The following is a 55849-nucleotide window of genomic DNA, read 5'->3' as shown; positions in this document are numbered from 1 at the left end:
ATGGTCACGGCCTGCTCGACGTCGATGATGGCACCGGCCCGTTCGACGACCGTCGGGTCGAGCGCGGTGAGATCGCTGCCCCGCAGGTCGGCGCCGCCGAGCCGGACATTGGTCAGCTGGGCGCCGGAAAGATCGACGCCCGTGACGGAGGCACCGGTCAGATTGGCCCTGGTGAGGTCCACCTCGCGCATGCGCACCCCGGTCAGCCGAACGCCGCGCAGGTCGGCGCCCGGCAGCGCGGCGAAGGACCAGTCACCGCCGTCCACCGTCAACGGACGCAGATCACATTCGCTGAAGGTGCTGCCGACCAGCTTGCAGCCCGTGAACTCGGCCTCGAAGAAGTTGCACCGCCGAAAGACGCACCGGGTGAAGGCGGAGTCGACATGCCGGGAGGAGTTGAACGCCACGTTGCCGAACGTGCACCCGGTGAAGACGGCGCCTCTGCTCACCGCCTCGGTCAGGTCCACCCCGAAGAACTCGCAACCCACGAAGTGCCGGTCGGTCAGCTCCTCGCCGTACCAGTCGTCGTTGCGGAAGGTCACGTCCTCGGTCAACTCCGGCATCCGGCCAGGCTAGTGGGCACCGCCGACGGCCGACGGACGGCGGGCCGGCGCCGGCCCCCTTCCGACGCCGGTGTACCGGCGAGTAGGTTCGGCGGCGTGAGTGTGGCTCGGAGCATGGACCCGGATCAGATCGGTTTCGACCCGGCGCGGCTGGCGCGGATCGACGAGCACTTCGGCAGGTACGTCGACGACGGCCGGCTGTCCGGCTGGCAGGTGGTGGTCACCCGCCGCGGCGAGGTGGCGCACTCCTCGACGTACGGGCTGCGCGACCGGGAGTCGGGCGCGCCGGTCGAGGCCGACACCCTGTGGCGGATCTACTCGATGACCAAGCCGGTCACCTCGGTCGCGGCGATGATGCTGTGGGAGGAGGGCCGGTTCGAGCTGACCGACGAGATCAGCCGCTGGCTGCCCGAGTTCGCCGACCTGCGCGTCTACTCCAAGGGGTCGACGCTCAAGCCGTACACCGTGCCGGCGGTCGAGCCGATCCGGGTCTGGCACCTGCTCACCCACACGGCCGGCCTGACGTACGGCTTCCTGCAGACCTCGGTGGTCGACGGGCTCTACCGGGCCGCCGGCTACGACCTGTACCCGCCGGCGGACGTGGACCTGGCCACCGCCAGCGCGACCTTCGGCGAGCTGCCGCTGCTGTTCCAGCCCGGCACGGCGTGGGGCTACTCCGTCGCCACAGACGTGCTCGGCCGACTCGTCGAGGTGATCTCCGGGCAGAGCCTCGACGCGTTCTTCGCGGACCGGATCTTCAACCCGCTGGGCATGACCGACACCCGCTGGTGGGTGGAGGGCGACGAGACCGAGCGGCTGGCCGCGCTCTACGTACCGGATCCGCGCAGCGGCCGGGCTGTCCGCTACGACAGCCTCGGGTCGCTGGCGTTCCGCAAGCCGGCGTTGCTCTCCGGCGGCGGTGGTCTGATCTCCAGCGCGGCCGACTACCACCGCTTCACCTCGCTGCTGCTGCGCGGCGGGGAGCTGGACGGCGTCCGGCTGCTCGGACCGCGCACGGTGCGGCTCATGACCCGCAACCACCTGCCCGGCGGTCAGGACCTGGGCACCCTGTCCACCGGCGGCTTCGCCGAGACCACCCTGGACGGGATCGGGTTCGGCCTCGGCTTCGCGGTGGTCGACGACCCGATCCCCAGCCGGTTGCCGAGCAGCGTCGGCGAGTACTACTGGGGCGGAGTGGCCAGCACCGCGTTCTGGGTCGACCCGGCGGAGGAGATCACTGCCCTGCTGTTCACCCAGCTGATGCCGTCGAGCACCTACCCGTTGCGCTCCCAGCTGCGCCAGCTCGTCTACGCCGCCCTGGTCGACTGACGGTTCGCCGTTCCACCGACGCCGAGTCGGCCCACTGCCTAACCTGAGCCGGTGAGCACCATCGTCGTGTTTGGCGCGGGCGGCACCGCCGGTTCGCGGGTCGTCGCCGAGGCGGCCGACCGGGGGCATCGGGTGATCGCCGCCGTCCGCCGCCCGGAGGCCACCTCGTACCTGCCGGCCGGGGTGCGGACGGTCACCGGCGACGCGACCAGCCAGCGGAGTGTGCGGGAGCTGGCCCCGGACGCCGACGCGCTGGTCGTGGCGATCGGCGGCGGCGAACGCGAGCTGTGGCGCGACGCGGCGGAGAACCTGGTGACCGCACTGCGCGGGATGGCGGCCGCACCGCGGATCATCCACTTGGGCGGCGGGTCCACCCTGCTCACCCCGGGCGGCACCCGCATCCTCGACGAGCCGGACTTCCCGGCCGAGTACCGGGACGCGGCGCTGGGCCAGGCGGAGGCGCTGGACTACTACCGCACCGCCGCCGACGGGGTGACCTGGACGTACGTCTCGCCGCCCCCGCTGGAGTTCCACCCCGGCGCCCGCACCGGGCACTACCGCACCGGCACCGACCAGCCGGTCACCGACAGGCAGGGCCGTTCGGTGCTCACCTACGAGGACCTGGCGGTGGCGATCGTCGACGAGATCGAACAGCCACGACACCGGAACGCCCGCTTCACCGTCGCGTACTGACCGGGGTGCCGTCCGGCGGTGCTCAGTCGGCGAGGCGGGCCGGGAAGCCACCGGTGGCGATCGGACCCCAGGCGTCGATGGTGACCCGGATCAGCGACTTGCCCTGGCGCACCATCGCCGCCCGGTAGTCGTCCCAGTCCGGGTGTTCGCCGGAGATGCTGCGGAAGTACTCCACCAGCGGATCCAGCGCCTCGGGCAGGTCCAGCACCTCGGCGGTGCCGTCGATCTGCACCCACGGGCCGTTCCAGTCGTCGCTGAGCACGCAGGCCGAGACCCGGGGGTCGCGGCGGATGTTGGTCACCTTGGCCCGCTCGGGGTAGGTGGACACGACCAACCGCCCCTGCCCGTCGACCCCGGCGGAGACCGGGGAGGACTGCGGGCGCCCGTCGGCCCGGGTGGTCATCAGCAGGACGCGGTGCCGCGGCCGGAGGAAGTCGAGCAGGCCGTCCCGGTCGACCCGGGTGTTCGTTGCGATGCTGCGTGCCATTCCCCGTTCCTACCAGGGGCCGGGCGCGGCGACGGCGGCGGGTCAGCGGGGTCGGGCCGGGGAGCGGTGCACCGCCTGGGTGGGCACCCGGGGACGACCGGACGGACGCCAGGCCCGACCGTTGGCGTAGATCACCCGGAAACCGAGGTACGACGCGAGCGGCGCCCAGTGGGCGGAGCCCATTCGCAGCTCGGCGGCGTTGTGCCGCTGGCCGTTGGCGAGCACGTCGAGCAGAACCGTTTCGAAGGCCGCCGATTCGACCCAGTCGACTTCCCGGGTGAAACCGCAGATCAGCGCGGCTCCGGTGACCTCCAGGAACTCGCGCAGCACCGCGTCCGAGGCGCGCAGCACCGAGCAGCTGCCGAAATAGAGTCGCCGGCCCTCGGCGCGGCCGGCCATCAGCTCGGCCACCTCGTTCAACTCGACCGACTGCCAGTCGGTGAGGCAGAGCCGGCTCGGCTCGCCGTGCATGGCGAAGAAGCCGACCCGGTGGTCGGCGTACTGCTTGAGCAGCCAGCGGTCCAGGAAGTAGAACAGCTCGTCGCGGGTGGCCGCGTCCTTGTGGATGAAGCGGATCTTGCCCAGCCGCTCCAGCAGCTCCAGGGTGGGCAGCACCGAGCCCCGCTCGTTGAGGTCCCGGTGCCACTGACCCTCGACACAGAAGACGCCACCGCGTGCCACGCGCACCTCCGCCAGTCCGCCGCCCGGGCTGACGTTACCGGCCGCCGCCACCCTGGGAACATCACCCTCGGTGTGGCGGAACGCGACGTTCGGTGTGCTTGGCCGCAGAAAGGCCGATCGGTGGGAAATGGCTGTTTCGCAAATCAGCTGAATTCCCAGGCAATACCCAGGGACAGCGGATTGTGAGCACGATTCTCGTTAATCGCCGCCAACGGCACGGATCAGTGCGAGGGTGGAAATCACGGGACTTCTCGGTCGATGTCCCGGAGCCACCCCATTCGCTCTCCTATCGGGAGGACTTCTGTGCGCGTAAACACCTTGAAGCGTGCCGCCGTCGCATTCGCCCTGGCACTGCCCGGGGCCGCAATCGCCACGGTGGTCGCCGCACCGGCGGCGCACGCGGACGGCTGTTACACCTGGAACCGCACCCTGACCCAGGGCCGCTCCGGCAACGACGTCCGGCAGTTGCAGATCCGGGTCGCCGGGTGGGCCGGCTACCGGGACATCGTGGAGAACGACGGCCGCTACGGGCCCAAGACCGCCGCCGCGGTCAAGCGGTTCCAGCAGGCGTACGGGCTGCGCGCCGACGGCATCGCCGGCCCGCAGACCTTCGCCAAGCTGTACCAACTCCAGGACAACGACTGCACGCCCGCCCACTTCAGCTACAGCGAGCTGGACAACGGGTGCGGCGGGAGCGGGTGGAGCGGCGGCCCGCTGTCGGCGAGCCAGACCAAGCAGAACGCGCTGCGCACCATGTGGAAGCTGGAGGCGCTGCGCAAGGGCCTCGGCGACAAGCCGCTCTACGTGTCCAGCGGCTTCCGCAGTCGCGCCTGCAACAACCAGGTCGGTGGCGCGTCCGACAGTCAACACCTGTACGGCAACGCGGCCGACGTGACCTCACGGACGTCCTCGCTGTGCCAGATCGCCCGCAACGCCCGCAACAACGGATTCAGTGGGCTCTACGGACCGGGCTACCCCGACCACGACGACCACGTGCACGTCGACTCGCGTCGGGAGAACAACAGCGACCGCAGCTCGAACACCACGAGCTGGTCCGCCCCGGACTGCGGGGTCGGTAACTGAGTCGCCCGCCCAGAGCGGCGTCGGCCCGACGCGGAGGGGGAATCTCCGCGTCGGGCCGACGTCGTGTCGCCCCGGGTCGGGGTGGGCGGAGGGGGTAGCGCGCTCAGCTCGCCCGGGGCCAGCGCGGCGCGGTGACGGGGGGAGTCACCGGCCGGCCAGCAGCGGTGGGCCGTACGCCCTGGGGGACGACCCGCGCGGCCTGCTGCCGCGACGGCCCGGTCGCCGTGAACGGGAAGGGTACGTGCACGAACGGATTGCCATGCCGGATCAACGCCTCGATCTGCCGCTCGTTGAGCCCGTGTGTCTCCAACACCCGCCGCCCCCAGCGATGCAGGCGGCACGGATAGGAGGCACCGTCGTTGCGGCACAGCGGCCCGGTCGGCCACTCCTCGGCGGTGTGCACGACCACCGCCCGGACCGCGAGCCGGACATCCTCGGGGGTCAGCGGTGTCGGCATCGGCACCTCACCCAGCACCTGGTCGATGGGATCCGTCGACTGCTCACCAACTCGCACGGCAGGCCTCCCGCAGTTCGGCAGCGGTACGGCGGACCCACCGCACCGACATCCTCGGTCAGGAGTACGGCGGGCACTGGCCGAAAGTTCAATTCCGGTACCCGGTAAGCAGATTCGCCCGAGGAACGGACCGTCAGACCAGGCCGGCGTCGTGCACGAGCAGCGCCACCTGGACCCGGTTGTTCAGCTCCAGGCGGGTCAGCAGCCGGGAGACGTACGCCTTCACCGTCGCCACGCTCATGAACAACTCCCCCGCGATCTCCGCGTTGGTGTGACCCCGCCCCAGCGCTACCGCCACCTGCCGCTCCCGCTCGCTGAGCGCGTTGAGCAGCCGCAGCGCCCGTTCCCGGCGCGGGTCCGGGCCGACCGGGCCGGGAACGGCGGCGGTCACGTGGGCGATCAACGTGCGGGTCACCGTCGGGGACAGGGTCGCCTCGCCCGCCGCGACCCGGCGTACGGCGTGCACGATCTCCGCCGGTGGGGTGTCCTTCAGCAGGAAACCGGCAGCCCCGGCGCGGAGCGCCCGCAGCACCTGCTCGTCGGCGTCGAAGGTGGTCAGCACCAGCACCTCCGGCGGGTGCGGCTGGGCACGCAGCGCCTCGGTGGCGGTCAGCCCGTCGACCCGGGGCATCCGGATGTCCATCAGCACCACGTCCGGGGTGTACGCGGCGACGGCCGCCGGGACCTCGCCACCGTCGGTCGCCTCGCCGACCACTGTCAGGTCCGGCAGGCCGCCGAGGATCATCGAGAGCCCGGCCCGGACCAGCGCGTCGTCGTCCACGATCAACACGCGCACCGGCGGCGCGGCCGCGCCGGCCGGCCCGCTCGCGTCCGGCGGTCCGGCTGCGCCGGCAGGGCTGGTCACGCCGACCACGGCAGCCAGGCGGCCAGCCGGAAGTCGCCGCTGTCGTCCCGCCCGTAGGCGAGCCGGCCACCGGCGAGGGTGACTCGTTCGCTGACGCCGACCAGGCCGGTGCCCGCGCCCGGCAGGGTGCCGCCCTCCGGTGTGCCGACCGGCCACCTGTTGCTGATCGCCACGCTCAGCCCGGTGCCCGGCCCGCCGGACACGTCCACGGTCACCACCGCTCCGGCCGCGTGCTTGCGAGCGTTGGTCAGCCCCTCCTGCACGATTCGGTACGCGGCCCGGCCCAGCGCCGCCGGCACCTCCCCCGGGCTTGCCACGCTGTCACTGACGTTGACCCGCACCCCGGCCGAGCGCGACTCGGCGATCAGCGCCGGCAGGTCGGCGAGGGTCGGCTGCGGCGGCTCCGGGGCGTCGCCGGCCCCGTCGTCCTCGGCGCGGAGCACCCCGATCACCTCCCGCAGGTCCTGCAGGGCGGCGTGCGCGCTGCCCCGGATCACCCCGGCGGCCCGGGCCACCTCGTCGGCCGGCGCGTCCGGGCGAAACTCCAGCGCGCCCGCGTGCAGGCTGAGCAGCGAGATCCGGTGCGCCAGCACGTCGTGCATCTCCCGGGCGATCCGGGTGCGTTCGAGGTGGCGGGCCTGGGTGACCCGGAGCTGCTGCTCGGCTTCGGCCCGTTCGGCCCGCTCCCGCAGCGACACGATCAACTGCCGTCGGGCCCGGACGAACATCCCCCAGGCGAGCACCGCAAAAGTGATCACCACACCCCACGACACGGTGGCCCAGTACGGCATGACCGGATCCGGCCGCGTCCAGCTGAAGACGAGGTTGGTGACGAGGCCGGCACCGGTGACCGCCACCGCGAAGGCGGTCCGTCGGTGCACCACAACGGTGAAGTAGATGATCAGCAGCGGGATGGCGGCGGCCATCGAGAACAGGTTCAGCGGCAGTGTGGCAACCGCCAACCCGAGCGGCCACCGCCGCCGCACCCAGAGCAGCCCGCAGCAGACCAGCCCGATCAGCGCGTCCGCGCCGACCATCCAGTCGTACGGCAACGGAACCGCCGACTCCGGGCTGGGCGACAGCCCGTCCACCGTGGCGAACAGCACCCAGAGCAGGCCGAGCAGGAAGGCGAGGCTGTCCACGACCCAGTCGCGGGTGGTGCGGCGCGGACGCCGCCGCCCGCGCTCAGCCGGCACCACCAGCTCCCCCGGCAGCAGCCAGGGGTGCTCCGGGACGGCGAGGCTGGTCACGCACCCATGCTAGGGAGCCGTCGGGGGCACGACCAGCTACCAAAGTTGATCCCGGCCGCCGACCAAGGTCGACGCGGCACCGACCGGTGGCCGCAGCGGATGGCCGGGCGGCACGGGCACGCTCGACGACATGATCACCGTGGAGAACCTCACCAAGCGATACGGGCCACACCCGGCCGTTGACGACGTGTCGTTCCAGTGCGAGCCGGGCACCGTCACCGGCTTCCTCGGCCCCAACGGCGCCGGCAAGTCGACCACCATGCGCATGATCTGCGGGCTCACCACGCCGACCGCCGGCCGCGCCACCGTCGCCGGGCACCCGTACCAGGACCTGCCCAACCCGGGGCGGGAGGTGGGAGTGCTGCTGGACGCCTCCGCCCAGCACGCCGGACGCACCGGCCGCGAGGCGTTGACGCTGTCCGCGTACACCATGGGTCTGGACCGGCGCGAGGTCGCCGCGAAGCTCGACCTGGTCGGGTTGAACGCGGTGGCCGCGAAGCGTCGGGTCCGGGCGTACTCGTTGGGGATGCGCCAACGGCTCGGGCTGGCGCACGCGCTGCTCGGCGACCCCCGGGTGCTGATCCTCGACGAGCCGGCCAACGGGCTGGACCCGGAGGGGATCTTCTGGATGCGCGGCCTGCTGCGCGACTTCGCCGACCGGGGCGGCACGGTGCTGCTCTCCTCCCACCTGCTGCGCGAGGTGGAGGCGGTCGCGGACCGGCTGGTGGTGATCGGGGGTGGCCGGATCGTGGCCCAGGGCGACAAGAACGAGCTGCTGGCCGGCGGCGGCACGGTGGTCCGGGCCCGCGACGACGCGGCGCTGCGCCGGGCGCTGGAAACGGCGGGTCTGACCGCCGCCGACAGCACCGACGGCCTGCTGGTGCAGGCCGACGCCGAGGCGGTCGGCCAGGCGGCGGCCGATGCCGGCGTCGCGCTCGCCGAGCTGCGCCCCGCCAGCGGCGGCGGCCTCGAACAACTCTTCCTCACCCTGACCGCCGGCGAATCCACCAAGGAGGCCGTCCGATGACCACCACCACCGCGCCCGCCAGCGGCCTCGTCGCGCCCCGGCACCACACTCCGGTACGCCGGCCGTCACTGCTCCGCCTCACCGGTGTGGAGCTGCGCAAGCTCGCCGACACCCGGGCCGGACGCTGGCTGCTGATCACCATCGGCCTCGTCGTCGTCGCGATCGTCACCCTCCTGCTGATCTACGCCGAGGACTCCGAGCAGACCTTCTTCACCTTCTTCGTCACGTCGCTGTTGCCGGTCAACGTGCTCCTGCCGGTGCTGGGCATCCTGTCGATCACCAGCGAGTGGTCCCAGCGCACCGCCCTCACCACGTACGCGCTGGTGCCCCGGCGGGAGCGGGTGGTGGCCGCGAAGCTGATCGCGGTGGTGCTGGCCGCGCTCGCCTCCGTGCTGGTCACCCTGGCAATCGCAAGCGTCGGGACACTCGTGGCGTCCGCCACGGGCGGCGCGGGCACCTGGCGCGTCGACGCGGCGCTGATCGTGAACGCGGCGATCGTCCAGGTCGCCGGCGTGCTGATGGGTGCCGCCTTCGGCCTGCTGCTGCTCAACCCGCCGTTGGCCATCGTCGGTTACCTGCTGCTACCAACCCTCTGGTCGGTGCTGGGCGAACTGGTCCGACCGCTGCGCGGCGCTGCCGGTTGGCTGGACACCAGCCGGACCATGGAGCCGTTGTTCACCAGCCACGTCACCGGCGAGCAGTGGGGACGACTGGTGGTGTCCCTGCTGGTCTGGATGGTGCTGCCGCTGGCCGCCGGCCTGTTCCGGACGCTGCGCCGCGAGGTGTCCTGACCATGGACGCGGCCGACTACCGTCCGCGCACCGTGGTCAGCGGCGGCCCGTTGGAGCTGGCCGTCCTGTGGGGTGGCTTCCCGCTGCTCGGCGCGGGCGCCGGCTGGCTCCTGGCGGCGACGACGGGCTGGCTCGCCCGACTGCCGTGGGTGCCGTTCGGCGGCCTGGTCCGGTGGCTGGACCAGCTGCCCGAGCCGCAGGCCACCGCCGGCGCCATCGCGGTGGGCGTGCTGGCCGGCCTGGTCATCGCCGGGATCGGCACCGCCGAACGGCTGATCGTCACCGTCGACGCGGCGCAGGTCCGGCTGCGCCGCTCCGCCGAGAACCGGACCGTCGCGCGGGTCGACACCCGGGTGGCCTTCCTCGCCCACAAGCACCTGGTGCTGCTCGACGCCGACGGCGCGGAACTGGTTCGGGAGCCGACGGACCTGTCCGCCGCCGCACTCGCGGCGGCGTTCCGCGAGCACGGTTGGGGTTGGGCGGACGACGACCCGCACCGGTCGGCGTACCGGCTGTGGGTGCGCGACCTGCCCGGGTTGCCGACCGGTGCGGACGCGCTGCTACGGGCCCGGGAACGGGCGATCCAGCGGGACCGCCGCGACGACGCCCGGGAGTTGCGCCGCGAACTGGGTCTGATCGGGGTGGTGCTGCGCGACGACGACAAGCGCCAGTACTGGCGGTTGACCAACCGGGCCGTCGCCCCCGGGTCGGAGCAGCCGACTTCGGCCGAGCGGGACGCGGACGGGCGGTAGCGTCTGTCCCAGCAGACCCTGGGAGCCGCGCGATGACCGAACAGCAGCCGTACCGGGTGGTGTCCCGACACCCCGGGTTCGAGCTGCGTCGGTACCCGGCCCACCTGGTGGCCGAGATGCAGATCCAGGCGTCGTTCACCCGGGCGCCGATCGAGGCGTTCCGGCCGCTGGCCGCGTACATCGGCGGTGCCAATCGGGCCCGGGGTCCGCTCGGCACGGAGGCGGCCGGCGGCTCGGAGAAGATCGCCATGACCGTGCCGGTGATCCAGATCGAGGGCGAGTCGCCGGGGGCGTACCTGATCCAGTTCATCATGCCGGCCACCTTCACCACCGCCACCCTGCCCGAGCCGGTGGACGCCCGGGTGCGGATCCACCCGGTTGCGGCGCGGCTGGCGGCGGCGATGCGGTTCTCCGGGCGGTGGACGGAGCAGGCGTTCAGTCAGCGGGCGACAATGCTCGGCCGGTCGGTGACCGCGGCCGGGCTGCAACCCACCGGTGCCATCCGGTACGCGCGTTTCGACAGGCCGTGGAAGCCGTGGTTCCTGCGCCGCAACGAGGTCGTGCTGCCGGTCGTGGAGTGAGCTATCGGAGCTGCCGGCGGTCGTCGATGCTCGGTCGGGCCAGCAGCACCGCCATTCCCAGCCCGGCGAGCAGCCCGGCCAGTGAGACCAGCAGATCGGAGTCGGCGGCGTTGATCGGGCTGTTGCCGGCCAACGAGGTGAACGCCGCGCCGATCGGCAGCGCGATCATCATGGGGACGGCAGTGGCCACCAGAAACACGACCGGGCCCACCAACGCGAGGAGAGCCGCCACCCCGTGGTGCCACCAGACCGGCCGGCCGCCCGGCCAGTCCCAGGCCAGCAGGGTGACCCCGGTGAGCAGCACCGCACCGAGCGCGGCCTCCGGCAGCAGGCGGGTGCCGGGCGGGACGGCACGAACCAGCCCGGCCCCGAGCAGGGCGGCCACCGTGACGCCGGCCGCCAACACGACGCGGGCCCGGGTCCGGGCCGGAGCCGCCGCCAGCCCGGCGCCGACCGCCACGGCCACCAGCAGCGCCGCCGTGGCCAGCGCGCCCTGGTTCAGCTCCGGCTCCCGGTCGGTCGGTGACTCCATCGCGGCGGCCACCAGCGTCAGCACTCCGGCCACGCAGGCCGCGCCGGTCAGCACCCGCCGGTCGGTGGCCGCAGGCGCGCCGCGCTCCCGCTGTGGCCGGCCAGGCTCGCGCGCCGACGACGTGCGGCGCTCCCACCACAGCGGAATGGCCGCGACCACGCCGAGCACGGTGCAACCGCCGACGGCGAGCAGCACCGTCGCGTCGACGCCGATCGGGTCGGCCCTGTCGATCGCCACGTCGGCGGCGACCCAGCAGCCACCCAGCAGCACCGCCGGGCCGCCCCACCGCAGCTGACCGCGCCCGGCCAGCACCAACCCGAGCGACACCGCCATGATCGCCATGAACCGCAGGTCGCGCGCCCAGTAGGCGTTGTTGCCCGGCAGGCGCTCCGACCACGGGCCGAGCGGCTCGGTCAGCGGTTGCCACCTGGTCATGCCGTACGCCCAGAGCAGCACGGCGACGGCGGAGAGGAACAGCCCGACCGGGCGCGCGGATCGCATCCATGGACGGTAACGGCCGGCTGGGCTCCGCGGGGGGCGCGGTCATCCGCCGACCGGTGACCGGGCGGGACGGTGACGCAGCAACCGCCACGTCGGCAGCACACTCGACAGCACCGCGAGCAGCAGACACAACCCCACCACCCCGGCGACCACCGGCCACGGCACCATCAGGTCGACAGGGGCACCGACCTGCTCGGCGAGGCCGGCACGGACGCTGAGCAGGCCGACGAACGCGACAGCCCCACCCAGCAGGGCGCCGATCAGCACCACCAGTGCGGACTCGGCGGTGACCAGCCAGATGACCTGCCGTCGGGTCGCCCCGGCCATCCGGATCAGCCGCAGGTCGGCGGCGCGGCCGGCGGCGGCCAGCAACAGCGTGTTGGCCACCGCGATGGCACCGTAACCGGCCGACACCCCGATCAGCAGCAGTGTGAAGAGCCAGATGAGGCGGTCCTCGGCGGCGTCCGCCTCGGCCGCCCAAGCCGGGACGTCGAGGATCCGCGCGCCGACGGGCGGATCGATCCGGTCCCGCACGTACACGGTGGAGGTCAGCGCCGACGGGTCGTGCGCCCGCACCACGGCCCGGGGTACGAGCAGGTCGCCGGGGATCGAGGTGTCGGTGACCACGGCGACGACGCGCAACGACACCGACGTCCCGTCGGCGAAGACCACCGGGTACGGCTCGGACGGCAGCAGGTTCGCCGACGCGGTGACCACCACGGTGTCGGCGCCCGTCAGGTCGTCCAGCGAGCCGGCGACGACGGTGAGTACCCGGTTCGCGGCGGCGAAGCCCTCCGGCTCCACGCCCAGCGCCGTCAGCGGCCGGTCCTTCGGCGGCGTCGCGGGGTCGGTGCGGTAGACGGTGGTGGGCAGGAGCGCGGTGCCGCCGGTCGCGGCGACGGCCCGGTCGGACAGGCCGGGCGCACGGTCCGGCACGACGATCCAGCCGGCGTTCACGTTGTCCGCCCGACCGGCCGCGTACGCGGCGCTGGTGGTGCGCACCATCCCGGAGACCAGCACCGCGAACGCGACGGTGAGCAGCACCGGAGCGGCGATGGCGGCGGTCCGCCGGGTCGCTGTCAACGCCCCGCCCCGGACCAGCATCCCGATCGCGCCACCGGGGCGACGCACCGGGGAACGCAGCAGCCGCACCAGCGGCCCGACCACCACCGGGGCGAGCACTGTGGCACCGGCCACCAGGGCCATCACCGCGTAGAGCGCGTACTGCGCCGCCACCCGAGCCTCGTCGGCGGTTGCCGTGCCGACACTGAGCGCCACCCCCGTCGCGAGGAGCAACGTCCCCGTGGCGGCGCGCAGCCGGCCGATCGGCCGCTGTTCCACAGCGGCCTCGCGGAGCGCCTCCAACGGGCGCACCCGGGCCGCTCGGCGGGACGCCGACCAGACCGCCAGCACCGCGATCACCGGCCCGGCGGCGAGCGACACCGCCACCGGCCAGAGTTCGTAGCGGACCCGGAAGGTCGACGGTTCGTAGCCGACGTCGACGAGCAGCCGTCCCAGCACCGGCGCGAGCGCCGCGCCCAGCAGCAGGCCGACCAGGCCGGCCGAGGCACCGACGGCGAGCGCCTCCGCGCCCACCATGCGGCGGACCTGGCGGCCGGTGGCGCCGACCGCGCGCAGCAGACCCAATTCCCGGCGGCGCTGCGCGAGGGTGAACGCGAAGGTCGAGGAGACCACGAACACCGTGACGAAGCCGGCGAGAGCCGCCGTGGCGGTGAGCACCTGCATGCCGATCCACCGGGTACGGGCGTCGCCGGGCGGCTCCAGCACCCCCCGCGCGGCACCGGTCAGCACCCGCCCGTCGCCGCCGACGACCCCGCGCGCCGCCATGGCGACCCGCTCGGGGTCGGCCCCCGGGGCGAGCACCAGCCCGATGGCCCGGACGCCGGGTGCGAGGGCGGCGGCGACCTCGTCGGCGACATGCACGCCGGGCCCGTCGACCAGACCGGTGACGGTGTACGGCTCGGGGCCGACGGCGGTCAGCACCGTGACCGGCGCGCCGACGCGCAGCCCGAGCGCGCGGTCGACGACCACCTCGCCGGCCCGGCGGGGTGGCTCGCCCGCCGTGAGGCGCAGCCCACCCAGTTGGGCGCTGGACCAGCCGTGCCCCTGGTGGGCGTCCTCCCGCCCGCTGTCGGCAGCCGAGGGTCGGCCGTCCACGAGCGGCTGCGCGTAGAAGGTGCGGTCCGGCACCGCCGCCACGACGTCCGGCAGACCGGACAGCCGGCCGACGAGCCCGGCCGCGGCGGTGGCGGACCAGGGCCGGGTCGGCACGAACTGGTCGGCCGACGCTCCCGCCTCGGGGCTCTGCACCACGACCGCCGCCCGTGCCAGCCGGTCCGGCACCTGCGGGCGGCCGGAGGCGAGCAGCAGGGTGGCCGCCGCGACCAGCGTGACCCCGATGGCGACGGCCACGAACGCGCTGGCCGACCGGCGGACGCTCAGCACGACGACTCCGCGACGATCTCCCGCTCGGCGATCCGGGCCGCGACGGCGGCGGCGGTGATCCCGCCGGTCAGCTCGTCGACGACCCGGCCGTCGGCGAGCAGGAGCACCCGGTCGGCGTACGCGGCGGCGGCCGGATCGTGGGTCACCATCACCACTGTCTGCCCGTGGTCGTCAACGAGCGCGCGCAGCAGCCGCAGCACCTGCCGCGAGGACGCGCTGTCCAGCGCCCCGGTCGGTTCGTCGGCGAAGACCACCGCCGGACGGGTGATCAACGCTCGGGCCACCGCGACGCGTTGCTGTTCGCCGCCGGACAGCTCACTCGGCCGGTGCCCGGCCCGGTCGGCGAGTCCGACGGCGTCGAGGGCGGCGGTGACGTCCCCGGCCGGCGGGCGGCGACGGGCCAGGCGCGACGGCAACTCGACGTTCTGCGCGGCGGTCAGTGTGGACACGAGGTTGAACGCCTGGAACACGAAGCCGATCCGGTCGCGCCGCAGCCGGGTCAGCTCGTCTTCGTCGAGGTCGTCGAGGCGGGTGCCGTCGATCGTGACACTCCCCTCGGTCGGGCGGTCCAGCCCCGCCGCGCAGTGCAGCAGGGTGGACTTCCCCGAGCCGGAGGGGCCCATCACCGCCGTGAACGTGCCGCTCGCGAAGCTGGTGGTCACGCCGTCGAGCGCTGTCACCCGCCGGGTGCCGGTGCCGTACACCGCGCGCAACCCCGTCACTGTCACCGTGTCTGTGGTCATGACCGTTTACGGTGCCGAATGCCGGGGGTGCGGCGCGTCGTGCCAGGGCTGGCACTTGCCAACCCTCCCAGGGGTGGAGCCGGCGGCCCGGCAGCGCCGGCACGTCGTCCCCGGGGATGACCACCCGCGGGTGGACGCGGCCGGCCGGGCCGGCCGTTACCGTTCGACGGGTGACCGCTCTCCTGTTGACCCGACGGATGCGGCCGGTGGACCTGTACACGGTGGACGTGTTGCTGGCGCTGGCCGTGGGCGGGGCGCTCTGCCCGTACGCGGCGCTGGAGTCGCCGCTGCACGGTGGCGTACACGAGCCGCTCTGGGTGTCCGTGCTGGTCGGGATGGCCCTGGGGCTGCCGTTGGCGGTCCGCCGACGCTGGCCGGTGACGGTGGCCGCGACGATCAGCTCCGTGGCCACCGTCGCCCTGATCACCGGGGTGATACCCAACTTCGCGGCCGCCGCGCCGGCGTTCGCCATCGGCCTGGCCTTCTACACGGTGGCCGTGTCGACGCCCACCCGCCGGTCGATGCTGTGCGCCGCCGGTTGTCTCGCACTGGTGAGCGTCGCCCTGGTGCTGACCGCTGGCGACCTCTGGTCGCGTACCGGCGCTGTCGTCTACGCCACAGTCATGATCGCGCCGGCCTGGGTGATCGGCTGGCTGATCCGGGAGCGACGCGCCCTCGCCGCCCGGCAGAGCGACCAGTTGGTCCGTCAGGCAGCCACCGAGGAGCGGTTGCGGGTGGCGCGCGAGCTGCACGACGTGGTCGCGCACACGCTGAGCCTCATCGTGGTGAAGGCGGCCGTCGCCAACCACGTCGCCGAGGCCGACCCCCGGGAGGCGGGCGCCGCGCTGCGGGTCATCGAGGAGACCGGCCGCACCGCCCTGAACGATGTGCGTCGCGTGCTCGGCGTCCTGCGTGCGGACAGCCCGTACGCCCCGACGCCCGGGCTGGACGAGTTGCCCGTCCTCGCCCGGCAGGCGGCGATCGGCGGGGTCGACGTGCAGCTCGACGTACGACGGGAGGAGCCGGCCGGCGCGGTGCCGGAGTCGGTGGGCCTCGCGGTGTACCGGATCGTGCAGGAGGCGGTGACGAACGTGGTGAAGCACGCTGCGCCGGCCGAGTGCCGGGCCACGGTGACCGTCCGGCCCGACGAGGTGCGGGTGGAGGTGACCGACGACGGGCGGCGGCCGGTCCTGCTCGGCGGGGAGGGGCACGGGTTGATCGGCATGCGGGAACGGGTGGCGTTGCACGGCGGGGAGTTCCGCGCCGGCCCACGCGCCGACGGCGGCTTCGCGGTGACGGCCAGCCTGCCCTACCGGGTGGCCGCGTGATCCGGGTGCTGATCGCCGACGACCAGGCGTTGCTGCGCGGCAGTTTCCGGCTGCTGGTCGATCTCAGCCCGGACTGCACCACAGTCGGCGAGGCGGGCACCGGCGCGCAGGCCGTCGCGTTGACCGGGCAGCACCACCCGGATGTGGTGCTGATGGACGTCCGGATGCCGGAGATGGACGGCATCGAGGCGACCCGGCGGATCTGCGCCGACCCGGCGACGGCCGACACCCGGGTCATCATCCTGACCACGTTCGACCTCGACGAGTACGTCTACGGGGCGCTGCGCGCCGGGGCCAGCGGGTTCCTGCTCAAGGACACCCCACCGGCGGACCTGCTGACCGGGATCCGGGTGGTCGCCGCCGGGGAGGGGTTGCTCGCGCCGACGGTGACCCGCCGGCTGATCGACGAGTTCGCCCGGCGGCCGGAGCCGACCAGGCCGTTGCCCCGGCGGCTCGACGGGGTGACCGACCGGGAACGGGAGGTGCTGGCGCTGATCGCCCGCGGCCTGTCCAACGCGGAGCTGGCCGCGCACCTGAACCTCAGCCAGGCCACCGTGAAGACGCACGTCGGGCGGCTGCTGACCAAGCTGGCGGTACGCGACCGGGCGCAACTGGTCATCGTCGCGTACGAGACGGGACTGGTCGGGCCGGGCGGCCTACGCTGAGCCGGTCGGCGCGCATCCGAGGAGGAACCATGACCCGTTACGTCGCCCTGCTGCGCGGGGTCAACGTCGGCGCCAACACCCGGCTGGCGATGGCCGACCTGCGCCGGATCGTCACCGACCTCGGTCACGAGGACGTCAGGACGTACCTGCAGAGCGGCAACGTGACCTTCGGCAGCACGGTGCGCGACGCGGAGAAACTGGCGGCCGGCATTGAGCGGGCGCTCACCGGCGAGCTGGCGTTGTCAGTGCCGGTGCTGGTGCGCAGCGGCCGGGAGCTGGCGGCGATCGCCGGCGGCAACCCGTACGCCGACCGGGACGACGACCCGACCCGACTGCTGGTGGCCTTCCTCGCCACCGCGCCGGAGAAGTCCGCTGTGGACGCGCTCGCCGTGCCCGGTGGCGAGAACGTGTCGTTCACGGTGACCGGCCGGGAGGTGTTCCTGCACTACGTCGACGGCGGTTACGGCCGGTCGAAGTTCACCAACGCGTACCTGGAGAAGAAGCTCGGCGTGGTGGCCACCACCCGCAACTGGAAGTCGGTGCGGGCCCTGGCGGAGATGACCGCTGGCTGAGCACGGTGGGGGTCGCGGCCCCCGCGACCCCCATCCGCGCTGCTCAGAAGTGGTACGCGGTCTCGTACTCGGGCACCAGGACCCGGCTGCGCGGCGAGATCCGGCGGATCGCCGCGATCATCTCGTTCAGCCGGGTGCGGTCGGTCGGTGCGACGGTCGGCGGGTTCTGCAACGCCGTCTCGAAGTTGTCGTAGTGCACCGGCACCACGACCTTCGGGTAGTCGAGGCCGGCCAGCAGCCGGGGCAGGTAGTCGCCGGTGGTGGTGGCGTTCTGCATGGCCACCATCGCCACGTCGGGCGCGAGGCCGGTCAGATTCCGCTCGGCGACGTCGCTGGCCCCGGTGAAGTAGACCGACGGGCCGCCGTCGACCCGCAGCAGGTAGCCCAGCGTGTCGCCCTCCGGCAGGTCAGCGATGGTGGCCGGCTGCGGCGGTGGGGTCACCAGCACCCCGGGAAAGGCCACCGAGTACGACGGGTTGCGGCTGTGCAGTGAGCCGACCACCTCGACGGTGTGGTCCCCGAAGTCCAGCACCTCGCCACCCTTGACGGCGCTGAGCTGCGTCGACGGCAACCCGTAGGCCAACCCCAGGTGGTACGCGGTCAGCGTGCCGAACACCCGCGCGCCGGTGCGCTCGGCGATGTACGGCACGTCCATGAAGTGGTCCCAGTGGGTGTGCGTGACGAGCACCGTCAGGGCCTTGTCGACGCGCGGGTCGATCACGTCGGTGCGCACTGTCAACCGGGTCTGCGTGTTGAACGGGCCGGTGAACAGCCCGGTGTCGATGCGGCTGAGGAACGGGTCGACGAGGACGGTGCGGTCGCCGATGTCGACGCGCCAGCCGGCCGTACCCCACCAGCGGAAGCTGACCGCGCCCTTGCGGCGCGCGGTCGGCGCGGGGGCGGCGGTCGGGGGCGCGGCCTGGGCCGGTGTGGCGACGCCGGCGGCGAGGCCACCGGCGGAGACCAGGGCGGTGGTGGCGGCGGCGTCGCGCAGGAAGCGGCGACGGTCGAGGTTGGGCATGCGGATCTGCTCCCCGTGCTCGGGTGATCGGTCGACACGAGCCAACCAGCGCCACCCGGCCCCGGTCCAAGATCAAACGCCGTCGGCTCCGATACGACGCCGCATATCGGACCTGCTCAGCGGCGGTGCGCAGACGCTCCGACGGGCGACAAATCAGTTACCGCGCAGCGCCTCGACGGCCGTCCGGGCGGCCTCCCCCATCGCCAGGTCCACGTCGATGCGGCGCGGGGTCAACTGTTCGGCACGGGCGAAGACGGCTATCGCGTACCGGCCGCCGTCGGGGTACTCGGCGACGCCGGCCTCCAGGTGCAACCCGGGCAGGGTGCCGGTCTTTCCGGACACCCGGACGCCGGGCGGGAAACCGGCGGCCAGCCGGGTCCAGAAGAGCTGCCGGGCCATCCAGGTGCGAACCATCGCGCACGCTGCGGGCGGCCCGGCCTCGTCCCGCCAGATCAGCGTGAGCAGCCGGGTGATCTCCCGGGCCGTGCTGGACGTGGTGCGCGCGGGGTCGAAGACCCGCATGGCCCGGACCCGCTCCGCCGGCAGGGTGGGAAAGATCCTGGCGAACTCCGCCTCGGTGCGCGCGCCCACGTCGGCGAGCATCACCTCGACCAGGTCCCGGGGGCCGCCGAGGACGCGGGTACGGGTCAGCCCCAGCTCGACGGCGAGGATCGGCAGCAGGTCCGGGCCGACCCGGCGCAGCAGCAGGTCGGCGGCGGTGTTGTCGCTGACCGACATGGCGAAGTAGGCGAGGTCGCGCAGCGACACCTCGGCGTCGTCGACGCAGCCCGCCAGACCCCACCCGCCGAGCCGGTCGGCGGCGGTGACCAGTACCCGCTCGGTCGGGTCCAGCTGACCGGCCTCGACCTGCCGGGCGAACTCCAGCACCAGCAGGATCTTGAAGATCGAGGCGATCACCACCTGCTCGTCGGCCCGCACCCCGACCTCCCGGCCACTGCCGGTCGGGCCGTCGACGGCCAGGTCCACAGCGTCCAGGTCGACGGCGTGCATGCTGGCCGTCACCCCGGCGGCGGCGAAGATGGCCTCGATCCGTTCCTGCACGTCCACGCCAGCACGGTATCCAGCGGCACCGTGGCGGCGCTGGCGTAGGGTCCCGGCCGTGGACCTGCTCCGGCACCTGCGGCACTTCGTGGTGGTCGCACACGAACTGCACTTCGGGCGGGCCGCGGAGCTGCTCGGAATGGCCCAGCCGCCGCTGAGCCAGTCGATCCAGCGGCTGGAACGGGAGCTGACGGTCGAGCTGTTCGACCGCTCCCGCCGCCAGGTACGCCTGACCACCGCCGGTGAGCTGCTGCTCGGCGAGGCGGAGGAACTGCTCGCCGGCGAGGGGCGACTGCGCAGCCTGATGGCGCAGATCCGTGCCGGTGAGCTGGGCGTACTGCGGGCCGGGGTGCCACCGGAGACGCCGGCTGTGACGCTGCGCTCGCTGTTGGACGGGCTCACCGCCCGGGCACCCGGGCTGGACGTGGAGCTGCACGAGCTGACCACCGCCGAGCAGGTACGGATGCTCGCCGAGCGGACGCTGGACGTGGGGCTCGTGCATCACCCGGTGGCGGCGGACGGGTTACGTTTCGGCGCCCCGGTCGACGTACCCCTGGGGGTGTTGCTGCCGCGCACCTCGCCGTTGGCCCGCGACCGTGCGGTGACGCTGGCGTCGCTCGCCGGTCTGGATCTGGTGGCCGCGCCCCGCGCCACCGCCCCCGGCTGGCACGATCACCTGCTGGCGGTGTGCCGGCAGCACGGTTGGCGCCCGACCCGGGTGCGCCCGGCCCGCAACCCGGAGTTCCTCTTCGGGCTGGTGCTGGCCGGCGGCGCGGTGGCGGTGGAACCGGCGGCGGTGGCCCGCCGGGAACCCCGGATGGCCTGGCGGCCGATCGTCGACGCGCCGCTGGCGAAACGCACCTCGGCGGCCTGGCCAGAACGGTCCGCGCACCCGGCGGCGGCGATGTTCGGCCAACTCGCCGCGGACGTGCTGGCCGAGCCCACCGCGCCCGAGCCGCCGTCGGCGTCGACACCGGCGGCACGGCCGTGGCCGGTGCTGTTCGACACGACCGGGTGAACCGATCCGCCGTTGCGTTCGTCACGCCGGCTTGAGCGGTGATTCGTCCACCTGCCCGGGTATGGATGACAGGTAAACGAAGACGCGAAGGAGCCGCAGTGGCAATCACGATTCCCGACATCAGCCTGAACGACGGCACCACCATTCCTCAGCTCGGCTTCGGGGTGTTCCAGATCGAGCCGAAGGACACCGTCGCGGCGGTGAGCACCGCGTTGGAGATCGGCTACCGCCACATCGACACCGCCGAGATGTACGGCAACGAGGCCGAGGTCGGCGAGGCGGTACGGATGTCCGGCCTGGACCGGGGCGCGGTCTACGTGACCAGCAAGCTGAACAACGGCTTCCACCGCCCCGACGACGCCCGCAGGGCGTTCGACTCGACGCTGGCGGCGCTGAAGATGGACTACATCGACCTGTTCCTGATCCACTGGCCGCTGCCGACGCTGTACGACGGCGACTACGTGTCGACCTGGAAGGTGTTGGAGGAGGTCCAGCGCGACGGTCGGGCCCGCTCGATCGGCGTGTCGAACTTCCAGGTGCCGCACCTGCAGCGACTGGCCGACGAGGCGAGCGTCGTGCCGGCGGTCAACCAGATCGAGGCGCACCCGTACTTCACCAACGACGAGGTCCGCGCCTACGGCCGGGAGCACAACATTCTCACCGAGGCGTGGTCGCCCATCGCGCAGGGCAACGTGCTCGGCGACCCGACGGTTGTCGACATCGCCGAGCAGCTCGGCCGGACCCCGGCGCAGGTGGTGCTCCGCTGGCATGTGCAGCGCGGCGACATCATCTTCCCGAAGTCGACCACCCCGAAGCGGATCGAGGAGAACACCCGGATCTTCGACTTCGAGCTGGACGACGTGGCGATGGAGCGGATCACCGAGCTGAACAAGGGCGAGGCCGGTCGGCAGGGCCCGAACCCGGACACCTTCGCCTACCTGCCCAACTGAGCCGAGCCCGCCACCGGCGGGCAGGTCTCCAACGAGCGTGATGCCTCAGAGTCGTCGTAATGACCCTGAGGCATCACGCTGTCGCCGGCAGGTCAGGAACAGACGCGCTGCGCAATCCGGTGAAACGCCGCCTGGGTCGGCGAGCCGGGCTCGGGTACGTAGACGATCAGTCGCTGGTCGGTCTCCTGCACGTGCAGCACCCGGCACTCGAACTCCAACGGCCCCAGCCCGGGGTGCGGCACCCGCTTCACGACGGGGCGACGTTCGGCCACGTCGTGCTCGGCCCAGAGCTGGGCGAACCGGGGTGACGTGCCGAGCAGTTCGGTCACCAGCTCACGGATCGCCGGGTCGGCCGGGTAGCGGCCGTACGCGGCCCGCAGATCCGCGACCGTACCGCGGACGAACCGGAGAATCTCGGCGTCATTCCAGTGGCCGCTGGTCACCGGCTGCCGGTACGTCCAGCGGATCATGTTGCGGTCCGCGTCGGGCACTGTCGAGAGATCCCCGACGAAGTACGTGGCCAGACGGTTACAGGCCAGCACGTGGTACGCGGCGTCGACGAGGTACGCCGGGGTCTCGGTCATCGCGTCGAGCAGGTGCCGTAGGCCCGACGGCACCGCCCGGCTCGGCCCACGGGTCGGCGGCGGGTTCTCCCCGGCAACCCGGAACAGGTACTCCCGCTCGTCCCGGCTCAACAGCAGCGCCCGGGCCAGCGACGCGAGCACCTGCCGGGACGGATGCGGCCCACCGACCTGAACGGCAACAGCGGCTTCCGCACAGCAGAACAGGGCGCCGAGGTGAGCGTGCACCTGGCGACCCTGCCAGCCGACGGGCCGAGCGGGCTGCTGTGGGGCTTCCAGATGGACGCCGGCGGTGGGTACGGCGTGCTGCAGTGGTGACTGAGCGCTTGACCTGGAGTGCGCTCCAGCCGGCAGTGTGACTCGTGCGCCCACCGGTAGGGCGCACGAGAGGAGACCCCCATGCGGTACCGCACGATCGGCGCCGACCCGGCGACCCGGCGCGAGGTCAGCGTGCTCAGCCTCGGCGCGATGCTCTTCGGCAGCGCCACCGACGAGGCCACCTCGTACGCGATCCTGGACCGGTACGTCGAGGCCGGCGGCACGTTCATCGACACGTCGGACAACTACGCGTTCTGGGTGGACGGCGGCCAGGGCGGGCAGAGTGAGGAGTTGCTCGGCAGGTGGCGGCGCAGCCGGGGCGTCGGCACCGAGATCGTCATCGCCACCAAGCTGGGTGCCCGACCGCTGGCCCCGGGGACCAGCTACCTGGACAACGCCGAGGGCCTGTCCGCCAAGGTGATCCGCGAGTCCGCGGAGCGCAGCCGGGAACGGCTCGGGGTGGAGCGGCTGGACCTGCTCTACGCGCACATCGAGGACCGGACCGTGCCGCTCCAGGAGACCGTGGAGGGCTTCGCCGAGCTGGTCGCCGAGGGCACTGTGGGTCTGCTGGGCGCCAGCAACCACCGGGCCTGGCGGGTGGAACGGGCCCGCGCGTTGGCCGCCGCCGCCGGCCTGCCGGGGTACGAGGTGCTCCAGTACCACCGCAGTTACCTGCCGAACCGCACCGACGTGATCAGCGAACTGGACCCGGACGGCGAGCCGGGCGGCGTCAGCGGTGACCTGCTCAGCTACCTGCGTGCCGAACCCGAGCTGACCCTGGTGGCGTACTCGCCGCTGCTCAAGGGGGCGTTCACCCGGGCGGACAAGCCGCTCAGCTCGGCGTACGACCTGCCGAGCGCGCCCCGGCGACTGGCCGCGCTGCGGGAGGTGGCAGGGCAGAGCGGCGCGACGGTCAACCAGGTGGTGCTCGCCTGGTTGCTGGGCGGCGAGCTGCCGTCCATCCCGCTGGTGGGCGCCTCGTCGGTGGCGCAACTGGAGGAGAGCCTGGCGGCTGTCGACCTGGAGCTGACCGACGAGCAACGACACCGCCTCGACACCACCTGGTGACCTGTCACCGGCCGCCCCGCCGACCTCAGCTCACTGTCGGTGGGGCGGTCAGGTCGAGTTGCCAGTCGTTGGCGCGCATCATCCGCCCCGGCGGATATTCGAAACCGGTCTCGCCGAGCAGCGTGAAACCCGCCTTGCGACACACCGCGTTCGACGCGGGATTGTCCACCGAGGGGTAGGCGTGCGCGTAGCGCCGGTCCCGTCGGGCGCGAACGACGTCCACCACCGCACGCACCGCCGTCGTGGCCAGCCCCATCCCCCGGTACGCGGGCAGCACCGCCCAACCCAGCTCGTACACCGGGTGGTCGCGCCACTCCCGACCCCAGTAGCCGACGCTGCCCGCCCGTGCCCCGTCCGGCAGCACCAGCGTGAACATGCAGCCCTGCCCGGTGTCGGCGAAGTGCACGTACCGGTCGTGGCGGGCGAGCACCTGCTCGTCGGTCTCCGGGCCGCCGGTGTGCTTGCGGGTGTCCGGTGAGTTGAGCTGCCGCAGCAGGTCGAGGTCGTCCTCGTGCCACGGTTCGATGCGTACCTGGGCCATCCTGTTCCCCCGTTCGTCGACCCCAGTCAAGCCGATCCCACCGACACTCCGCCCCGAAACCGCGCCCGCTAGATCAGATCTAGCGGGCGCCCGCTGTCACCTCGCGCCTTCAGAATGGAAGGGGGTGGCCATGACGCCGCTACGGATCGCCGTGATCGTCGGCAGCACGCGGGAGGGGCGGGTCGGCGACCGGCTCGCCACCTGGTTCGTCGAACAGGCCGGGCGGCACGACGACCTGGCGGTGACGGTCGTTGACCTGACCGGGTACGACTTCCCGGCCACCTACCCCGCCGAGCCGACCGCGCCGATCCGGGCGTTCGTTCGCGAGGTGGGCCGGGCGGACGCGTTCGTCGTGGTCACCCCCGAGTACAACCACAGCTTCCCGGCACCCTTGAAACAAGCCATCGACTACGCGTACGACGAGTGGCAGGCCAAACCGGTCGGCTTCGTGTCGTACGGCTGTCGGTCCACCGGCGGGCACGCCGTCGACCAGCTCCGCACCGTCTTCACCGCACTGCACGCGATGACGGTGCGCGACGTCGTCGGGATCGACCTGCTCGCCGGCGAGCCGACCGCCCGGTGCACCGACGAACTGCGCCGCGACGTCGACGCCCTGCTCGACCAGCTGCGCTGGTGGGGCCTGGCGCTGCGCGACGGCCGGGCGGCTCGGCCCTACGTCTCCTGAACACGTCCACCACGAAAGGTACGGACCATGAGTAAACGCACCACCGGCCTGGCCATCGAGGCCGAAGGGCTCACCCGATCGTTCGGGGACACCCGGGCGCTGGCCGGCATCGACCTGCAGGTGCCCGCCGGCACCGTCTACGGCCTGCTCGGCCCGAACGGCGCGGGCAAGACCACAGCCGTCCGGGTGCTCGCCACGTTGCTGCGACCCGACGGCGGCTCGGCCCGGGTCTTCGGGCACGACGTGGTCACCGAGGCCGACAAGGTCCGTTCCCGGGTCAGCCTCACCGGCCAGTACGCCTCCGTCGACGAGGACCTCACCGGTACGGAGAACCTGGTGCTCCTGGCCCGCCTGCTCGGCCTGCGCAAGCCGGCCGCCCGGGACCGCGCGGCAGCGCTGCTCGCCGCGTTCGGGCTGACCGAGGCGAGCGACCGTCAGGTGAAGAAGTACTCGGGTGGGATGCGGCGGCGCATCGACATCGCCGCGAGCATCCTGAACACCCCGGATCTGCTCTTCCTCGACGAACCGACCACCGGCCTCGACCCGCGAAGCCGCAACCAGGTGTGGGAGATCGTCCGAGCGGTGGTGTCGCACGGGACGACCGTGCTGCTGACCACCCAGTACCTCGACGAGGCCGACCAGCTCGCCGGCCGGATCGCGGTGGTCGACCACGGCCGGGTGATCGCGGAGGGCACCCCGGGTGAGTTGAAGTCGTCGATCGGCTCGGGCACCGTCCACCTGCGACTGCGCGACCCGGGGCAGCGCCCCGACGCGGAGCGGGTGCTCCGCGAGGCACTCGGTGTGCCGGTGCAGCTCGCCGCCGATCCGGTGGCGTTGACCGCCCGCGTCGGTGAGGCCGGCACCGACCTCGACGCCAGCGCCCAGGCCGCCCGCGTGCTCAGCGACCTGGCCCGCGCCGGCATCGTGGTCGACAACTTCTCCCTCGGCCAGCCGAGCCTGGACGAGGTCTTCCTGGCCCTGACCGACCACCCCGCCGTGCCAACCGACGAGCGCGACGACGAGCTGGAGGCAGCCCGATGAGCGACACCAAGACCACCACCACCGAACGGGCACCGGCCGTCTACGTTCCGTCCGCCGAGGCACTGGCGACAGTCCTCGCGCCCGGTGCCCGACCTCCCCGGCCGAGCGCGCTGGGCGCGTCGATCACCTTCGGCTGGCGGGCCATGCTGAAGATCAAGCACGTGCCGGAGCAGCTCTTCGACGTGACCGCGTTCCCGATCATCATGGTGCTGATGTTCACGTACCTGTTCGGTGGCGCCCTGGCCGGCAGCCCGCGTGACTACCTGCAGTTCTTCCTGCCCGGCATCATGGTGACCAGCGTCGTCATGATCACCATGTACACCGGTGTCGGCCTCAACACCGACATCGAGAAGGGCATCTTCGACAGGTTCCGGACGCTGCCCGTCTGGCGCCCGGCCGCCCTGGTCGGCATGATCTTCGGCGACGTGCTGCGCTATATCCTCGCCGCACTGGTGATCCTGGGCCTCGGGCTGGTGCTCGGCTTCCGGCCCGAGGGCGGGGCGCTCGGTGTCGCCGCCGGCATCGGACTGCTGGTGATCTTCTCGTTCGCGTTCTCCTGGGTGTGGACGTTCTTCGGGCTGATCCTGCGCAGTGAGAAGTCGGTGATGGGGGTCAGCATGATGGTGCTGTTCCCGCTGACGTTCCTGAGCAACGTCTTCGTCGAGCCGAGCACCATGCCCGGCTGGCTCCAGGCGTTCGTGAAGGTCAACCCGGTGACGCAGCTGGTGGCCGCGATCCGGGGCGCGATGAGCGGCGAGTCGGACCCGTCGGCAACGATGTGGCTGCTGCTGTGGAGCGCCGGCTTCGTCCTCGTCTTCGGCACCCTGACCATGTACAAGTACAACCGCCGCTGACAGTGCGACGGACGCCGCCACAGCCGTGGCGGCGTCCGTCCGTCGTTGGCGCGTCGGTCTGCGGTCAGACGACCGCCGGCACCTCGCTTCGGCTGGTGCCGCGCAGGCGGGTGGCGTCCTGGCTGGGCGGCGCGCCGAACTGGCGACGGTATTCGCGGCTGAACTGCGACGGGCTCTCGTAGCCGACCCGGATGCCGACCCCGGTGATGTCGTTGGGGTGGGTGGCGAGCAGGAGCCGGGCCTCCTGCAACCGGATCTGCTTCTGGAACTGGATCGGGCTCATCGCGGTCACCGCCTGGAAGTTGCGATAGAACGCGGACACGCTCATCCCGGACAGCCTGGCCAGATCCTCCACCCGGAACGCCTGCGCGTAGTGGTCGCGGATCCACCGCACCGCCCGGGCGATGTGACTGAGGCTGCTGTCGGCCAGCCCCAGCTGCCGCACTGCGGCACCCTGCTCCCCGCTGAGCAACAACCAGAGAATCTCCCGTTTGATCAGGGGTGCGAGCACCGCGACGTCCCGGGGCCGGTCCAGCAGCCGAAGCAGTCGGACCACCGCGTCGCCGAGCTCGTCGGGAGCGTCGCTGACCACCATCCCGGAGGGCGTTCCGCCGGACAGGGGTGGGAGGTCGCCCGGTGCCGCCTGCAACAGCAACTCGGCGACCGTGGCCGGATGCAGCACCAGCCCGAACCCCAGCGCTGGCGAGTCGGCGCTGGCCTGGGTGAACCGGCCGGTGACCGGCAGATCCACCGACGCGACAAGGTACTGGCCGGCCCGGTACTCGTACACGCGGTCACCCAGCGCCATGTGTTTGGCGCCTTGAGCGATGAGCGCCAGCACGGTGCCCGACATCGACGTGGTTGGCCCGGTCTGCTGGTCGACCTTCGAGATCAGCACCCCGTCGATGGGGGTGCGCATGTCCGGGTGGGCGTGGCGGGCCAGCAACGTCCGCAGCTCGTCGAGGTACACGGCCCGATTGAAGCACATGACCAATGCTCGTCACAACGAGAGAATCAGGCAAGAGCCTAAGAGCATCTGTCTAACGTTTCCGCTGGTGGCGATGCTCTTATTGAAGTGTCGGTTTTCCGAGATCGCAGCAAGAGCTAGACGATTAGGAGTCACTTCGATGACTGTCCACCACGGGTTCCAGGCCACCATGACCGCTCAGCCGGGAAAGGCGGACGAGCTGATCGAACTGTTGCTCGACGCGCCGTCCCTGCCCCACCCCGACTGCGTCGTCTTCCTCGTGGCCCGCTCGGCCACCGACCGTGACGTCGTCCACGTGATCGAGGGCTGGACCAGCGCCGAGGCGCACAGCGCGTTCTTCGCCGGGGAGCAGGCGCAGGCCCTGGTCGCGAAGCTTCAGCCGCTGCTGGCCGGCGACTCGACGTACACCGACGCCGTGCCGGTCGGCGGCAAGGCGACCTTCTGAGCCGGCGACAGCACCCCCCTCACCCGACCCGCACCAGCGAAAGGATCCACGATGAACCTCCCCCGCCCGGGCATCGACCCCGAGTTGCTCGTACCCCTGACTGAGCTGCCGCCCATGCCGCCCCTCGGCCCCGAGGTGATCGAACAGCTTCGCCACTTCCCCCAACCGTCGATCGATATCCACCTGGAAGGCCGCGCGGTCTCCCGGCGCGAGGTCACAGTTTCCGCCGGCGACGGAACGCCGATCCCGCTGTCCATCCTCAGCCCCACCGATCGTGCCGCCGGCGCGCCCTGCGTCTACTGGATCCACGGCGGCGGGATGATGTGGGGCGACCGCTTCTCGAACATCGACATTCCGCTGGAATGGCTCGACCGGTTCGGTGCCGTCGTGGTCTCGGTGGATTACCGGCTGGCCCCGGAAGCAACCGGCACGACCCTGGTCGACGACTGCTACCGCGGTCTGCTCTGGGTGGCCGAGAACGCCGCGGATCTCGGCATCGACCCGGCCCGCATCGTCGTGGCCGGCGCCAGCGCCGGAGGTGGCCTTGCCGCAGGGGTCACACTGATGGCTCGCGACCGCAACACCCCGACCATCGCCGCCCAACTGCTGTCGTGCCCCATGCTCGACCACCGCAACGACACCACCTCCAGTCACCAGTACAGCGGGCTGGACGGCGTGTGGACCCGGGAGATGAACGAGTTCGGGTGGCGCAGCGTCCTCGGCGAGCACCCCGACCAGAACGTCTCCGCGTACGTCTCACCCGCACTGGCGGACGACCTGTCCGGTCTGCCGACCACGTACATCGACGCCGGGACCGCCGAGGTGTTCCGCGACGAGGACGTCGCCTACGCCACCCGGATCTGGGCCGCCGGCGGCCAGGCCGAACTGCACCTGTGGGCTGGCGGCTTCCACGGATTTTCGGCGCTGTTCCCGCATGTTCGCGTCTCCGACGCGGCACGGCGCACCCAGGCCGACTGGCTCGCCCGGGTCCTGGAACCCGGCCCCGATCTCAAGGACTGAGCTGAGCCAACGGCCCGCCCCGGCCGTGGGTTCAGAGCCGCCAGGGCAGCGGCTCGGCGGGCCGGTAGCGGCAGGTGGTGCCAGTGGAGACGGAGTCGCGCAGGTGGCTTGCCAGTGCCGGGTGCCGGTCGTCGAGCTTGCGTAGCGTGTCGCGGATCCGCGCGGTCACCGTCTTGCGGGCCCGTTCGGCCTCGTCGCCCAGGCGGCGGCTCCGGCCGGCGAGGCCCGCCGCGGCACGCAGCTCGTCGAGCAGCGCACCCCGCTCGGCGTCCAGTTTGGACACCTTGAGGTCGTCATCGCGGGCGGCGGCCCGGTCGATCTCCTCGTCGAGGCGGGCCAGGTGCCGCCGGTAGCGGGCCTTCCCCTCGTCGTCGAGGACCGGGTCGGCTCCCATCCGGCGGGCGGCCACCAGTTCCGGCCCGGCCGCCGGGTCGAGCAGCTCGACCGCCGGCACGTCACTGCCCGGGTGGCTCAGCAGCAGGTGCAGGTCGTGCAACCCCTTGGCATCGGGCAGGTGCACGACCACACCGGCGTACGCGAGTTGCCAGACCGGCCCGTCGCGCCGAAACTCGTACCCCGCGATGGCCGACGCGACCGGCACGGCCTGGCCGGGCGCGGCGGTGTGGTCCGGGCGGTCGGTGTCGGGGGTCGTCGGGGCGGCGAGCCGGTGCAGCACCTGCGTCATGCCGAGAGCGGTCGCCTCCTGGATGGTGGCGGCCCGCAGCAGGGTCACCGTCGCGGTGTCGTCCGGGCGGCCTCGGCTGGCGAGGGCACGCACGAGGCCGGTGCGGGCGAGCAGCGACCAGGGCCGGGAGCCCAACCGGTCGGCGGAGTGGTGGGCGGCGGTGAAGCCGGCGACGGCGTCGTCCCAGCGGCCCTGGGCGGCGTCGATCAGCGCCAGCCAGTAGTCGACCGGGCCGCTGATGTCGCAGCCGAACAGCCCCACCATCCACTCTCCACGATGCGGGGCGAGCGCGGCCCGTGCGACGTCGCAGCGCTGCGGGTCGGCGGACGCGGCAGCGGCCTGCGCGCGTAGCCGGAGCCAGAGCGGTGACACCGGGCGCGGGTACCGGACGGCGGCGGCCTCGATGCCGGCGGTCAGCCGCACCGCCGTCTCGTCGTCGCCCCGCTCCGCCGCGGTGATCGCTTGCAGCAACTCCCGGTAGGGGTAGTCGGTCGGGGCCAGCCCGTCCAGCAGGGTGTCGGCCTCGGCGAACCGACCCTCAAGCAGCAGCCGGGACCAGCGCAGGTGATGGCCCATGAACCCGAACTCGGCATGGCTCGGGTCAGCGATGTCGGTGATGTCGGCGAACCGCTCGTCGGCCTCGGCGAAGTCACCCCGGAAGGCCGCGATGATGGCGCTGTCGACGGAGGCCGCTATCCGGTACCGGGTGGGGTCGCCGTGCCGGTCCGCGTTGACGAAGGTGGTGAACTCCCCGATGAAGCCGGGATCGCCCAGCTCCAGCAGCGCCACCCAGCGCAGCGCGGTGGCCCACAGCTCGGTCTCCCGGTCTGGTGTCCGGCGGGCCACGTCCCGGATCTCGGCGGTGAGCGCGGCGCGGGCCGCCGCGGTGCCCAAACCCCAGGTGGTGTCGTGGCGGGCCCAGAGGCTGAAGGTGAGCGCCTCGTCGTCCTGCCCTCGACGGGCGATCGTCTCGGTCGCGGTGATCAGGTCGGCGACCAGCGTGCCGACCGACGCGTCGGCGTCCGGTTCGCCGATCAGCCGCCGGTACGCCTCGCGTACCAGCTCCGCCGCCTCGACGGAGAAGGCGACCTCGACCTGGCGGGCGCGGTTCACGATGAGGGCGACGCGGGCCAGCAGCACCGGGTCGTCGAGGGTACGAGCCAGCACCCCGGCCTCGGTGAGCAGCGCGATGGCCTCTTCCCGACCGGCGTGGTGGTACTGCGTCTCACCGAACTCGACCAGGATGCGCACTCGTTGTTCCCGGTCGTCGACGACCTCCAGCGCTCGACGGAAGTGCACGGCCGCCTCGTCGCCGGCCAGCCGGACGAACGCGTCCCGCCCGGCGGCGACCAGCAGGGTGGCCACCCGGGCCGGGTCGAGCGCGGGGCCGGCGAGGTAGGCGTGGCGGGCGAGGTCGGCGGGGATCAGCCGTTCGGTGAGCTCCGGCAGGTCGTCGACCGCGCGGACGAGCGCGGCGTGTCGGGCCTGCCGGTCGTCGTCGGTCAGCCCGTCGTAGAGGGTTTCGCGGACCAGGTCGTGGGCGAACGCGAAGCGGCCACCGCCCCGGGAGACCACCAGCCGGGCGGTCACCGCCCGGTCGAGTAGCCGGTCGACCTGCGCGGCCGGGGCGGCGACGCAGGCCGCGAGGACCTGGCGGTGGAACTCACGACCCAGCACAGCGGCGACGGTCAGCGCTTCGACCACGGCGGCGGGCAGCTGGGCCAGGCGGCGGCGCACCGCCTCCCGTACGCCTGGCGCGATCGCGCCGACCGCGTCGTCGGCGTGCCACAGCCGCGCGGTCTGCTCGACGAAGAACGGGTTGCCGCCGGTACGCCGGTGCACCTCGTCGACCAGGCCGGCCTCGGGCTCGCGTCCGGCGGTCCGGGTCATCAGCGCGGCCACCTCGTCGCGGGTGAAACCGGTGAGGGTGATCGTGGTGGCCTTCGCGACGAGCGGCATCAGCAGCGGGCGCAGCGGATGCTCACCCGACTCGACCTCGGCGTCGCGGTAGGTGCCGATCAGCAGGAGCCGCTCGAACCAGGTGTGCTGGGCGGCGAAGCTCAGCAACCGCAGCGAGGCCGGGTCGGCCCAGTGCAGGTCGTCGAGGACGACGACCACCGGCCGGTGCTGGGAGACGGCGACCAGTGCGGCGGTCACCGCGTCGTACAGCGCGAACGCCTCCTGGTCGACGCTGTCGGTGTCGACGCCGGCCCAGCTGGCGAGCCGCTCGGCCTGCTGCTTGCTGGCGTCGGTCTCACCGAGAAGTGCCGCGAGGGCCGGCTCGGCGTCCGGTCGCGCCACCGCCCAGTCGTCGGCGGATCGACGCAGGCCGCGCAGCACCTGCACCCACGGCCAGTAGCCGGGGGCGCTGTCGGAATCCCAGCACGCGGCGCCGAGCACCAACGCGCCGCGGCGCCGGGCCTCCCGGGCTGCCGACGTGACGAGGGTCGTCTTGCCGATGCCCGGCTCGCCGGTCACCAGGACGAGGCCGCCGTGACTGGTGGTGGCGCGGTCCAACTCGGCGCGCAACAGGCCCGCAGGATGATCCCGCCCGATGATGGCGTCGCCGCGCCGCGCGTCCATGGTTTCCAGACGGTACGGCAACCGTCCGACAGCGCGAGCGAGTTAGCCGGCCGATCCCCTCTCCTGATCCCAGGGGAGCGCACGTGTCGATAGGGCGCTGTCGAGCTGATGTCGCCAATGAATCGACCCTACCTGTCACTAAACTTCCCCATCGGCATAGGATAGGGAACGATGACGGAAGACATGTACTCAGTTGAGCAGGTGGCCGACCGGCTGGGGCTGCACGTGCGGACGGTGCGCAGCTACATCCGCTCGGGCCGGCTGCGCGCGGTGCGGATCGGCAAGCAGTACCGGATCGCCGCCGGTGATCTCGACACGCTCACCGGTCGGGCCCCGACCGCGCCCAGCCTCGCCAGGCAGGCGGAGGTGTCGAGCATCGTCCAGATCGACGGTGTCGACAGAGCCGCCGCCGATCGGCTCGGCACGCTCGTGCTCACCAGCGCCAACACCGCCCACGACCAGGCCAATCCGCTGCGGGTGCAGACCGTCTACGACGCGCACCGCCACCGCATGAAGATCATCATCTTGGGCGACCCGGCCGCCACCGCCGAGTTGCTGCACCTGCTCGACGCTGTACTCAACGCCGACAACGGCCTGCTCGACCGGGAGGTCCACGATGCCTGACGAGATCCAGGAACGCGCCGGAGTGCCGGTGCTGGTCTGCGACCCCGACGGCCCGCCACTGGCCACCGAGCAGGATGCGCTGGACCTGATCGGGGCGGCGTTCCTCGGCGCCCAGGTGGTCGCCGTGCCGGCCAACCGACTCGACGAACGCTTCTTCTCGCTGGGCACCCGCTTCGCCGGCGACGTGATGCAGAAGTTCGTCAACTACCGGCTGCGACTGGCAGTCGTCGGCGACATCTCGGCACAGCTCGCGGAGAGTTCCGCGTTGCGCGCGCTGGTGCACGAGTCAAACCAGGGTGGGCACATCTGGTTCCTCCCCGACCTCGACGCGTTGGACACCCGCCTACGCGCCGGCAGATAGCCACCTCACTGGTCAGGCACGACCCGCCATCTCCACCGTGTCCGGCTCCACTCCCCCGACCCGAGCCTGCTCGGCCGCCCAGCGGAGATAGGCCAGCCACTCCTCCGACGACCACCCGTTGCGGCGACCGACGCCCGCCTCGGCCGGGAGCTGGCTGGCCACGACACGGTCGAGGATCAGGGGCTGCACCCCGCCCACCCCGCGGCGGTAGCCGACGAAGTAGAGGACCTTCGTGAACAGGCCCGGCCCCAACCAGGGCAGACGAGCGTGGTCGGGGTCACTGAAGCGGCGGTACGCCGTACGCAAAGCCTCCTCTTCCGGGGCTTGGGCGGCCGCCTCTTCCAGCGCGTACGCCAGGCGTTTGCCGTCCGGGTCGGCGCCGAGCGACCTGACGGCGCGCCACGGGCCGTACCCGATGGGTCCGTAAGCCCAGGCCAGCACGGCGGTCAGTAGTTGCCGTGGGCTCACGGACCCGGCCCGGTACGCGTCGGCCACCGCGAAGACGTCGCGCCGCCAGAGCTCGCCGGTCGCCGGAAGGCCCTCGGGCCACGCGTCCGGCGGTAGCCCCGCCCGCCAGCGGTCGACGTTCACAGCGACCGGGGCCCGCTCGCCCGGTAACTCCACGCCTTTGGTCGTCTGCATCGTCGCCTCCCTCGGAGCGCGCGCTCGCGGAACTCCGTGGTTCGGACGCTATAGTCGGGCGCTCCCACACACCGCCCGCCGACGGCAAATCGCGGTAACGTCGCATGATTGATCTACGGTGCTCCCGTGCTTCCCCGAAACGTGAAAATCCTCGATGAGGTCCGCGCCGAGGCCCTGCGCCGCGACATTCCCGCTGCCGACGTGGAGCGCTGGCTGGGGCTCGCCCGCCCGTCTGCCCTCCTGACACCGGGGGGTGACGGGCCGGTCGTCGGCGCCCTCCGTGGGCCCGTGATGCTTCCGGCAGACGCCGAGGATCCCGAGTACCCCTTGATCGCCACCATCGACTGCGCTGCTCTTCCGGCAGACGTGACCGACCTTCCCCTACCGTCCGACGGCCGACTGTTGCTGTTCGGTTGGCCCGAAGAAAGCGGCTACGGCGAGGTCATGTACGTGCCGGCAGGAGTGGCCGTCGAGGAGCGAGAACAATATCCGCCGGACTTCCCTCCGGACGAGGAGGAGTTCGCCGAGGTCTACGCGGAAATCCCGCCGGGCGACCTGCGCCTCACGATCGACATATCTCTGCCCTACGTCAAAACGATCCCGGGGCCCCCGTGGTCTCCGCCGCTGCCGGGAGACCCTCCGTTCGAAGAGATGACCAAGGTGTGGCGAAAGGTCCTCGGCGACGTGCCGGACGGCATGTTCTCGTCAGGAGGCTCGCCGCTGCTGCTGGGCGGCTACGGCACTGACTGCAACGGTTTCAACCCCGCCTGGTTGGGCGCCAACCCCTCGGGTCGGTCCGGCTCCGACGGGTCGGCGCCCGGTGGTGCGCCAACCGACCCTGGTGACTGGGTTGTGCTTGCCGAGTTCCACGGTGGCAGACAAGGCGGCGCGAGCATCCACTGGGTGATCCAGCGTGCCGACCTGAAGGAGCGACGCTTCGACCAGGCCAGCGTCCTTGTCTACTGGAACCCGTAAACGGCCGAGATGCTGACGCTTGAGGCGGCGGACTGGACTGACGGACGATGCATGAACTTCGATGTCTGTGTCTACCATTCGGCTATGTCTGCTCGCCGCGTCACCGCCACCATCGCCCTAGCCACGCTGGCGAGCCTGCTCGCCGTCAACGCCGCCCGGGCCGACGGCCCGGCGATCAGCACCCCCGGCGCACCCACGGTGGTGGCCAACGAACCGCATCAGCTCACGCTCAGCTGGACGCCCTCCGCCTGGGTCGAGCCGGGCAACGAGCAGCCGATCAACTACGAGGTGCAGGTGCCGCTCGGGCCGAACACGTACCGCTTCCTCGGCTCCACCACCGACACCACGATCACGCTGACCGACCTCGCGCCCGGCACGACGTACCGGATCGGGATTGCCGCCCGCGCACTCGGCGGCTACTCCGACACCTCGCCCACCACCACAGTGCGCACCGCGGCGGGCCGCGCGACGGTCAGCTACTTCAACCTGGACTGGTCCCCGACGAACAACCAGATCCAGCACCTGCTGAAGGTGACCAACACCGGCACCGGGCCACTCGACCTGAGCACCGTGCAGGTCCGCTACCACCTGCGCTTCGAGGGCGCCAACACCTCGCTGGTGCCGAACTGCGACTGGGCCGCGCTGGGCTGTGACCGGATCCGGCAGACCGTGCAGTTCTTCATCCCGCCAGGCGGGCCGCCCAGCGGGATGACGACCCCGGCGCCGCCGAGTTACCCGGTCCCCGGAACGCCAGTCCCCGGCTGGGTGGAGCTGACCTTCACCGAGGGCACGCTCGCGCCCGGCCAGTCGACCGGGCCGATCCAGCTACGGCACCACCGGCACAGCTGGAGCACCATCGACGAACGCGACGACCCGAGCTGGCTCGCCGCCACCGGCCAGTGGACCGAGAACGACCGGATCACGCTGGACGTCGACGGGGTACGCGAGTTCGGCGACACCTACTCCTGACCGCGCGCCTGGTGGTCGCGGCGCGAACGGGCGTCCGGCCCGACTTGTCCTGACGAGCGTGATGCCTGTGAGTCATATTGATGCCTCACAGGCATCACGCTCTACCGCGAACTACCCCCGACCATCCCGCACCCTGGCTCTGGCTTCTGGCGTTCTACGACGTCAAGGAATGCATGCCACGTCGCGTCGGTGCCGAAGCAGCGCTTCCGGGTCTGGCAGGTCTTCGATCCTCCTCGGTAGGCGGATCCGCTGGCCGTGGTAGCCGGAGTAGTGCTCGGTGCCTCCCACGACGTGCAAGACGTACGACTCGTCAATCCAGATCAACCCTCGGTCCAGCAGGTCGTCAACGTTCAACACCTGCGCGGAGACCTCTGGCAACCTCGCTTCCTTCGGCACATGCCTGTTGAATCGAGGCCCAAGGGTCGCGACCAGCGCCTCCTTCACGCCCCGCGCATCGTCGGTCCGCGGCCAGCGGAGGTCGCAGTGAGCCAACCAATTGGCGATGTCAGCAGCCGCAGCCGGAGCACCGTGCTGGTCGAGCAGCCGGCCGACCTGGTCGTGCAGGACCGATGAGCCCCGATTGCCGGTCAGGTGCTGGCGGAGGCGTCGACGTAGATCCCCGGTCGAACCGACGTAAACGACCTCGCCGTTCTCGACAACCACGTGCACACCGGGCGTTTGGGGAGCGTCACCGGCGGTGTCCCGTGTGTAGGGCCGCGCGGGGCTGAAGCCGGACAGCGGATCGTCGGAGGAAGTGTCGGACACGCCCAGACGCTACTGACCTGAAACATTTTTCGCGGTCCCGCGAAGCCGTCACCGTGCTCGTGCGACTGGCAGGTCCTCGACGTGGCCCCATTTGAGTTCGGTGCCACCGAGCAGAGCCGCCTCGCCCCACGAGACCCGGAGCAAACCTTCGTCGGAGTTGCAGGCGAACCCGACGAGCAGCACCCTCGGCTCGTCGGTCATCTGCTCCACGGCCTCCCGAAGAGCCGAGCGGTCGCGGGCCTCCTCCGGCGTGAGCGGCATCAGCGGCAGAGTGACCTCCTCATGGCTCGGCTCAGGCCCAAAGAGGATCAACAGGTCTCGGATCAGCCGGTTGAGGTCACGCCCCGGGCGGGCGTCGCGCATGTCCAGGTCGCTCCGCGTCGTGTACCGCCAGGGCAGCAGAAGGTGGCCCCGACAGATGGTGACTCTCACCTGCGCACCCGGTGGGTGCACGCCCACCACATCGGGGAGGTCGTGCAGATATTCGTGCAACACCTCGTACTGCTGCTTCCACCGAACCGGGCCGAACGCATGATCGGTGTCCAACTCCGACGCGTCACGGGCGTCCTGGGCAAGCTCGACCGCGCGGCGCAGCGCCGCAGGGATCTCCGTGCGCAAAGTGGTTGCCAGCGGCAGCCCGAACTTTTCGATCGACCACCGGGACGGACCGTCAGCATCCCGCACGTCGCTCACCCCCCGCACTGAGACGAACACGCTCAGGCATGAAGCGTCTCATGTCGATCGATGGATGAGAAGGCGCAGCGATCAGTGGGCGAAGCCTTTGGGCAGGTGGAGCCGGGCGGCCGGAACGCCGAGGGCGAGCAGCAGTGGTCGCGCACGGGCCAGCATCGCGGGTGGGCCGCAGAGGTAGATGTCCTGATCCGGCTGGTGGTGTTCGAGGGCGATGGTCAGGGCGTCTCCCCGTTCGGCCGGCTCCGCGCCGGGGTCGTCGGACAACGCCGGCACAATGGTCAACCAGTCGTGGGCGCATTGCAGCTTGTCGAGGGCGATCGAGTCGTACAGGTCGGTGAAGGTGCGCGCGCCGACGATCAGCGTCACCCGCCGGCCGTCCGGTGCGGCGGCGACCTGCTCGACCAGGGCGCGTAGCGGCGCCAGGCCGGTGCCGCCTGCGACGAGGAGCAGATCGCCCGTGCTCGCCGGATCGAGGCTCAGCCCGGTGTCGAGGGGTGGGCCGAACCAGAGCAGGTCGCCGGGGCATACCTGATGGACCAGGCGATGGGAGACGGTGCCGGCGGGTACGGCGCGGACGTGCAGCTCGACGGTGCCGTCCGCGCGTGGGGCATTGGCCGGGGAGAGCCAGCGCCAGTGACCGGGTAGGCGCGGGGTGCAGACCGGGACCGCCTGACCTGGCTGGAAGGGCAGCCGCCGCCAGGGACGTACCGTCAGGATGGCGATGTCGGGAGACGGCCGGTCGTGGTCGATCACCTGGACGTGCCACCAGGCCGGGCCGTCGCCGGCCCGCGCGGCGGCGCGGCGGATGGCGTGCGTGGCGTGGCACCGGGCGCGCCCGGCGGCGACGGCGAGCTGCGGCGTCCACAGTGGGCGCGCGTGGCGGGCGACGGTGGCGATCAGCGCGTCGCCGATGGTGGTGGCATGCGGGAGCAGGTCGAAGTGACGGTACGCACGGCCGAGCACCAGGAGCAGCGCCGCCCGGTTCGCCGGGTCGTCGCCGCCGACCAGGAGACGACCCAACGCGGTGAAGAACAGCGGCGCGTCGCGGTGCGGGAGCAGCCCGGGGCGCCGGTCTTCGAGGGCGCACCAGAAGTCGGCGGCGGCCCGCACGTCGACCGACTCCCAGGCGGCGACCAGACTCGGGCGGTCGGGGTCGTCGTCGATCACGGTGGGCATGCCGGCTCCAAGACGTTGCTTCATGGATGGCACCGGGGCGGGCGGGAGGAGTTGCGCCGGTGAGGGCCGGCGCAACTCCGGGACAAGGCACCCGCCCCGGGCCATACGACGACTGTCCCGGCTGACCAGGTACGACGGCATGTCACAGTGATCATCGACGGCATGCGCGATCCGCATGCGGTCGACGTCGCGACGATCGAATCGGGCAGACTGCGGGCATGACGGAACGCCCGGTGCTGTATCTGGTCGTCTGCGCCGCAGGCCCGGCCGAACACATCGACGAGCTGGTCGACCTCCTGATCGCCGACGGGTGGCAGGTCTGCATGATCGTCAGCCCGACCGCCGCGCCGTGGCTCGACCGTCAGGCGCTGCAAGACAAGACCGGCTATCTGGTACGCGTGGAGTGGCGGATGCCCGGCGACCCGGAGCCGCACCCACCGGCCGATGTGGTGCTGGCCGCGCCCGTCACGTTCAACACGGTGACGAAATGGGCGCTGGGCATCAACGACACGCTGGCGCTCGGCGTCCTCAACGAATCGCTGGGCGCGGGGTTGCCGATCATCGCGTTTCCGCACACCAAGGCGGAGTTGGCGGCGCATCCGGCCTATTCCGGTCACCTGGAGGTTCTGCGTGCTGCCGGCGTGGTCGTGGCCGACGGCAAGCCGCTGGACTCGATGAACGGGCCGGGGCGTTGGGGCGTGGTCATCGACGCGCTGCGGACGGCACGCACGTCCTGAACGGTTGCCGCCTATTGGCGGTCCTTTGACGATATGCGTCGTGCGTATACCAGCGCACTACGCAGCGTGTTCAATGGATAGGCTCGGATGAGGCGAGACGGACGGAGCCGCCGGTGACCCACGCGAACTGCCCTCGGTGCGGCGGACGGCTGGCCCGGGACAACGACAGCGGACGGTGTACGCCGTGCCAGGCCGCCGAGCGGGACCGGTTGAGCACGCCACCGGTGGTGCCGGCGAGCTTCTGGGAACACGAGCCGGTGCGGCGGGCCCTCGCGGAGCGGCATCTGGGGCGGGTGGTCCGCGCCTACCGATGCCATCCGTACCACGGTCGGGTCGCGTTGCCGCAGACCGTGGTGGCCGGGTGGTTGGGGATCACGCAGGCACAGTTGAGCCGGGTGGAGAACGGACCACCGCTCGTGCACCTGGACCGATTGGCGCACTGGGCGCGGCTTCTCGGGATACCCGCTCCCTGCCTCTGGTTCGCACTTCCGGGACAGTCACAGCGATCGGTCGAGGAAGCCGAGATTGCCCGCGCCGTAACCGATCCACACGGCGCTGGACCCGACGAGGGTCGACGCGCCCTGCTAGCCGGAATCGCCGCTGTCGCTGCGGGCGCGGGCCTCCTGGGCGGCAGCGAACGGGTCCAGCCTCGGCGAATCGGCACGGCGGATATCGCTCGACTGAACGCCGTCTTGGAGCTGTACCGGTCAGTGGACCGGGAATCCGGTGGTGGTCTGCTGTATCGGGAGGTAGCCCGGTTCGCGGAATCGGTATACCGGATGCTGGATTGGTCGCACCCCGCCGGGCTCACACCGCCCCTCATCACGGCGGTGGCGACAGCTCGACAGCTGGCCGGCTGGACTGCGCTCGACGCGGGAAGGCACGACGACGCGCAACGACACTTCGTCGCCGGGGAGCGTGCCGCGTTGACTGCCGACAACGGACCGCTCGTCGCGATGATCCGGTACGCGCAGGTCAAGCAGCTTCAACACCTTCGGCACAACCGGGATGCCCTCGCGACGTTACAACTCACGCATGCGCAGCTCGGGTCGCAGGCAACGCCAGCGGCAAGAGCCCTGCTCTGGGGCGCCGAGGCGGCCTCGATCGCGGCACTCGGTGACCACGAGACTGCCGTGAGAACCCTCGGAAAGGCGAGCGACCAGTTCGAGCGCATCAACAAGGAGCGTGAGCCGGCCTGGATGGGCTTCTATGACCGCGGCGAGTTGTTCGCCCAGTATGGGCGCGTGTACCGGGACATGGCACGGCGAGACCGCAGGCACGCGTCCGAAGCGGTGCGCTGGGGCAGGGATTCCATCGCTGCTTTTGGTGCGGGGAACGTTCGCAGCACTGTGCTCAACGAGGCCGGGCTGTGCAGCGCGCTGTTCTTGGCCGATGAGCCCGAGCAGGCGCTTGCGGTCGGCGCGCGGGTGCTGAAGCAGGAACGGGCGATGAGATCCAGGCGGGTACTCGATCGGATTGTCAATCTGCGGCGTGATCTCGCACGGCATCGAGAGCTTTCCGAAGTAGCCGAATTCGAACGGGTCATCGCCGCTCGGGCTGCGGCCGCCGCGTGAGCGGGCGGTTCTCCGAGGAGACGATGACGGCGGCCATGCGGGACATCGCCGCCACCCTGAACGTCTCGTTCCACGATGCCCGGTTGCTGCGGTTGACCAACAACGCCGTCTTCGCCCTGCCCGACGCCGGCCTCGTCATCCGAATCGCGCGAACCCACCAGCTGCGGGACAGGGTGACGAAGGTGGTGCAGCTCGCGCGCTGGTTCGCTGAGCTCGACGCGCCGACGATTCGCCTGGCGCGCGATGTCGAGCAGCCGATCGAACGCGCGGGCCTAGTCGCCTCGGTGTGGCAATTCGTCCCACCGCATCCACATCCTCCAACCGTGGAAGACCTCGGCGCGGCGTTGCGGACATTTCATGCTCTCGGTGTGCCCGCCTTTCCGCTGCCACTTTGGGATCCCATCGGCGACGCACGGCGGCGGCTGGCCGACGCGGACCAACTCAGCAAGCCCGACCGGGACTTCCTGGCCGACTGGTGTGACCGACTTGAACCAGAAGTCGCGAACCTCGTTGGTAGCGGAACGCGGACCCTGGTCCACGGAGATGCCCACGCCGGCAACCTCCTCCGGGAGCCGTCGGGCCGCACGGTCCTATGCGACTTCGACGCCACCTGCGTCGGCCCGTGGCAGGTCGACCTAGCAGCGGTCGCGGTCGGCGAGGCGAGGTTCGGAGGAACAGGGAGGCACGGTTCCTTGGCCACCGCTTATGGCTTCGACGTCACCGCCGACCCGTCCTGGCCATTACTGCGAGATGCGCGGGAGTTGAAGATGATCGCAGCTGCCGTACCGCTTCTCACTACCGGGCCGAGCGTCGCAGGCGAGTTCGCAAACCGGCTCCGTTCGGTACGACTGAGCGATCCGACAGCCCGCTGGACGCCCTTCGCCGATCTTGCTCTGCCAACCAGCCGCTGTTGACCCAATCGACCACGTCCTTATGGGATGACGGCTGGCGTGGGGTCCGAGGCCTTTGGACTTCTGTCGATGACCCGACACGGGGATCTCGACGCGCAGTCAGGGCAGCGTCGCAGCGCGCCTGCCGGCTACCTTGCCTGGATGACGGATCTTGAGCGGGGTGTGTACGAGCACCTCATCACCCGCGAGCTGGCCAACCAACTCCAGCACGTCGATCCCGCCCTGATCCAGCACCACAAACTCGACCCCGCCGACGCGCACCACACCCTCGCCCGGCACATCGCCACCCTGGCCGCCCGCGCCCTCCAATCCCTCCCCAACGGCGACGACAAGCTCCACCACCAGGTCGAGATGGCGAACCAGATCGCCGACGCCATCGCCGCCCTGAGCCCGAAGGCAGCGACGGAGCAGGACCAGGTCACCGACGCCAAGCACCTGCTCCACGCCATCGCCGCCCCACCAACCTCACCCGCGGAACCCACCTTCCCGCAGCGCCCGACCACTCCCCTCTCCACCGGCGCGCTGCTGGTCAACGGCCGTCACCAGCCCCGCATCGGCCACGAGGTCAACCACGAGATGGCCTCCGCCGAGAGCGTCGATCTGCTCTGCGCGTTCATCAAGTGGTACGGCCTCCGCGTCGTCGAGCACGCCATCCGCGACCTGATCGCCCGGGGCGGCAAGGTTCGCGTCATCACCACCACCTACCTCGGCGCAACCGATCAGCGAGCACTGGACCGACTCAAAGAGCTCGGCGCTGAGGTCAAGGTGTCCTACGAGACGAGGACTACCCGGCTGCACGCCAAGGCGTGGCTGTTCCGCCGCAGCAACGGCACCACCACCGCGTACGTCGGCTCGTCGAACCTGTCGAAGACCGCGCTGGTGGACGGCGTGGAGTGGAACGTCCGCATCTCGAACATCGAGCAGCCACACGTCATCGACACGTTCACGGCGACGTTCGAGGACTACTGGAACGATCCGGCGTTCGAGGCGTACGACGCGGACAGGGACGCCGAACGCCTGCGGCAGGCACTCACCGGAGAACGCCGCGACGAAGCACCAACCGAGATCTCGAACCTGGACGTGCGCCCGTACCCGTACCAGGCGGAAATCCTTGCCGACCTGGACGCGGAGCGGTTGGTGCATGGACGGTGGCGCAACTTGGTGGTGATGGCGACCGGCACGGGCAAGACCGTGGTCGCTGCCCTCGACTACCGCCGGCTACATAAGGCGGGCCGCGCAGACTCGCTGCTCTTCGTCGCTCACCAGGAACAGATCCTGCGGCAGAGCCTGTCCACGTTCCGGCAGGTCATGGGGGACGGCAGCTTCGGCGAAACTTTGGTCGCGGGCGAGAAGCCGAACGGCTGGAAGCACGTCTTCGCCTCCATTCAGTCGCTGCACCGCCGGGAGGTCGACCCCGAGGCGTACGACATGGTGATCGTCGACGAGTTCCACCACGCCGAGGCACCGACGTACGCCCGGCTGTTGGAGCGGTTGCGTCCCCGCGTACTCCTGGGCCTGACCGCGACCCCCGACCGGACCGATGGCGGCGACGTGCGCCGGTGGTTCGACGGCCGCGCGGCTGTTGAGCTGCATCTGTGGGACGCGTTGGAGAGGCAGTTGTTGGCGCCGTTCCAGTATTTCGGGCTGCACGACGACGTGGACCTGTCGCAGGTCACCTGGAAACGTGGCCAGGGCTACGACCTGGCAGAACTCAACGGCCTCTACACCGGCAACCACGCGCGGGCGCGGTCGGTGCTGCGCGCGGTCAGCGACAAGGTGGACGTCGGTCGGATGCGGGCGCTCGGGTTCTGCGTCAGCATCGGGCACGCGGAGTTCATGGCCGACTGGTTCAGGCAGCACGGCGTCGCGGCGGCGGCGGTGACCTCGGGAGTCGACCGCTCGACGCAAAAGGGAATGCTGCGGGACTTCAAGGCCGGCAAGTTGCGGGTGCTCTTCACTGTGGACCTGTTCAACGAGGGCGTCGACCTGCCGATGGTCGACACGATCCTGATGCTGCGGCCCACCGAGAGCGCCACGATCTTCCTGCAACAGCTCGGTCGTGGCCTGCGCCTCGACGACGACAAGCCCCGCCTCACGGTGCTCGACTTCATCGGCGGGCAGCACGCCAACTTCCGCTTCGACCTACGGTGGCGTGCCCTGACCGGGGTGAGTCGACGAGCGATCACCGAGGCGGTCCGCGACGACTTCCCGAGCCTGCCCAGCGGCTGCCACGTCGAACTGGACCGGGTGGCCAAGGAAGTCGTGCTGGCCAACCTGAAGAGCGCGTTGCCCACCTCGAAGACCGGCCTGGTGACCGAGCTGCGACAGCTCGGCGACGTCAGCCTGGCGACGTTCCTGCGTGAGACCGGCCTGGAGGTCGAGGACGTGTACCGGTCGGCCAGCATCGGCGGCTGGGCCGGGCTGCGGCGGCTCGCCGGCATCGAGACGTCCGCCGCCGGCCCCGATGACCGGGACCTGGGCCGGGCCATCGGGCGGATGCTGCACACCGACGACATCGACCGGCTGGAGCTGCTGACCCGGGTCGCGGCCGGACCGCCCGCGCCAGGTCAGCAGGTGTACGCGGGCAACAGTCGACTGTTGGACATGCTGCACTTCAGCCTCTGGGGGCCGAACGCCCCGCTGTCGACGCGCGATGAGCGGCTGGCACGGCTGTGGAAGGAAACGGCCCGCTGCGCCGAGTTGCGGCAGCTCGCCGAGGTGCTGCGGGACCGCATCCACCGGGTGATGCCGACCGTCGCTTCGGGCGCGGTGCCGTTGCGGGTGCACGCCCGGTACAGCCGCAACGAGGCTTGTGCCGCCTTCGGGATGACCAACCCGGGATCACTGCGCGAGGGGGTGAAGTGGCTGCCCGACGCCCAGGCCGACCTGTTCTTCGTCACCTTGGTCAAGTCGGAGGCGCACTACTCCCCCACCACCATGTACGCCGACCGGGCCATCACCGACACCCTGTTCCAGTGGGAGTCGCAGAGCACCACCTCGGCGGCGTCGGCGACCGGGCAGCGCTACACGTCGGGCGGCTCGACAGTGCACCTCTTCGTCCGGGAAACCCGCATCGCCGACCGTGACCTGGGCGCACCGCCGTACCTCTACGCCGGCACCATGACCTACGACTCGCATACCGGCGACCGACCTATGCGCGTCCTGTGGCACCTCGACCACGCCCTACCCGCCGACGTCTACGCCACCGCCCGGACGATCGCCGCCTAGCCCTGCATAGTCAGGCAGCGTCCGCGTTCGAGGCGAACCTGACGTCCAGCCTTCGGTCCAGAGCACGAGCTAGCCGCTCCAACACCGGCAGGGTCGGCACCGTCCCGCCTGCTTCGAAGCGGGCCACCGCGGACTGAGTCATGCCGGCGGCGCGGGCCAACTGGCTCTGACTCCAGCCATGCCCTTCGCGCAGATGGCGTACCTCCTGCCCAAGCTCGAAGGCGATCCGGGTGGCCTCGTAGGTCTCGCTCGCTCCCGGCTCCGCCATCCGGCGCTCACGCAGGTCGTTCCAGTCCAGGCGATCACTCATCGCTCCACCTCATAGCATCAATGCTATCGGATGAAAGGTGCGAGCGGACTCGTGGCACTAAGTTGAAGACCATGGAGCAGCGGATCAGCCTGATCACCCTGGGCGTCGCGGACGTGGCCCGCGCAAAGGCGTTCTACGAGCAGCTCGGCTGGCGAGGTCAGGAGGTCGAGGAGACCGTCTTCTTCCAGGCCGGCGGCTTGGCCGTCGTCCTCTGGGGTCGCGACAAGTTGGCCGAGGACGCGGGCATCGAAGGGCCGGGCACCGGCGCGATGACCCTCGCCCAGAACGTCCGTTCCCGGGCCGAAGTCGACGAGGTGATCGCCACCGCGACCAAGGCCGGCGCGACGATCACCAAGCCGGCCCGGGAGACCTTCTACGGCGGCTACGCCGGTTATTTCGCCGACCTGGACGGCCACCTGTGGGAGATCGCCTGGAACCCGGGCTTCGCCCTCGCAGAGGACGGCTCCCTGACCGTTCCCGACTTCAGCGCCATGAACTGAGCCGCGCCGACACGGACGCTGATCAGGGTGCCGGAGACGGGCAGAGCAGCGGGTCCAGCAACGGCAGTTGAAGTGGGTCCAGGCAGATCGCCAGCAGCCCCGGATCCGATGAGGGCGTCGCCGTAACAGTCGCGGTCGGCGTCGGCGTCGGCGTGCGCGACGCGACGGGCGGTGTCGGCGGGGCTGACGCGGGTGGGTCGGTGGTGGGGGCCGGGTCAGGTGTGGGCACCGGACTGGCCGGCGGGGCCGGTGCGACGGTCGGCGCAGCGGTCGACGGCAGGGCCACCGCCACGACAGGGGGATCCACTGTAGAGACGGCCGGCGGAGTCGACCGTCGGACAGCCGGACTCCATACGGCGCTCTCTGCTGAGCCAATCCGCGACCGGGGTGCCACGGGCGCGGCGGGGCCGATCGGAACGAGGAGCGCCCCGACCCTCGGAACCTCCATGGTCACGATGTCCGCCGAGGCCACCGGCCCGTGTGAACCCCACGCGCCAGGTCCCAGAGCACCGGGGCCCAGCGCACCCGGGCCGAGGGTCACGAACACCACTGCCGCGACGGCGGCAGCGCCGAGCGCCCGTCGGTCGGGGCGTACCGCGGTCAGGGGTGCGTCCTCCGGTTCCGCCAGGACAACGGGCGCGGGGCGGGCGGCCCGATGCGCGGCCAGCAGCGCGTCGACCTGCGCGATGACGGCGACGCGATCGTCGGCGGCGGCGAGGGTGAGGTAGAAGCGGAAGTTCACCACGGCACCAGCCGGGACCCGGAGGCCGGACAGTCGACCGCGATCAGGCAGCAGGGTGACTGGGACGTCCGGGTGGTGGGCGGGGCCGATCAGGTCGGCGTACCGCCACTCGCGCCGGTGTTCAGCGCCGCCGAAGGCCACCCGTCGGCTGGTCACCACGGCCATGCCGGTGTCGACGATCCGCAGTCCCGGCGGCAGTTCCTCGGAAGAGGTCTCGGCGAGGGACCACAAGCCAGGGGTGGGCAGGCCGGGGACGTGCCGCGCCTCGGCCTCGACCAGTGTGGCGACGGGGAGGACGCGGAAGACGAGTTCGTCGTCGTCGAGGTCCACCGGCAGGCCGGTGCGGGGCTGCGTACACCCGAGGAAGCTGGCGGCTTCGATGCGGAGCCGACCCAGGTGGTCGTCGCGGCACCGCCAGGCGTCGGTGGCGTCGCGGTACGCGCGCTGCCGCCGCTCGTTCTCTCGCTCGGCCCAGGCGATGCGCCAGGGGGCACAGGCCACAGAGGTCACGGTCACACGCGGTACAACCGCTCACGTACGTGACAGGCAACGCGAGCCGGATCGATGCATCCCGTTGCGCCCGAAAGGAGAGAATTTCCGGCAGCGGCGGAGCCGGCCACGCTGGGCTCGGCCCCGCCGCCGCGCATCGCCCCTACAGCGAGGTGAAGAACTGCCTCATCTCAGTGGCCAGCAGGTCCGGCTCCTCCAGCGGCATGAAGTGCCCGCCCCGGCCCGGCTCGCTCCAGTGCCGGATGTCGAGGCAGGCCCGCTCGGCGATCGAGCGCGGCATGCCGGCCTGCGCGGGTTCGGTGCTCACCGTGAACGCGGCCGGCACGGTGATGTCGGGTCGTGGCGTGTTGTGGCCGAAGTCCGCGTACTGCCGGAACGACGAACCGATCGTGCCGGTCACCCAGTAGAGCGTGATGATGGTGAGCAGGGTGTCCCGGTCGATGCTGTTCGCCAGGTCCCCGTGGTTGTCGCTCCAGTCGCGGTACTTGTCGATGATCCAGGCGGCCAGCCCGGCCGGCGAGTCGGCGAGCGCCGCCGCGAGGGTGTCCGGGCGGGTGCCCATGATGGCGCTGTAGCCGCCGTCGGTCTCGTCGTACGCGGCTTCGGCGTCCAGGTACGCCTGCTCGGCCGCCGACAGTGGGCGGGCGTCGAAGCTGGCCGGGAACGGTGGATGGATCATGTGGATACCGGCCACCTGCTCCGGATAGAGGGCACCGAGCCAGCCCGTGACCACTCCCCCGACGTCGCCGCCGAAGGCGCCGTACCGCTCGTAGCCGAGCACGTCGGTCATCAGTTCGTGCTGCGTCCGAGCCAGCAACGCCCGGGTGACCGGCTCGTCTGGGACCTCCGAGAAGCCGAAGCCGGGCAGTGACGGCACCACCACGTCGAAGCCGCCGCCGGCAGGGCTGGTCAGCCGGTCGACCAGGGGCAGCATCTCGACGAAGCTGCTGGGCCAGCCGTGGCTGAGGATCAAAGGCAACGGCGCGGGCGTACCCGCCGGGCGCGCGGCCCGGACGTGCAGGAAGTGCAGCTTCCGGCCGCCGACGACGGCCAGGTGCTGGGGGTACGCGTTGAGCTCGGCTTCGTGAGCGCGCCAGTCGTACCCGTCGTGCCAGTAGGACACCAGGTCCCGCAGGTAGTCGGGGTCGACGCCGCCCTGCCACGGCTGGTTGCCGCTGCGGTCGGTGAATCGGGTACGGGCCAGTCGGGCCCGTAGGTCGTTGAGGACCGCATCGGGCACGTTGATGCGGAAGGAAGAGAAAGACATTGGTCCTCCGACAAGGAGGGCGCTCCCCGACGCGGAAGGTCAGCTGAGGGGGACGGCGGAGAGGAGCGCCCAGGAATGACGATGGGTGGTCACCGGGCTCACCTCCTCTCGTGGCTGACGAAGATCACTCTAGCCGAGTGGGTCGGGGAGTCGGCCCCGGGTCGGAAACCTCGACCGGGTACGCGGCGGGTACGCCTCGCAGTGCTCGGCCCAGTGCTGGGCGGCGGTGGCCAGGGCGTCCGCGGAGACGGTGAGGATCAGCGGGTAGATCGCGCTGGACGGGCGGCGCATCCACGGTGGCAACGACTCGGCGGAGAACTCCACGATCAACTCCAGCCGGCGGCGGCGCAGCACCCGGCTGCGCAGGGCCAGGTTGGGTTCGGTGAACCGGACCATCGCCGGTGGCGCGCTCAACGCGAGGGCGGCGGTGGCCTGCCCGTGCAGCCAACCGCCGAGCGCGCGCGCCTCCTCGACCATCAGGCTGGGGTAGTGGTGTGACCAGGTCTGACCGTCGGCGGTGCGGGCGTCCACCTCGATGAGCAGCCAGTCGTGCCAGCCGGGCGTGGCCCCGTCGGGGTCGTCGGGCGGGTCGATGCCCGGCTGGTAGCCGACGGGGCGTATCCGCACCCGGGCGCCATCGTCGGACCGGATCTCCACTCGATCATTCTGGCCGAGCGAAGCGGACTTCAGGCCCCGAATCGGTCACTTCGTGATGATCCGTCGCACACCCCTGTGATCGGCGCAGGCGTGGGACCGACCCCCGGCCAGGCTGACCGAGCCGTCGCGGCACTGCACCAGGTAGCCGCGACCCGCCCAGAACTGCGGTACGCAGTCGAACCAGTCGCACACCTCGGCGGCCGGTTTGCGGATCCGCGTGCCGCCGCAGAAGCCGTACCCCAGGGGGTTTTCCGGTGCCCCGCAGCGCGGGTCGGTGGTCGCGCTGGGCGAGGGGCGCGGTGACTTCTTCTGCTTCGGTGGTGGGGTCTTCAGCGCGAGCGCCGGGTCGACCGGGTGGATCAGCGCCGGTGCCCCGCTGGGGGTGGGCGCCGGGGTGGCGGCGGCGGCGACCTCCGCGCCGCCGGTCGGGTCGGACGGGTCCGACTCGATCAGCGCCGCCGGCACCAGCAGCGCGATGGCCGCCGCCACCGCGATGCTCCTGCGACCACCGGGTACGAACGACGACAGTCGGGCCTGCCCGGGGGTGGCCACCGCCGGCCGGAACGGCTTGAGCTGGGCGTGCTCGGCGATCAGTTCGTCGAGCTGGGCGAGCACCGCGGAGCGCTGTTCGATCGCGTCGGCGAAGGCCAGGGTGAGCTTGAACCGGAAATCCGGCGCGGCGTCGGTGGGCAGCAGCAACCCGGAGGTACGCCGCCGGTCCAGCACCTGGATCAGGGTGACCGGTGCGGTCGGGTCGTGGGCCAGGCCGGTCATCCGGCCGTACGCCCAGTCGCGTCGGCCGCGTCCGCCGAGCAGCACGAGCCGACGACTGGTGATCACGGCCATGCCGGCGTCGGTGACGCGGACGCCGTCGGGGCGGCGTGGACGCAGCGGCCCGGTTCGCGGGTCGACATGCAGGTCCGGCGCGGGCAGCACTGCGGTGTGTCGCACCTCGACCAGTTGCGCTGCGGGCAGTGCCCAGAGCACCACCTCGTCGCCGGCCAACTCCAACGGCAGGCCGGCGCCGGCAGCCGCCGAACCCTGGAAGTCGGCGGCCAGGGCGCGCAGCCGCCGTAACTCGTCGTCGCGTCGCCGCCACGCCGTCTCAGCGCCACGGAACGTGCTGACCCGCCGCACGTTCTGCCGGTGCGCCCACCGGTACCGCCATGTGGAACCCGTCGAATCAGTCTTTGCCACGCCGACTCCTTCGCCGCGCAGGCCACCAATCTGGGTGTCGTCGGGTTCAACAGGTGCGGCACGGCACCCGGACACGTCGAAACGGGCGAAGTATCCGATCGGCGGAGCAATCAGCACGATAGGGGGATACTGATGCCGACGTTCATGTTCTCCGAGGGGGTGACGGTCGTGCCGGCAGTCACGCTGCCCGGGGTCGTGATCGGGGTCGACATCGGCACCACCAGCACCAAGGCCGTCGCGTACGACACCGACGGGCGGCAGCTCGGCAGCCACCTGGCCGGCTATCCGATGAACAACCCGCAACCGGGCTACGCCGAGCAGGACCCTCAACTGATCCTCGATGCGGTGCTCAGATCGATCAGCATCGTCGTGGCCGAGCTGGTGCAGCCGGTGGTCGGGTTGTCGTTCAGCTCCGCGATGCACAGCCTGATCGGGTTGGACCCTGACGGCAACCCCCTCACCCCTTCACTGACCTGGGCCGACTCGCGCTCCACCCGGCAGGCCGAGCGGCTGCGGGCGGCACCGTCGGGGCTGGCCCTGCACCGGCGTACCGGCACGCCGATGCATCCGATGTCGCCGCTGCCCAAGCTGCTCTGGTTCGCCGAGCAGGAGCCGAAAATCTTCCAGCGGGTGGTGCACTGGGTGGGCATCAAGGACTGGGTGTTGCTGCGGCTCTGCGGCACGCTGGTCACCGACCACTCGATCGCCTCGGCCACCGGCCTGCTCGACATCCACACACTGGAGTGGGACGACGAGGCGCTACGCATCGCCGGCATCACCGCGGAACAGCTTCCGCAGCTCGTCGCCACCACCGCCGTGCTGCCCAACCTCACCCCGCAGAGCGCGGCCCAGACCGGCCTGCCGGAGCGCACCCCGGTGGTGGTCGGCGCGGGCGACGGGCCGCTGGCGAACCTGGGCCTGGGCGCTGTGCACCCCGGCATGGTGGCCTGCTCGATCGGCACCAGCGGCGCGATGCGGGTGATGGTCGAGCGGCCCGGCGTGGACCCGCTCGGCGGGGTGTTCTGCTACGCGCTGACCGAGCAGCGTTGGGCGGTCGGCGGCGCGATCAACAACGGCGGCATCGTGCTCAAGTGGGCCGGCGCGGCGCTCGCCCCGGACCTGGGCGAGCACGCCGAGGAGGAGCTGGTCGCGCTGGCGGCCCGCGCGCCGGTCGGCTCGGGCGGGCTCATCATGCTGCCGTACCTGCACAGCGAACGGGCACCACACTGGAGCGCCCTGCCGCGTGGCGCGTACGTGGGGTTGACCCACGCACACCGCCGTGAGCACCTGGTGCGGGCCGCGCTGGAGGGTGTCTGTCAGCAACTCGCGCTGGTGCTCAGCTCGGTGCGCGCGGCCGGTAACGAGGTTCGCGAGGTCCGGGCCGGTGGCGGCTTCGCCCGCAGCGGCCTGTGGCGGCAGATGCTCGCCGACGTGCTCGGCCTGCCGGTGAGCTTCCCGGCCGCGCACGAGGGGTCGAGCTTCGGCGCGGCGCTGCTCGGCATGGAGGCGCTCGGGCTGATCCCCAGCATCGACGTCGCCGCCGACCTGGTGCAGATCGAGGAGACGATCCGCCCCGACCCGGCCGCCGCCGCCACCTACGCGGCGCTGCTGCCACTCTTCGCCGAGCTGTACGACGCCCTCACGCCCACCTTCGCGTCGATCCGTCGGATGGCACCCGGCCTGCCCACCGGTCTCGAATCACCGGCGTGACCGGGTCGACCCGCGCCGGTCAGGGCGCCTCGACGCCGGAGATCAGGTAACGCCGCACGTCGGCGTCGAGGATGGCCACTTCCGGCCCGTCGTCCGGCCCGGAGCCACGGAACGCCTCCAACTGCTCCGCGGACTCCCAGCGCTCGTAGACGTGGATCCGGCCGGGCTCCAACGGGTCGGCCGCCAGCAGGAAGTCGAGGCAGCCGGCGGTGGCACGGGCCTGCGCGATGACCTGCGCGCAGCCGGACAGGTAGGCCTCGCGTGCGGCCGGTTCGACCCGCAGACTGCCAGCGATGATCAACATTGGGCCTCCAGGATCCGGTACCGCCGATGACGGTGATACCTGTGAGTCACGTTTATACCGCTGGGGCCTGACACGCACCGGGACCTGCCGCCCGGACGGGTGACACCAGTCCCGCCGGTCTCGACCGCCCCGCCCGCTTCATATCGTGCAAACGTGAGAAAAAGCGACAAGAGGCGCTCATCTTCCCTGCTGGGAAACTCTGCCCGCGTACGAGTGAAGGTGCTGTCGGCGGCGGTCGCGCTCGCGGTGCTCGCGACGACCGGGCCGGCCACCGCCGACGACCCGGGCCGCGGGCCCGCCACGGACCAGGCACAGCCGACCGAGCCGGGGTACGGCGGTGACGGCCGGAGCCACGAACCGGGACTGGACCCGACACCGGAGCGCCCACCGACCAGCGAGGTGTCCTGGCTGTCCTTTCCCGGCGGGGTGTTCGCAGTGGATTCGCTCGGGCACACGGTGCGCTACCGCGCCTGCGACGGGGACACCGGCCGGGTCGCCGACCCGACCATGCGGGTCGCCGCCGGGGTGGCCAGCGGCGCTCTCGTCGTCGGCGGCACTGCCTACCGCTACCGGGTGCCGCTGATCGGGCGCAGCGAGGGCACGTTGGAGGTGATCCCACAGCACCGCCCACCGACGACGCTGACCGGCGTGGTGGTCACCAGCCCGCAGCCGCCCACCGACCCGGTCGCCGGGGCCCGGCTGTTCCCGCTCAGCGGGCAGCTCGCCCGGGTGGTCGCCGACGCGAGCCTCAACCCGGCCGGGGCCACCGTCCGTGACCTGTCCGGCCGCTACGGCGACCAGCAGATCGCCGTCAACGGGTCGCTGCGCCCCAAGGCGGCCAGCGTGATCAAACTCTGGATCCTGGTCGAGCTGCTGCGCCGGGTCGACTGCGGACAGATCTTCCTCGACGACGGGGTGCTGGTCACTCCCGAGGATGTGGTCGGCGGCACCGGTCAACTCCAGTTCGAGACGTTCCCGCAGGTGGTGACGGTGCACCGGCTCGCCCAGTACCTGATCAAGTACAGCGACAACGTGGCCGCGAACGTGCTGATCACCTACCTGGGAGGGTTCGCCCCGGTCAACGCGCTGATCGACTCGATGAACCAGCGGTCCACCATCCTGGCCCGCCGGATGCTCGACAGCGCCGCCGCACAACGCGGCGAGGAGAACTACACCAGCCCGGACGACGTGGTGTCGCTGCTCGGCGCGGTCTGGGACGGCGAGATCCTCACCCCCGCCTCCCGTGACCTGATGATCGGGTTCATGCGGGAACAGACCCTGAACACGAAGATCCCGGCGGCGTTGCCGCCCGGCGTGCCGGTGGCGCACAAGACCGGTGACCTGCCGGACGCCTCACACGACGTCGGCTACTACCTGATCCCCGGCACCGAAACCGCCGTCGCCTTCCTCACCGCCGGGCCGATGGCCACCGGCGACGAGACGGTCCGACGGATGGCCCGCACCGTCTACGACTTCCTGGTCGACCCGGCCGACGGGGCGGTCGAGGAGTGAGCTGGCGTCAGGCGCCGGGGATGTTCGCCGGCGGGTCCTCGCCGACCAGGTCGGCGGCCGGCGGGTCGGCCGACACCGACAGCCCGAAATCCGAGTACGTCAGGTCGAGCTGGGCGATCTCCGACTGCTCGCTCGCCAGCTCGATGCGGTAACGGACCAGCCGTCCCTGCTCGTCGACGGCAGCGGTGAACGGGACCGCCCCGGCCCGGTCACCGAGCACGCCTCCGACCCCCTCGCCCAGCACCGCGCTGCTCTGGCGCAGGTCCAGCGTGCCCGCGTACTCCCGGGTGGCGGTCTGGCGGACGGCGGTCGCCGTGCCGAGCGTGTCGGCCAGCCGGGTGTTGTCCAGGCCCTGCTTGGCGGGGGGTGAACCCGGAGCGCCGACATGCCACCAGGTCTTGCCGTCCCAGACCGGAACGCGCCGGTCCGGGGCGCTGACCCGGACGTAGACGTCCGGCCCGGTGGTGAGCCGTTCGATCTTCACCTCACCGGTGGGCACCTTCAGCGAGGTGGTCTCCAGACCCCGCTTCGCCTTCGGGTCCCACAGCACCACGGTGCCGTCCCCGCCTGTCGTCCCGCCGCTGCTCAACGTCAGCTTGTAGGTCTGCTGGTCGACCTTCCCGGCGGCGGCCCTGAGCACACCGACCCCGTCGGTCGGGTCCGCCGACGCCGCCGGACGACCCGCGTCGGGCTCATCCCCGGTGGCCACGAGTGCCCACACCCCCGCGGCGACCGCCACGACCAGGATGACACCAGCGGCGATCAGCTTCGGTTTCTGCACTGTCATCTCCCCCGGGGTGGTGCGGTCCGGCCAGAGTAGCCGGACCGCACCTGCTGTTGTTCCCGGTCGGCCTGCCGGCCCGCTGTTGGTCCCGGTCGGCCCGCCGGCCGATCAAGCCCGGCTGATCGCGTTGGCGTGGATCGCCTCGTGCAGATACGCCGCCAGCCCCTCGGCGATGTTCTCGTAGTGCGCGGTGAACCGCTCGTCGGCCAGGTACATGTCGGCCAGCCCGGTCTGCATCTCGTACGAGCACTCGTAGAACCAACGGCTGATGAGCTGCCGGTGCTCCTCGGCCAACTCCATCGCCTCCGCGCTGTCCGCGGGTGCGCCAGCGGCCATCAACGCGACGATCCGCCGACCCCAGTCCTCGTTCTCCGCCTTGATCCGCAGCCAGTCCTCCTTGCCGTAGCGGGAGGCCCGGCGGTTCGACTCCCGGTACGCGTCGGTGTCACCCCACCGCTGCTCCGCCTCGGCCTCGTGCTCCTCCGGGCTGAAGTCGCCGAAGACCTCGAACCGCTCCTCCGGCGTGAGTTGGATGTTCATCTTGGTCGCCTCCATCGCGAACTCGATCGCCGTGACCATCTCCTGCAACCGTTTGAGCCGTACCGTCAGCAGCTCGTGCTGTCGGCGCAGGTGTGCGGCCGGATCGGCCGCCGGGTCGTCGATGATCGCGGTGATCTCCTCAAGCGGGAAACCCAGCTCCCGGTAGTACAGGACGAGTTGCAGCCGTTGCAGGTCCGCGTCGTCGTAGCGGCGGTAACCGGCCGAGGTCCGCCCGCTGGGCGAGAGCAACCCGATCTCGTCGTAGTGGTGCAGCGTCCGCACCGTCACGCCGGCGACCTTCGCCACCTGACCCACCGTGTACGCCATGGTCCCCCTCCCTTCCGGGAACCAGGCTCCTGCCTGCCGTTACGTGAGAGTCAACTCCGATTCTGGCCCACCATGGCGGGGCCGTCCGGCCGCCCGTACAGATAGCCCTGACCGCGCGGGCAGCCGATCGCGGTGACCGCCTCATGCTGACGTTCGGTCTCCACCCCCTCGGCGACCACCGCCAGGTCGAACGCGCCGGCCAGCCGGGTGACCATCTCCACCGTGGCGTACGCCCGGTCGTCGGTGCCCAGCCGCGCCACGAACGACCTGTCGATCTTCAACTCGGTGGCCGGGATGCGGTGCAGGTAGCTCAGCGACGAGTAGCCGGTGCCGAAGTCGTCGATGGCGATCCTGATGCCCAGCTCCCGCAGCTGGTGCAGCCGCTCCAGCACCGCATCGGTGCCCTCGATCAGCGCCGACTCGGTCAGCTCCAGGGTCAACGCCCGGGGCGCCAGCCCGGCGGCGCTGGTGGCCGCGGTGACAGTGGCGATCAGGTCCGGCCGACGCAGGTGCGCGGCGGCGATGTTCACCGCGACGGTCGCGTCCGGCAC

57 protein-coding genes (2 of these 57 running past the window's edge) are annotated in these 55849 nt (G+C 71.5%); 29 read left to right on the top strand and 28 right to left on the bottom strand.

Translation table 11 applies throughout. The features are described from left to right. Positions 1–563 carry the 5' portion of a pentapeptide repeat-containing protein gene (locus AB0C03_RS20160; RefSeq protein WP_030331323.1) on the bottom strand. It extends 31 nt beyond the left edge of the window, so only the first 563 of its 594 coding nucleotides appear in the window; the start codon lies at positions 561–563; its stop codon lies off the left edge, out of view. Between the two features lie 96 nt (positions 564–659). Between AB0C03_RS20160 and AB0C03_RS20155 the strand changes: the two genes are divergently transcribed. Both AB0C03_RS20155 and AB0C03_RS20150 read left to right on the top strand, forming a co-directional pair. Beyond that, positions 660–1892 (top strand): serine hydrolase domain-containing protein, encoded by a 1233-nt coding sequence (locus AB0C03_RS20155; RefSeq protein ID WP_030331325.1) that lies wholly within the window; start codon positions 660–662, stop codon positions 1890–1892. A 51-nt stretch (positions 1893–1943) separates the two neighbouring features. After that, positions 1944–2585: an NAD(P)-dependent oxidoreductase gene (locus tag AB0C03_RS20150; RefSeq protein WP_030331327.1), complete on the top strand. Its 642-nt coding sequence runs from the start codon at positions 1944–1946 to the stop codon at positions 2583–2585. A gap of 22 nt (positions 2586–2607) precedes the next feature. Here the strand turns inward: AB0C03_RS20150 and AB0C03_RS20145 are convergent, their stop codons facing one another. Both AB0C03_RS20145 and AB0C03_RS20140 read right to left on the bottom strand, forming a co-directional pair. Continuing rightward, the gene (locus tag AB0C03_RS20145; protein WP_030331329.1) at positions 2608–3072 is read right to left on the bottom strand and encodes a PPOX class F420-dependent oxidoreductase; all 465 of its coding nucleotides are present in this window, start codon (positions 3070–3072) and stop codon (positions 2608–2610) included. A 42-nt stretch (positions 3073–3114) separates the two neighbouring features. Beyond that, positions 3115–3753 (bottom strand): DUF6642 family protein, encoded by a 639-nt coding sequence (locus tag AB0C03_RS20140; RefSeq protein ID WP_030331331.1) that lies wholly within the window; start codon positions 3751–3753, stop codon positions 3115–3117. A 303-nt stretch (positions 3754–4056) separates the two neighbouring features. Here AB0C03_RS20140 and AB0C03_RS20135 point away from each other — a divergent pair, with 303 nt between their 5' ends. Continuing rightward, positions 4057–4836, top strand: coding sequence for a D-Ala-D-Ala carboxypeptidase family metallohydrolase (locus tag AB0C03_RS20135; protein ID WP_030331333.1), 780 nt, complete (start codon positions 4057–4059; stop codon positions 4834–4836). A 103-nt stretch (positions 4837–4939) separates the two neighbouring features. On the opposite strand, the gene AB0C03_RS20130 is transcribed toward AB0C03_RS20135, so the two are convergent. The 3 genes from AB0C03_RS20130 to AB0C03_RS20120 all read right to left on the bottom strand — a co-directional run bounded on the left by AB0C03_RS20130 (position 4940) and on the right by AB0C03_RS20120 (position 7465). After that, a complete protein-coding gene (locus AB0C03_RS20130) occupies positions 4940–5350 on the bottom strand; it encodes a hypothetical protein (protein ID WP_279517130.1) in 411 nt (136 codons plus the stop codon). Between the two features lie 133 nt (positions 5351–5483). Beyond that, positions 5484–6233, bottom strand: a complete 750-nt coding sequence (locus AB0C03_RS20125; protein WP_357638383.1) for a response regulator transcription factor — start codon at positions 6231–6233, stop codon at positions 5484–5486. Next, the gene (locus AB0C03_RS20120; RefSeq protein WP_357638318.1) at positions 6212–7465 is read right to left on the bottom strand and encodes a sensor histidine kinase; all 1254 of its coding nucleotides are present in this window, start codon (positions 7463–7465) and stop codon (positions 6212–6214) included. The genes AB0C03_RS20125 and AB0C03_RS20120 overlap by 22 nt, the downstream gene beginning before the upstream one ends. Before the next feature lie 130 nt (positions 7466–7595). Here AB0C03_RS20120 and AB0C03_RS20115 point away from each other — a divergent pair, with 130 nt between their 5' ends. The 4 genes from AB0C03_RS20115 to AB0C03_RS20100 are packed head-to-tail and all read left to right on the top strand — an operon-like array spanning position 7596 to position 10616. After that, positions 7596–8492, top strand: coding sequence for an ABC transporter ATP-binding protein (locus AB0C03_RS20115; protein ID WP_030331341.1), 897 nt, complete (start codon positions 7596–7598; stop codon positions 8490–8492). Further along, entirely contained in the window at positions 8489–9283 is a 795-nt protein-coding gene (locus AB0C03_RS20110) for an ABC transporter permease (RefSeq protein ID WP_030331343.1), read from the top strand. The genes AB0C03_RS20115 and AB0C03_RS20110 overlap by 4 nt, the downstream gene beginning before the upstream one ends. Before the next feature lie 2 nt (positions 9284–9285). Beyond that, a complete protein-coding gene (locus AB0C03_RS20105; protein ID WP_030331345.1) occupies positions 9286–10035 on the top strand; it encodes a YqeB family protein in 750 nt (249 codons plus the stop codon). Positions 10036–10067: 32 nt separating this feature from the next. Continuing rightward, the gene (locus AB0C03_RS20100; protein ID WP_030331347.1) at positions 10068–10616 is read left to right on the top strand and encodes an SOUL family heme-binding protein; all 549 of its coding nucleotides are present in this window, start codon (positions 10068–10070) and stop codon (positions 10614–10616) included. Between the two features lies 1 nt (position 10617). On the opposite strand, the gene AB0C03_RS20095 is transcribed toward AB0C03_RS20100, so the two are convergent. From AB0C03_RS20095 to AB0C03_RS20085, 3 genes are read right to left on the bottom strand one after another with little or no spacing between them, the layout of a single operon-like run. Continuing rightward, positions 10618–11649 carry a hypothetical protein gene (locus AB0C03_RS20095; RefSeq protein ID WP_030331349.1) on the bottom strand — a complete coding sequence of 344 codons (1032 nt, stop codon included), beginning with the start codon at positions 11647–11649 and terminating at the stop codon, positions 10618–10620. Positions 11650–11691: 42 nt separating this feature from the next. Next, the gene (locus tag AB0C03_RS20090; protein ID WP_036411335.1) at positions 11692–14115 is read right to left on the bottom strand and encodes an ABC transporter permease; all 2424 of its coding nucleotides are present in this window, start codon (positions 14113–14115) and stop codon (positions 11692–11694) included. Then, positions 14109–14858 (bottom strand): ABC transporter ATP-binding protein, encoded by a 750-nt coding sequence (locus AB0C03_RS20085; RefSeq protein ID WP_030331353.1) that lies wholly within the window; start codon positions 14856–14858, stop codon positions 14109–14111. The genes AB0C03_RS20090 and AB0C03_RS20085 overlap by 7 nt, the downstream gene beginning before the upstream one ends. 170 nt (positions 14859–15028) lie before the next feature. On the opposite strand from AB0C03_RS20085, the gene AB0C03_RS20080 reads away from it, so the two are divergent. From AB0C03_RS20080 to AB0C03_RS20070, 3 genes are read left to right on the top strand one after another with little or no spacing between them, the layout of a single operon-like run. After that, positions 15029–16186, top strand: coding sequence for a sensor histidine kinase (locus tag AB0C03_RS20080; RefSeq protein ID WP_030331355.1), 1158 nt, complete (start codon positions 15029–15031; stop codon positions 16184–16186). Then, positions 16183–16851 (top strand): response regulator, encoded by a 669-nt coding sequence (locus tag AB0C03_RS20075; protein ID WP_030331357.1) that lies wholly within the window; start codon positions 16183–16185, stop codon positions 16849–16851. Before AB0C03_RS20080 ends, AB0C03_RS20075 begins: the two co-directional genes overlap by 4 nt. A 29-nt stretch (positions 16852–16880) precedes the next feature. Then, a complete protein-coding gene (locus AB0C03_RS20070; protein WP_030331359.1) occupies positions 16881–17423 on the top strand; it encodes a DUF1697 domain-containing protein in 543 nt (180 codons plus the stop codon). Between the two features lie 43 nt (positions 17424–17466). On the opposite strand, the gene AB0C03_RS20065 is transcribed toward AB0C03_RS20070, so the two are convergent. Beyond that, on the bottom strand, positions 17467–18444 hold the full coding sequence (locus AB0C03_RS20065; protein WP_030331361.1) for an MBL fold metallo-hydrolase: 978 nt from the start codon (positions 18442–18444) through the stop codon (positions 17467–17469). Between the two features lie 153 nt (positions 18445–18597). After that, complete coding sequence (locus tag AB0C03_RS20060) at positions 18598–19512, bottom strand: serine hydrolase (RefSeq protein ID WP_357638313.1); 915 nt, start codon at positions 19510–19512, stop codon at positions 18598–18600. A gap of 52 nt (positions 19513–19564) precedes the next feature. Here AB0C03_RS20060 and AB0C03_RS20055 point away from each other — a divergent pair, with 52 nt between their 5' ends. Continuing rightward, the gene (locus tag AB0C03_RS20055) at positions 19565–20524 is read left to right on the top strand and encodes a LysR family transcriptional regulator (protein WP_357638311.1); all 960 of its coding nucleotides are present in this window, start codon (positions 19565–19567) and stop codon (positions 20522–20524) included. A 98-nt stretch (positions 20525–20622) separates the two neighbouring features. Beyond that, positions 20623–21474 carry an aldo/keto reductase gene (locus tag AB0C03_RS20050; RefSeq protein WP_030331366.1) on the top strand — a complete coding sequence of 284 codons (852 nt, stop codon included), beginning with the start codon at positions 20623–20625 and terminating at the stop codon, positions 21472–21474. Between the two features lie 92 nt (positions 21475–21566). On the opposite strand, the gene AB0C03_RS20045 is transcribed toward AB0C03_RS20050, so the two are convergent. Continuing rightward, complete coding sequence (locus AB0C03_RS20045; RefSeq protein ID WP_357638309.1) at positions 21567–22283, bottom strand: MmyB family transcriptional regulator; 717 nt, start codon at positions 22281–22283, stop codon at positions 21567–21569. 171 nt (positions 22284–22454) lie between these two features. Here AB0C03_RS20045 and AB0C03_RS20040 point away from each other — a divergent pair, with 171 nt between their 5' ends. Beyond that, positions 22455–23441 carry an aldo/keto reductase gene (locus tag AB0C03_RS20040; RefSeq protein WP_357638307.1) on the top strand — a complete coding sequence of 329 codons (987 nt, stop codon included), beginning with the start codon at positions 22455–22457 and terminating at the stop codon, positions 23439–23441. 25 nt (positions 23442–23466) lie between these two features. Here the strand turns inward: AB0C03_RS20040 and AB0C03_RS20035 are convergent, their stop codons facing one another. Continuing rightward, the gene (locus AB0C03_RS20035) at positions 23467–23982 is read right to left on the bottom strand and encodes a GNAT family N-acetyltransferase (RefSeq protein WP_357638305.1); all 516 of its coding nucleotides are present in this window, start codon (positions 23980–23982) and stop codon (positions 23467–23469) included. A 130-nt stretch (positions 23983–24112) separates the two neighbouring features. On the opposite strand from AB0C03_RS20035, the gene AB0C03_RS20030 reads away from it, so the two are divergent. The 3 genes from AB0C03_RS20030 to AB0C03_RS20020 are packed head-to-tail and all read left to right on the top strand — an operon-like array spanning position 24113 to position 26562. Next, positions 24113–24667, top strand: coding sequence for an NADPH-dependent FMN reductase (locus AB0C03_RS20030; RefSeq protein ID WP_030331374.1), 555 nt, complete (start codon positions 24113–24115; stop codon positions 24665–24667). A 27-nt stretch (positions 24668–24694) separates the two neighbouring features. Beyond that, on the top strand, positions 24695–25708 hold the full coding sequence (locus tag AB0C03_RS20025) for an ATP-binding cassette domain-containing protein (protein ID WP_357638302.1): 1014 nt from the start codon (positions 24695–24697) through the stop codon (positions 25706–25708). Beyond that, positions 25705–26562 carry an ABC transporter permease gene (locus AB0C03_RS20020; RefSeq protein ID WP_210865114.1) on the top strand — a complete coding sequence of 286 codons (858 nt, stop codon included), beginning with the start codon at positions 25705–25707 and terminating at the stop codon, positions 26560–26562. Before AB0C03_RS20025 ends, AB0C03_RS20020 begins: the two co-directional genes overlap by 4 nt. Positions 26563–26626: 64 nt before the next feature. On the opposite strand, the gene AB0C03_RS20015 is transcribed toward AB0C03_RS20020, so the two are convergent. Beyond that, the gene (locus tag AB0C03_RS20015; protein WP_357638301.1) at positions 26627–27550 is read right to left on the bottom strand and encodes an AraC family transcriptional regulator; all 924 of its coding nucleotides are present in this window, start codon (positions 27548–27550) and stop codon (positions 26627–26629) included. Positions 27551–27689: 139 nt separating this feature from the next. Between AB0C03_RS20015 and AB0C03_RS20010 the strand changes: the two genes are divergently transcribed. Next, the gene (locus tag AB0C03_RS20010; RefSeq protein ID WP_210862083.1) at positions 27690–27995 is read left to right on the top strand and encodes a putative quinol monooxygenase; all 306 of its coding nucleotides are present in this window, start codon (positions 27690–27692) and stop codon (positions 27993–27995) included. A 51-nt stretch (positions 27996–28046) separates the two neighbouring features. Next, positions 28047–29015 carry an alpha/beta hydrolase gene (locus AB0C03_RS20005; protein ID WP_210865112.1) on the top strand — a complete coding sequence of 323 codons (969 nt, stop codon included), beginning with the start codon at positions 28047–28049 and terminating at the stop codon, positions 29013–29015. Positions 29016–29046: 31 nt separating this feature from the next. Here AB0C03_RS20005 and AB0C03_RS20000 read toward each other — a convergent pair whose 3' ends face one another. Further along, entirely contained in the window at positions 29047–32283 is a 3237-nt protein-coding gene (locus AB0C03_RS20000) for an ATP-binding protein (RefSeq protein WP_357638298.1), read from the bottom strand. A 171-nt stretch (positions 32284–32454) separates the two neighbouring features. On the opposite strand from AB0C03_RS20000, the gene AB0C03_RS19995 reads away from it, so the two are divergent. Then, positions 32455–32907 carry a helix-turn-helix domain-containing protein gene (locus AB0C03_RS19995; RefSeq protein WP_357638296.1) on the top strand — a complete coding sequence of 151 codons (453 nt, stop codon included), beginning with the start codon at positions 32455–32457 and terminating at the stop codon, positions 32905–32907. Continuing rightward, positions 32900–33268, top strand: a complete 369-nt coding sequence (locus AB0C03_RS19990; RefSeq protein ID WP_357638294.1) for a DUF4180 domain-containing protein — start codon at positions 32900–32902, stop codon at positions 33266–33268. Before AB0C03_RS19995 ends, AB0C03_RS19990 begins: the two co-directional genes overlap by 8 nt. A 12-nt stretch (positions 33269–33280) precedes the next feature. On the opposite strand, the gene AB0C03_RS19985 is transcribed toward AB0C03_RS19990, so the two are convergent. Next, entirely contained in the window at positions 33281–33910 is a 630-nt protein-coding gene (locus AB0C03_RS19985; protein WP_357638292.1) for an 8-oxoguanine DNA glycosylase OGG fold protein, read from the bottom strand. A gap of 126 nt (positions 33911–34036) precedes the next feature. Here AB0C03_RS19985 and AB0C03_RS19980 point away from each other — a divergent pair, with 126 nt between their 5' ends. Both AB0C03_RS19980 and AB0C03_RS19975 read left to right on the top strand, forming a co-directional pair. Next, on the top strand, positions 34037–34885 hold the full coding sequence (locus AB0C03_RS19980; RefSeq protein WP_357638290.1) for a YwqG family protein: 849 nt from the start codon (positions 34037–34039) through the stop codon (positions 34883–34885). Positions 34886–34969: 84 nt separating this feature from the next. Beyond that, on the top strand, positions 34970–35854 hold the full coding sequence (locus AB0C03_RS19975) for a cellulose binding domain-containing protein (protein WP_357638288.1): 885 nt from the start codon (positions 34970–34972) through the stop codon (positions 35852–35854). A 162-nt stretch (positions 35855–36016) separates the two neighbouring features. On the opposite strand, the gene AB0C03_RS19970 is transcribed toward AB0C03_RS19975, so the two are convergent. The 3 genes from AB0C03_RS19970 to AB0C03_RS19960 form a co-directional block, all read right to left on the bottom strand. Further along, positions 36017–36619 carry a GIY-YIG nuclease family protein gene (locus AB0C03_RS19970; protein ID WP_357638286.1) on the bottom strand — a complete coding sequence of 201 codons (603 nt, stop codon included), beginning with the start codon at positions 36617–36619 and terminating at the stop codon, positions 36017–36019. A gap of 48 nt (positions 36620–36667) precedes the next feature. Next, positions 36668–37312: a hypothetical protein gene (locus AB0C03_RS19965; RefSeq protein WP_156057503.1), complete on the bottom strand. Its 645-nt coding sequence runs from the start codon at positions 37310–37312 to the stop codon at positions 36668–36670. A gap of 72 nt (positions 37313–37384) precedes the next feature. Beyond that, positions 37385–38488, bottom strand: a complete 1104-nt coding sequence (locus AB0C03_RS19960; protein ID WP_357638284.1) for an FAD-binding oxidoreductase — start codon at positions 38486–38488, stop codon at positions 37385–37387. Positions 38489–38706: 218 nt separating this feature from the next. Between AB0C03_RS19960 and AB0C03_RS19955 the strand changes: the two genes are divergently transcribed. From AB0C03_RS19955 to AB0C03_RS19940, 4 genes are all read left to right on the top strand, one after another. After that, entirely contained in the window at positions 38707–39225 is a 519-nt protein-coding gene (locus AB0C03_RS19955) for a flavoprotein (RefSeq protein WP_030331410.1), read from the top strand. Positions 39226–39434: 209 nt separating this feature from the next. Beyond that, complete coding sequence (locus tag AB0C03_RS19950; protein ID WP_357638282.1) at positions 39435–40799, top strand: NsdA family TPR-like regulatory protein; 1365 nt, start codon at positions 39435–39437, stop codon at positions 40797–40799. Between the two features lie 23 nt (positions 40800–40822). Next, positions 40823–41713 carry an aminoglycoside phosphotransferase family protein gene (locus AB0C03_RS19945; protein ID WP_357638280.1) on the top strand — a complete coding sequence of 297 codons (891 nt, stop codon included), beginning with the start codon at positions 40823–40825 and terminating at the stop codon, positions 41711–41713. A 138-nt stretch (positions 41714–41851) separates the two neighbouring features. Continuing rightward, positions 41852–44938: a DEAD/DEAH box helicase gene (locus AB0C03_RS19940; RefSeq protein WP_357638278.1), complete on the top strand. Its 3087-nt coding sequence runs from the start codon at positions 41852–41854 to the stop codon at positions 44936–44938. Positions 44939–44948: 10 nt separating this feature from the next. On the opposite strand, the gene AB0C03_RS19935 is transcribed toward AB0C03_RS19940, so the two are convergent. After that, positions 44949–45248, bottom strand: a complete 300-nt coding sequence (locus AB0C03_RS19935) for a helix-turn-helix domain-containing protein (RefSeq protein WP_357638277.1) — start codon at positions 45246–45248, stop codon at positions 44949–44951. Between the two features lie 71 nt (positions 45249–45319). Here AB0C03_RS19935 and AB0C03_RS19930 point away from each other — a divergent pair, with 71 nt between their 5' ends. Beyond that, positions 45320–45748, top strand: a complete 429-nt coding sequence (locus AB0C03_RS19930; protein ID WP_030331420.1) for a VOC family protein — start codon at positions 45320–45322, stop codon at positions 45746–45748. 22 nt (positions 45749–45770) lie between these two features. Here the strand turns inward: AB0C03_RS19930 and AB0C03_RS19925 are convergent, their stop codons facing one another. The 4 genes from AB0C03_RS19925 to AB0C03_RS19910 form a co-directional block, all read right to left on the bottom strand. Beyond that, on the bottom strand, positions 45771–46991 hold the full coding sequence (locus AB0C03_RS19925; RefSeq protein ID WP_357638275.1) for a hypothetical protein: 1221 nt from the start codon (positions 46989–46991) through the stop codon (positions 45771–45773). A 151-nt stretch (positions 46992–47142) separates the two neighbouring features. Further along, positions 47143–48267 carry an epoxide hydrolase family protein gene (locus tag AB0C03_RS19920; protein WP_357638273.1) on the bottom strand — a complete coding sequence of 375 codons (1125 nt, stop codon included), beginning with the start codon at positions 48265–48267 and terminating at the stop codon, positions 47143–47145. Between the two features lie 129 nt (positions 48268–48396). Then, on the bottom strand, positions 48397–48924 hold the full coding sequence (locus AB0C03_RS19915) for a WapI family immunity protein (protein WP_030331425.1): 528 nt from the start codon (positions 48922–48924) through the stop codon (positions 48397–48399). A gap of 45 nt (positions 48925–48969) precedes the next feature. Then, on the bottom strand, positions 48970–50121 hold the full coding sequence (locus AB0C03_RS19910) for a hypothetical protein (RefSeq protein ID WP_357638271.1): 1152 nt from the start codon (positions 50119–50121) through the stop codon (positions 48970–48972). A gap of 132 nt (positions 50122–50253) precedes the next feature. On the opposite strand from AB0C03_RS19910, the gene AB0C03_RS19905 reads away from it, so the two are divergent. Next, entirely contained in the window at positions 50254–51831 is a 1578-nt protein-coding gene (locus AB0C03_RS19905; RefSeq protein WP_357638269.1) for a gluconokinase, read from the top strand. A 19-nt stretch (positions 51832–51850) separates the two neighbouring features. Here AB0C03_RS19905 and AB0C03_RS19900 read toward each other — a convergent pair whose 3' ends face one another. Then, positions 51851–52135 (bottom strand): putative quinol monooxygenase, encoded by a 285-nt coding sequence (locus AB0C03_RS19900; RefSeq protein ID WP_030331430.1) that lies wholly within the window; start codon positions 52133–52135, stop codon positions 51851–51853. Between the two features lie 219 nt (positions 52136–52354). Here AB0C03_RS19900 and AB0C03_RS19895 point away from each other — a divergent pair, with 219 nt between their 5' ends. Beyond that, the gene (locus AB0C03_RS19895) at positions 52355–53647 is read left to right on the top strand and encodes a serine hydrolase (protein ID WP_357638267.1); all 1293 of its coding nucleotides are present in this window, start codon (positions 52355–52357) and stop codon (positions 53645–53647) included. A 7-nt stretch (positions 53648–53654) separates the two neighbouring features. On the opposite strand, the gene AB0C03_RS19890 is transcribed toward AB0C03_RS19895, so the two are convergent. The 3 genes from AB0C03_RS19890 to AB0C03_RS19880 all read right to left on the bottom strand — a co-directional run. Then, the gene (locus tag AB0C03_RS19890) at positions 53655–54434 is read right to left on the bottom strand and encodes a hypothetical protein (protein WP_357638265.1); all 780 of its coding nucleotides are present in this window, start codon (positions 54432–54434) and stop codon (positions 53655–53657) included. Between the two features lie 105 nt (positions 54435–54539). After that, positions 54540–55298 (bottom strand): MerR family transcriptional regulator, encoded by a 759-nt coding sequence (locus AB0C03_RS19885; RefSeq protein ID WP_210865097.1) that lies wholly within the window; start codon positions 55296–55298, stop codon positions 54540–54542. 50 nt (positions 55299–55348) lie between these two features. Further along, positions 55349–55849, bottom strand: partial view of a putative bifunctional diguanylate cyclase/phosphodiesterase gene (locus tag AB0C03_RS19880; RefSeq protein WP_357638263.1) — the end only. It continues 1755 nt past the right edge of the window; the window shows 501 of its 2256 coding nt (coding positions 1756–2256); the start codon falls outside the window, past its right edge; it ends in the stop codon at positions 55349–55351.

This window comes from Micromonospora parva, assembly GCF_040649675.1.
Taxonomy (GTDB): Bacteria; Actinomycetota; Actinomycetes; order Mycobacteriales; family Micromonosporaceae; genus Micromonospora; species Micromonospora parva.
This window is presented reverse-complemented; position numbering and strand designations above follow the sequence as displayed.

Coding starts and splice junctions, on each gene's coding strand:
- AB0C03_RS20145 (WP_030331329.1), bottom strand. CDS start 3,072: ATGGCACGCAGCATCGCAACGAACACCCGGGTCGACCGGGACGGCCTG.
- AB0C03_RS20115 (WP_030331341.1), top strand. CDS start 7,596: ATGATCACCGTGGAGAACCTCACCAAGCGATACGGGCCACACCCGGCC.
- AB0C03_RS20110 (WP_030331343.1), top strand. CDS start 8,489: ATGACCACCACCACCGCGCCCGCCAGCGGCCTCGTCGCGCCCCGGCAC.
- AB0C03_RS20105 (WP_030331345.1), top strand. CDS start 9,286: ATGGACGCGGCCGACTACCGTCCGCGCACCGTGGTCAGCGGCGGCCCG.
- AB0C03_RS20100 (WP_030331347.1), top strand. CDS start 10,068: ATGACCGAACAGCAGCCGTACCGGGTGGTGTCCCGACACCCCGGGTTC.
- AB0C03_RS20095 (WP_030331349.1), bottom strand. CDS start 11,649: ATGCGATCCGCGCGCCCGGTCGGGCTGTTCCTCTCCGCCGTCGCCGTG.
- AB0C03_RS20085 (WP_030331353.1), bottom strand. CDS start 14,858: ATGACCACAGACACGGTGACAGTGACGGGGTTGCGCGCGGTGTACGGC.
- AB0C03_RS20070 (WP_030331359.1), top strand. CDS start 16,881: ATGACCCGTTACGTCGCCCTGCTGCGCGGGGTCAACGTCGGCGCCAAC.
- AB0C03_RS20065 (WP_030331361.1), bottom strand. CDS start 18,444: ATGCCCAACCTCGACCGTCGCCGCTTCCTGCGCGACGCCGCCGCCACC.
- AB0C03_RS20040 (WP_357638307.1), top strand. CDS start 22,455: ATGCGGTACCGCACGATCGGCGCCGACCCGGCGACCCGGCGCGAGGTC.
- AB0C03_RS20035 (WP_357638305.1), bottom strand. CDS start 23,982: ATGGCCCAGGTACGCATCGAACCGTGGCACGAGGACGACCTCGACCTG.
- AB0C03_RS20030 (WP_030331374.1), top strand. CDS start 24,113: ATGACGCCGCTACGGATCGCCGTGATCGTCGGCAGCACGCGGGAGGGG.
- AB0C03_RS20025 (WP_357638302.1), top strand. CDS start 24,695: ATGAGTAAACGCACCACCGGCCTGGCCATCGAGGCCGAAGGGCTCACC.
- AB0C03_RS20020 (WP_210865114.1), top strand. CDS start 25,705: ATGAGCGACACCAAGACCACCACCACCGAACGGGCACCGGCCGTCTAC.
- AB0C03_RS20015 (WP_357638301.1), bottom strand. CDS start 27,550: ATGTGCTTCAATCGGGCCGTGTACCTCGACGAGCTGCGGACGTTGCTG.
- AB0C03_RS20010 (WP_210862083.1), top strand. CDS start 27,690: ATGACTGTCCACCACGGGTTCCAGGCCACCATGACCGCTCAGCCGGGA.
- AB0C03_RS20005 (WP_210865112.1), top strand. CDS start 28,047: ATGAACCTCCCCCGCCCGGGCATCGACCCCGAGTTGCTCGTACCCCTG.
- AB0C03_RS20000 (WP_357638298.1), bottom strand. CDS start 32,283: ATGGACGCGCGGCGCGGCGACGCCATCATCGGGCGGGATCATCCTGCG.
- AB0C03_RS19995 (WP_357638296.1), top strand. CDS start 32,455: ATGACGGAAGACATGTACTCAGTTGAGCAGGTGGCCGACCGGCTGGGG.
- AB0C03_RS19990 (WP_357638294.1), top strand. CDS start 32,900: ATGCCTGACGAGATCCAGGAACGCGCCGGAGTGCCGGTGCTGGTCTGC.
- AB0C03_RS19985 (WP_357638292.1), bottom strand. CDS start 33,910: ATGCAGACGACCAAAGGCGTGGAGTTACCGGGCGAGCGGGCCCCGGTC.
- AB0C03_RS19975 (WP_357638288.1), top strand. CDS start 34,970: ATGTCTGCTCGCCGCGTCACCGCCACCATCGCCCTAGCCACGCTGGCG.
- AB0C03_RS19960 (WP_357638284.1), bottom strand. CDS start 38,488: ATGCCCACCGTGATCGACGACGACCCCGACCGCCCGAGTCTGGTCGCC.
- AB0C03_RS19955 (WP_030331410.1), top strand. CDS start 38,707: ATGACGGAACGCCCGGTGCTGTATCTGGTCGTCTGCGCCGCAGGCCCG.
- AB0C03_RS19945 (WP_357638280.1), top strand. CDS start 40,823: ATGACGGCGGCCATGCGGGACATCGCCGCCACCCTGAACGTCTCGTTC.
- AB0C03_RS19940 (WP_357638278.1), top strand. CDS start 41,852: ATGACGGATCTTGAGCGGGGTGTGTACGAGCACCTCATCACCCGCGAG.
- AB0C03_RS19935 (WP_357638277.1), bottom strand. CDS start 45,248: ATGAGTGATCGCCTGGACTGGAACGACCTGCGTGAGCGCCGGATGGCG.
- AB0C03_RS19930 (WP_030331420.1), top strand. CDS start 45,320: ATGGAGCAGCGGATCAGCCTGATCACCCTGGGCGTCGCGGACGTGGCC.
- AB0C03_RS19920 (WP_357638273.1), bottom strand. CDS start 48,267: ATGTCTTTCTCTTCCTTCCGCATCAACGTGCCCGATGCGGTCCTCAAC.
- AB0C03_RS19905 (WP_357638269.1), top strand. CDS start 50,254: ATGCCGACGTTCATGTTCTCCGAGGGGGTGACGGTCGTGCCGGCAGTC.
- AB0C03_RS19900 (WP_030331430.1), bottom strand. CDS start 52,135: ATGTTGATCATCGCTGGCAGTCTGCGGGTCGAACCGGCCGCACGCGAG.
- AB0C03_RS19890 (WP_357638265.1), bottom strand. CDS start 54,434: ATGACAGTGCAGAAACCGAAGCTGATCGCCGCTGGTGTCATCCTGGTC.
- AB0C03_RS19885 (WP_210865097.1), bottom strand. CDS start 55,298: ATGGCGTACACGGTGGGTCAGGTGGCGAAGGTCGCCGGCGTGACGGTG.